The 52,931-nt window shown below is 73.5% G+C and carries 63 protein-coding genes, 3 pseudogenes and 1 riboswitch (2 of these 67 running past the window's edge); of the genes and pseudogenes, 35 read left to right on the top strand and 31 right to left on the bottom strand.

What is annotated here, in order from left to right; genetic code table 11:
* Window positions 1-668: the final stretch of a glucose-6-phosphate isomerase gene (pgi, locus tag BLW04_RS07120; RefSeq protein WP_091538075.1), read on the top strand. The gene continues 964 nt to the left of window position 1, outside the view; the window shows 668 of its 1,632 coding nt (coding positions 965-1,632); its start codon lies beyond the left edge, outside the window; its stop codon occupies window positions 666-668.
* Between the two features lie 162 nt (window positions 669-830).
* On the top strand, window positions 831-2,102 hold the full coding sequence (locus BLW04_RS07115; RefSeq protein WP_254781149.1) for a cytochrome P450: 1,272 nt from the start codon (window positions 831-833) through the stop codon (window positions 2,100-2,102).
* 4 nt (window positions 2,103-2,106) lie between these two features.
* On the opposite strand, the gene BLW04_RS07110 is transcribed toward BLW04_RS07115, so the two are convergent.
* The 4 genes from BLW04_RS07110 to BLW04_RS26545 form a co-directional block, all read right to left on the bottom strand.
* Complete coding sequence (locus BLW04_RS07110; protein WP_254781148.1) at window positions 2,107-2,883, bottom strand: nitrilase-related carbon-nitrogen hydrolase; 777 nt, start codon at window positions 2,881-2,883, stop codon at window positions 2,107-2,109.
* A gap of 11 nt (window positions 2,884-2,894) precedes the next feature.
* The gene (locus tag BLW04_RS07105) at window positions 2,895-4,091 is read right to left on the bottom strand and encodes a pyridoxal phosphate-dependent aminotransferase (protein WP_091538072.1); all 1,197 of its coding nucleotides are present in this window, start codon (window positions 4,089-4,091) and stop codon (window positions 2,895-2,897) included.
* A 156-nt stretch (window positions 4,092-4,247) separates the two neighbouring features.
* Window positions 4,248-4,877 (bottom strand): hypothetical protein, encoded by a 630-nt coding sequence (locus tag BLW04_RS07100; RefSeq protein ID WP_091538071.1) that lies wholly within the window; start codon window positions 4,875-4,877, stop codon window positions 4,248-4,250.
* A gap of 106 nt (window positions 4,878-4,983) precedes the next feature.
* Window positions 4,984-5,124: a hypothetical protein gene (locus BLW04_RS26545; RefSeq protein ID WP_175483932.1), complete on the bottom strand. Its 141-nt coding sequence runs from the start codon at window positions 5,122-5,124 to the stop codon at window positions 4,984-4,986.
* Window positions 5,125-5,363: 239 nt separating this feature from the next.
* On the opposite strand from BLW04_RS26545, the gene BLW04_RS26540 reads away from it, so the two are divergent.
* On the top strand, window positions 5,364-5,537 hold the full coding sequence (locus BLW04_RS26540; protein ID WP_175483931.1) for an RGCVC family protein: 174 nt from the start codon (window positions 5,364-5,366) through the stop codon (window positions 5,535-5,537).
* Window positions 5,538-5,607: 70 nt separating this feature from the next.
* On the opposite strand, the gene BLW04_RS07095 is transcribed toward BLW04_RS26540, so the two are convergent.
* Entirely contained in the window at window positions 5,608-5,916 is a 309-nt protein-coding gene (locus BLW04_RS07095; RefSeq protein ID WP_091538070.1) for a hypothetical protein, read from the bottom strand.
* Window positions 5,917-5,963: 47 nt separating this feature from the next.
* Between BLW04_RS07095 and BLW04_RS26535 the strand changes: the two genes are divergently transcribed.
* Window positions 5,964-6,131 (top strand): hypothetical protein, encoded by a 168-nt coding sequence (locus BLW04_RS26535; RefSeq protein WP_175483930.1) that lies wholly within the window; start codon window positions 5,964-5,966, stop codon window positions 6,129-6,131.
* A 145-nt stretch (window positions 6,132-6,276) separates the two neighbouring features.
* Here BLW04_RS26535 and BLW04_RS25770 read toward each other — a convergent pair whose 3' ends face one another.
* Window positions 6,277-6,588: a hypothetical protein gene (locus tag BLW04_RS25770; protein WP_139306760.1), complete on the bottom strand. Its 312-nt coding sequence runs from the start codon at window positions 6,586-6,588 to the stop codon at window positions 6,277-6,279.
* A 441-nt stretch (window positions 6,589-7,029) separates the two neighbouring features.
* Between BLW04_RS25770 and pdxY the strand changes: the two genes are divergently transcribed.
* The 8 genes and pseudogenes from pdxY (at window position 7,030) to BLW04_RS29130 (ending at window position 12,357) form a co-directional block, all read left to right on the top strand.
* The gene (gene pdxY / locus BLW04_RS07085; protein ID WP_217630885.1) at window positions 7,030-7,881 is read left to right on the top strand and encodes a pyridoxal kinase PdxY; all 852 of its coding nucleotides are present in this window, start codon (window positions 7,030-7,032) and stop codon (window positions 7,879-7,881) included.
* Window positions 7,882-7,883: 2 nt separating this feature from the next.
* A complete protein-coding gene (locus BLW04_RS07080) occupies window positions 7,884-8,351 on the top strand; it encodes a heme-degrading domain-containing protein (RefSeq protein WP_091538068.1) in 468 nt (155 codons plus the stop codon).
* Window positions 8,352-8,597: 246 nt separating this feature from the next.
* Complete coding sequence (locus BLW04_RS07075; protein ID WP_091538067.1) at window positions 8,598-9,218, top strand: amino acid permease; 621 nt, start codon at window positions 8,598-8,600, stop codon at window positions 9,216-9,218.
* Window positions 9,218-9,682: a nitroreductase family deazaflavin-dependent oxidoreductase gene (locus tag BLW04_RS07070; RefSeq protein WP_254781152.1), complete on the top strand. Its 465-nt coding sequence runs from the start codon at window positions 9,218-9,220 to the stop codon at window positions 9,680-9,682. Before BLW04_RS07075 ends, BLW04_RS07070 begins: the two co-directional genes overlap by 1 nt.
* A 10-nt stretch (window positions 9,683-9,692) precedes the next feature.
* A complete protein-coding gene (locus BLW04_RS07065) occupies window positions 9,693-11,378 on the top strand; it encodes a ribonuclease J (RefSeq protein WP_091538065.1) in 1,686 nt (561 codons plus the stop codon).
* 53 nt (window positions 11,379-11,431) lie between these two features.
* The gene (locus BLW04_RS27380; protein ID WP_217630884.1) at window positions 11,432-11,833 is read left to right on the top strand and encodes a hypothetical protein; all 402 of its coding nucleotides are present in this window, start codon (window positions 11,432-11,434) and stop codon (window positions 11,831-11,833) included.
* A gap of 16 nt (window positions 11,834-11,849) precedes the next feature.
* Window positions 11,850-12,149: pseudogene (locus tag BLW04_RS29515) on the top strand (acetyl-CoA hydrolase/transferase C-terminal domain-containing protein); the annotation flags it as partial.
* A gap of 76 nt (window positions 12,150-12,225) precedes the next feature.
* Window positions 12,226-12,357: a hypothetical protein gene (locus tag BLW04_RS29130; protein ID WP_256375469.1), complete on the top strand. Its 132-nt coding sequence runs from the start codon at window positions 12,226-12,228 to the stop codon at window positions 12,355-12,357.
* Window positions 12,358-12,385: 28 nt separating this feature from the next.
* Here BLW04_RS29130 and BLW04_RS07055 read toward each other — a convergent pair whose 3' ends face one another.
* Both BLW04_RS07055 and BLW04_RS07050 read right to left on the bottom strand, forming a co-directional pair.
* Complete coding sequence (locus BLW04_RS07055) at window positions 12,386-13,333, bottom strand: quinone oxidoreductase family protein (protein ID WP_091538064.1); 948 nt, start codon at window positions 13,331-13,333, stop codon at window positions 12,386-12,388.
* 37 nt (window positions 13,334-13,370) lie between these two features.
* On the bottom strand, window positions 13,371-14,795 hold the full coding sequence (locus tag BLW04_RS07050) for an NADP-dependent succinic semialdehyde dehydrogenase (RefSeq protein WP_091538063.1): 1,425 nt from the start codon (window positions 14,793-14,795) through the stop codon (window positions 13,371-13,373).
* A gap of 125 nt (window positions 14,796-14,920) precedes the next feature.
* Between BLW04_RS07050 and BLW04_RS07045 the strand changes: the two genes are divergently transcribed.
* Window positions 14,921-16,099 (top strand): LLM class flavin-dependent oxidoreductase, encoded by a 1,179-nt coding sequence (locus tag BLW04_RS07045; protein WP_091538062.1) that lies wholly within the window; start codon window positions 14,921-14,923, stop codon window positions 16,097-16,099.
* Window positions 16,100-16,152: 53 nt separating this feature from the next.
* Here BLW04_RS07045 and BLW04_RS07040 read toward each other — a convergent pair whose 3' ends face one another.
* Window positions 16,153-16,503: a hypothetical protein gene (locus BLW04_RS07040; RefSeq protein WP_091538061.1), complete on the bottom strand. Its 351-nt coding sequence runs from the start codon at window positions 16,501-16,503 to the stop codon at window positions 16,153-16,155.
* Window positions 16,504-16,751: 248 nt separating this feature from the next.
* Between BLW04_RS07040 and BLW04_RS07035 the strand changes: the two genes are divergently transcribed.
* The gene (locus BLW04_RS07035; protein ID WP_091538060.1) at window positions 16,752-16,988 is read left to right on the top strand and encodes a hypothetical protein; all 237 of its coding nucleotides are present in this window, start codon (window positions 16,752-16,754) and stop codon (window positions 16,986-16,988) included.
* Window positions 16,978-17,283 (top strand): type II toxin-antitoxin system PemK/MazF family toxin, encoded by a 306-nt coding sequence (locus BLW04_RS07030; protein ID WP_091538059.1) that lies wholly within the window; start codon window positions 16,978-16,980, stop codon window positions 17,281-17,283. The genes BLW04_RS07035 and BLW04_RS07030 overlap by 11 nt, the downstream gene beginning before the upstream one ends.
* Here the strand turns inward: BLW04_RS07030 and BLW04_RS07025 are convergent.
* Genes BLW04_RS07025 through BLW04_RS28185 form a run of 4 tightly spaced genes read right to left on the bottom strand, consistent with a single transcriptional unit; the run spans window position 17,204 to window position 19,608 of the window.
* Window positions 17,204-17,857, bottom strand: coding sequence for an SDR family NAD(P)-dependent oxidoreductase (locus BLW04_RS07025; RefSeq protein WP_254781151.1), 654 nt, complete (start codon window positions 17,855-17,857; stop codon window positions 17,204-17,206). The genes BLW04_RS07030 and BLW04_RS07025 overlap by 80 nt on opposite strands.
* The gene (locus tag BLW04_RS28195; protein ID WP_254781147.1) at window positions 17,803-18,081 is read right to left on the bottom strand and encodes a hypothetical protein; all 279 of its coding nucleotides are present in this window, start codon (window positions 18,079-18,081) and stop codon (window positions 17,803-17,805) included. The genes BLW04_RS07025 and BLW04_RS28195 overlap by 55 nt, the downstream gene beginning before the upstream one ends.
* Window positions 18,082-18,115: 34 nt before the next feature.
* A complete protein-coding gene (locus tag BLW04_RS28190) occupies window positions 18,116-19,030 on the bottom strand; it encodes a flavin-containing monooxygenase (RefSeq protein ID WP_254781146.1) in 915 nt (304 codons plus the stop codon).
* Entirely contained in the window at window positions 18,997-19,608 is a 612-nt protein-coding gene (locus BLW04_RS28185; protein WP_254781145.1) for a flavin-containing monooxygenase, read from the bottom strand. Before BLW04_RS28185 ends, BLW04_RS28190 begins: the two co-directional genes overlap by 34 nt.
* A 144-nt stretch (window positions 19,609-19,752) precedes the next feature.
* Here BLW04_RS28185 and BLW04_RS29510 point away from each other — a divergent pair.
* A pseudogene (locus BLW04_RS29510) lies at window positions 19,753-20,325 on the top strand (TetR/AcrR family transcriptional regulator); the annotation flags it as partial.
* Window positions 20,326-20,377: 52 nt separating this feature from the next.
* On the opposite strand, the gene BLW04_RS28175 reads toward BLW04_RS29510, so the two are convergent.
* From BLW04_RS28175 to BLW04_RS06990, 4 genes are all read right to left on the bottom strand, one after another.
* Window positions 20,378-21,754: an asparagine synthase-related protein gene (locus BLW04_RS28175; RefSeq protein WP_139306759.1), complete on the bottom strand. Its 1,377-nt coding sequence runs from the start codon at window positions 21,752-21,754 to the stop codon at window positions 20,378-20,380.
* A gap of 45 nt (window positions 21,755-21,799) precedes the next feature.
* Window positions 21,800-23,137, bottom strand: a complete 1,338-nt coding sequence (locus BLW04_RS07000; protein WP_091538055.1) for an asparagine synthase-related protein — start codon at window positions 23,135-23,137, stop codon at window positions 21,800-21,802.
* Between the two features lie 84 nt (window positions 23,138-23,221).
* Complete coding sequence (locus BLW04_RS25760) at window positions 23,222-23,554, bottom strand: hypothetical protein (protein ID WP_139306758.1); 333 nt, start codon at window positions 23,552-23,554, stop codon at window positions 23,222-23,224.
* A gap of 154 nt (window positions 23,555-23,708) precedes the next feature.
* The gene (locus BLW04_RS06990) at window positions 23,709-24,542 is read right to left on the bottom strand and encodes a hypothetical protein (RefSeq protein WP_091538053.1); all 834 of its coding nucleotides are present in this window, start codon (window positions 24,540-24,542) and stop codon (window positions 23,709-23,711) included.
* Between the two features lie 185 nt (window positions 24,543-24,727).
* On the opposite strand from BLW04_RS06990, the gene BLW04_RS06985 reads away from it, so the two are divergent.
* The gene (locus tag BLW04_RS06985; protein WP_254781144.1) at window positions 24,728-26,407 is read left to right on the top strand and encodes an amidase; all 1,680 of its coding nucleotides are present in this window, start codon (window positions 24,728-24,730) and stop codon (window positions 26,405-26,407) included.
* 57 nt (window positions 26,408-26,464) lie between these two features.
* On the opposite strand, the gene BLW04_RS06980 is transcribed toward BLW04_RS06985, so the two are convergent.
* Window positions 26,465-27,316 (bottom strand): HDOD domain-containing protein, encoded by an 852-nt coding sequence (locus BLW04_RS06980; RefSeq protein WP_091538051.1) that lies wholly within the window; start codon window positions 27,314-27,316, stop codon window positions 26,465-26,467.
* A complete protein-coding gene (locus BLW04_RS06975; protein ID WP_254781143.1) occupies window positions 27,313-29,391 on the bottom strand; it encodes a putative bifunctional diguanylate cyclase/phosphodiesterase in 2,079 nt (692 codons plus the stop codon). Before BLW04_RS06975 ends, BLW04_RS06980 begins: the two co-directional genes overlap by 4 nt.
* 279 nt (window positions 29,392-29,670) lie before the next feature.
* On the opposite strand from BLW04_RS06975, the gene BLW04_RS06970 reads away from it, so the two are divergent.
* On the top strand, window positions 29,671-30,846 hold the full coding sequence (locus BLW04_RS06970; RefSeq protein WP_091538050.1) for an acyl-CoA dehydrogenase family protein: 1,176 nt from the start codon (window positions 29,671-29,673) through the stop codon (window positions 30,844-30,846).
* A 7-nt stretch (window positions 30,847-30,853) separates the two neighbouring features.
* Window positions 30,854-31,990 (top strand): acyl-CoA dehydrogenase family protein, encoded by a 1,137-nt coding sequence (locus tag BLW04_RS06965; protein WP_091538049.1) that lies wholly within the window; start codon window positions 30,854-30,856, stop codon window positions 31,988-31,990.
* Between the two features lie 99 nt (window positions 31,991-32,089).
* Here the strand turns inward: BLW04_RS06965 and BLW04_RS06960 are convergent, their stop codons facing one another.
* Window positions 32,090-32,437 carry a hypothetical protein gene (locus BLW04_RS06960; protein ID WP_091538048.1) on the bottom strand — a complete coding sequence of 116 codons (348 nt, stop codon included), beginning with the start codon at window positions 32,435-32,437 and terminating at the stop codon, window positions 32,090-32,092.
* Between the two features lie 174 nt (window positions 32,438-32,611).
* Between BLW04_RS06960 and BLW04_RS06955 the strand changes: the two genes are divergently transcribed.
* Together BLW04_RS06955 and BLW04_RS06950 are read left to right on the top strand one after the other, a co-directional pair.
* Entirely contained in the window at window positions 32,612-33,721 is a 1,110-nt protein-coding gene (locus tag BLW04_RS06955; protein WP_091538047.1) for an LLM class flavin-dependent oxidoreductase, read from the top strand.
* Window positions 33,722-33,773: 52 nt separating this feature from the next.
* Window positions 33,774-34,391 (top strand): FMN reductase, encoded by a 618-nt coding sequence (locus tag BLW04_RS06950; RefSeq protein ID WP_091538046.1) that lies wholly within the window; start codon window positions 33,774-33,776, stop codon window positions 34,389-34,391.
* Between the two features lie 5 nt (window positions 34,392-34,396).
* Here BLW04_RS06950 and BLW04_RS06945 read toward each other — a convergent pair whose 3' ends face one another.
* Complete coding sequence (locus BLW04_RS06945; protein WP_091538045.1) at window positions 34,397-34,876, bottom strand: VOC family protein; 480 nt, start codon at window positions 34,874-34,876, stop codon at window positions 34,397-34,399.
* 168 nt (window positions 34,877-35,044) lie between these two features.
* On the opposite strand from BLW04_RS06945, the gene BLW04_RS06940 reads away from it, so the two are divergent.
* Genes BLW04_RS06940 through BLW04_RS06910 form a run of 7 tightly spaced genes read left to right on the top strand, consistent with a single transcriptional unit; the run spans window position 35,045 to window position 39,460 of the window.
* Complete coding sequence (locus BLW04_RS06940) at window positions 35,045-35,929, top strand: alpha/beta fold hydrolase (protein WP_091538044.1); 885 nt, start codon at window positions 35,045-35,047, stop codon at window positions 35,927-35,929.
* A 60-nt stretch (window positions 35,930-35,989) separates the two neighbouring features.
* Complete coding sequence (locus tag BLW04_RS06935; protein ID WP_175483929.1) at window positions 35,990-36,427, top strand: cupredoxin domain-containing protein; 438 nt, start codon at window positions 35,990-35,992, stop codon at window positions 36,425-36,427.
* A 3-nt stretch (window positions 36,428-36,430) separates the two neighbouring features.
* On the top strand, window positions 36,431-36,856 hold the full coding sequence (locus BLW04_RS06930; RefSeq protein ID WP_091538042.1) for a hypothetical protein: 426 nt from the start codon (window positions 36,431-36,433) through the stop codon (window positions 36,854-36,856).
* Between the two features lie 7 nt (window positions 36,857-36,863).
* Window positions 36,864-37,412: a sigma-70 family RNA polymerase sigma factor gene (locus BLW04_RS06925; protein ID WP_254781142.1), complete on the top strand. Its 549-nt coding sequence runs from the start codon at window positions 36,864-36,866 to the stop codon at window positions 37,410-37,412.
* On the top strand, window positions 37,409-38,104 hold the full coding sequence (locus BLW04_RS06920) for an anti-sigma factor family protein (RefSeq protein ID WP_091538041.1): 696 nt from the start codon (window positions 37,409-37,411) through the stop codon (window positions 38,102-38,104). The genes BLW04_RS06925 and BLW04_RS06920 overlap by 4 nt, the downstream gene beginning before the upstream one ends.
* A 41-nt stretch (window positions 38,105-38,145) precedes the next feature.
* A complete protein-coding gene (locus BLW04_RS06915) occupies window positions 38,146-39,036 on the top strand; it encodes a maleylpyruvate isomerase family mycothiol-dependent enzyme (RefSeq protein ID WP_091538040.1) in 891 nt (296 codons plus the stop codon).
* Window positions 39,037-39,076: 40 nt separating this feature from the next.
* Window positions 39,077-39,460, top strand: coding sequence for a VOC family protein (locus BLW04_RS06910; RefSeq protein ID WP_091538039.1), 384 nt, complete (start codon window positions 39,077-39,079; stop codon window positions 39,458-39,460).
* Window positions 39,461-39,531: 71 nt separating this feature from the next.
* Here the strand turns inward: BLW04_RS06910 and mftD are convergent, their stop codons facing one another.
* The 5 genes from mftD to BLW04_RS06885 all read right to left on the bottom strand — a co-directional run bounded on the left by mftD (window position 39,532) and on the right by BLW04_RS06885 (window position 44,388).
* A complete protein-coding gene (gene mftD, locus BLW04_RS06905; protein WP_091538038.1) occupies window positions 39,532-40,761 on the bottom strand; it encodes a pre-mycofactocin synthase MftD in 1,230 nt (409 codons plus the stop codon).
* Window positions 40,762-40,884: 123 nt separating this feature from the next.
* Window positions 40,885-41,484, bottom strand: coding sequence for a YceI family protein (locus tag BLW04_RS06900; protein WP_091538037.1), 600 nt, complete (start codon window positions 41,482-41,484; stop codon window positions 40,885-40,887).
* Window positions 41,485-41,586: 102 nt separating this feature from the next.
* On the bottom strand, window positions 41,587-42,495 hold the full coding sequence (locus tag BLW04_RS06895; protein ID WP_254781141.1) for an aggregation-promoting factor C-terminal-like domain-containing protein: 909 nt from the start codon (window positions 42,493-42,495) through the stop codon (window positions 41,587-41,589).
* Window positions 42,496-42,754: 259 nt separating this feature from the next.
* Window positions 42,755-42,912, bottom strand: a riboswitch (cyclic di-AMP (ydaO/yuaA leader).
* A gap of 168 nt (window positions 42,913-43,080) precedes the next feature.
* Window positions 43,081-43,728: a class I SAM-dependent methyltransferase gene (locus BLW04_RS06890; RefSeq protein WP_091538036.1), complete on the bottom strand. Its 648-nt coding sequence runs from the start codon at window positions 43,726-43,728 to the stop codon at window positions 43,081-43,083.
* A 42-nt stretch (window positions 43,729-43,770) separates the two neighbouring features.
* Entirely contained in the window at window positions 43,771-44,388 is a 618-nt protein-coding gene (locus BLW04_RS06885; protein ID WP_254781140.1) for a universal stress protein, read from the bottom strand.
* A 67-nt stretch (window positions 44,389-44,455) separates the two neighbouring features.
* Here BLW04_RS06885 and BLW04_RS06880 point away from each other — a divergent pair, with 67 nt between their 5' ends.
* From BLW04_RS06880 to BLW04_RS06870, 3 genes are all read left to right on the top strand, one after another.
* Window positions 44,456-45,760 (top strand): MFS transporter, encoded by a 1,305-nt coding sequence (locus BLW04_RS06880; protein WP_217630883.1) that lies wholly within the window; start codon window positions 44,456-44,458, stop codon window positions 45,758-45,760.
* A gap of 76 nt (window positions 45,761-45,836) precedes the next feature.
* Window positions 45,837-46,229, top strand: coding sequence for a cupin domain-containing protein (locus BLW04_RS06875; protein WP_091538035.1), 393 nt, complete (start codon window positions 45,837-45,839; stop codon window positions 46,227-46,229).
* Between the two features lie 2 nt (window positions 46,230-46,231).
* Window positions 46,232-47,140: a Dyp-type peroxidase gene (locus BLW04_RS06870; protein WP_091538034.1), complete on the top strand. Its 909-nt coding sequence runs from the start codon at window positions 46,232-46,234 to the stop codon at window positions 47,138-47,140.
* 13 nt (window positions 47,141-47,153) lie between these two features.
* Here BLW04_RS06870 and BLW04_RS06865 read toward each other — a convergent pair whose 3' ends face one another.
* The gene (locus BLW04_RS06865; RefSeq protein ID WP_091538033.1) at window positions 47,154-47,447 is read right to left on the bottom strand and encodes a hypothetical protein; all 294 of its coding nucleotides are present in this window, start codon (window positions 47,445-47,447) and stop codon (window positions 47,154-47,156) included.
* A 98-nt stretch (window positions 47,448-47,545) separates the two neighbouring features.
* Here BLW04_RS06865 and BLW04_RS06860 point away from each other — a divergent pair, with 98 nt between their 5' ends.
* The 3 genes and pseudogenes from BLW04_RS06860 to BLW04_RS06850 all read left to right on the top strand — a co-directional run bounded on the left by BLW04_RS06860 (window position 47,546) and on the right by BLW04_RS06850 (window position 49,117).
* Window positions 47,546-48,004: a nucleotidyltransferase domain-containing protein gene (locus tag BLW04_RS06860; RefSeq protein WP_091538032.1), complete on the top strand. Its 459-nt coding sequence runs from the start codon at window positions 47,546-47,548 to the stop codon at window positions 48,002-48,004.
* Window positions 48,001-48,393: pseudogene (locus tag BLW04_RS28170) on the top strand (antibiotic biosynthesis monooxygenase); the annotation flags it as partial. The gene BLW04_RS06860 and the pseudogene BLW04_RS28170, both read left to right, overlap by 4 nt.
* 181 nt (window positions 48,394-48,574) lie before the next feature.
* Complete coding sequence (locus BLW04_RS06850) at window positions 48,575-49,117, top strand: GNAT family N-acetyltransferase (RefSeq protein WP_254781139.1); 543 nt, start codon at window positions 48,575-48,577, stop codon at window positions 49,115-49,117.
* On the opposite strand, the gene BLW04_RS06845 is transcribed toward BLW04_RS06850, so the two are convergent.
* The gene (locus tag BLW04_RS06845) at window positions 49,092-49,934 is read right to left on the bottom strand and encodes a putative protein N(5)-glutamine methyltransferase (RefSeq protein ID WP_254781138.1); all 843 of its coding nucleotides are present in this window, start codon (window positions 49,932-49,934) and stop codon (window positions 49,092-49,094) included. The two genes, BLW04_RS06850 and BLW04_RS06845, sit on opposite strands and share 26 nt — an antisense overlap.
* On the bottom strand, window positions 49,880-50,353 hold the full coding sequence (gene soxR / locus BLW04_RS06840) for a redox-sensitive transcriptional activator SoxR (RefSeq protein WP_091538031.1): 474 nt from the start codon (window positions 50,351-50,353) through the stop codon (window positions 49,880-49,882). The genes BLW04_RS06845 and soxR overlap by 55 nt, the downstream gene beginning before the upstream one ends.
* A 63-nt stretch (window positions 50,354-50,416) precedes the next feature.
* Here soxR and BLW04_RS06835 point away from each other — a divergent pair, with 63 nt between their 5' ends.
* Window positions 50,417-51,445, top strand: a complete 1,029-nt coding sequence (locus tag BLW04_RS06835) for a questin oxidase family protein (protein ID WP_091538030.1) — start codon at window positions 50,417-50,419, stop codon at window positions 51,443-51,445.
* Window positions 51,446-51,463: 18 nt separating this feature from the next.
* Here the strand turns inward: BLW04_RS06835 and BLW04_RS06830 are convergent, their stop codons facing one another.
* A complete protein-coding gene (locus BLW04_RS06830) occupies window positions 51,464-52,255 on the bottom strand; it encodes a putative hydro-lyase (protein WP_091538029.1) in 792 nt (263 codons plus the stop codon).
* Window positions 52,252-52,931: the 3' portion of a GntR family transcriptional regulator gene (locus BLW04_RS06825; RefSeq protein ID WP_091538028.1), read on the bottom strand. Its footprint extends 46 nt past the window's final position; only the last 680 of its 726 coding nucleotides appear in the window; its start codon lies off the right edge, out of view; the stop codon is at window positions 52,252-52,254. Before BLW04_RS06825 ends, BLW04_RS06830 begins: the two co-directional genes overlap by 4 nt.

Here is a 52,931-nt window from a genome sequence, read left to right as displayed (position 1 = left end):
ACATCGACTTCTTCGGCACCCAGACCCAGGCTGTGCTGCCCTACTCGCAGTACCTCGCCCGGTTCCCCGCCTACCTGCAGCAGCTGTGCATGGAGTCCAACGGCAAGTCCGTCCACCTGGATGGGACGCCGGTCGATGTCGCCACCGGCGAGATCGTCTGGGGCGAACCCGGCACCAACGGCCAGCACGCCTTCTACCAACTGCTGCACCAGGGCACCGTGCTCGTGCCGGCCGACTTCCTGGCGTTCGCCCAGCCCGACCACGACCTGGACGGCATGCACGACCTGTTCCTGGCCAACTTCCTGGCCCAGCCCCGGGCGCTCGCCTTCGGCCGGACCGCCGAGGAGGTCGCCGCCGAGGGAACTGCGGCTGCGGTGGTCCCACACCGGGTGATGCCGGGCAACCGCCCCTCGAACGCGATCGTCGCGCAGAAGCTCACCCCGCACGTCCTCGGCCAGCTGGTGGCCGCCTACGAGCACCGGGTCTTCACCCAGGGCGTGGTGTGGGGCATCAACTCCTTCGACCAGTGGGGTGTCGAGCTGGGCAAGGTCATGGCCGCCGAGCTCGCGCCGAAGCTGCAGAGCGAGGGTGCGCCGGAGTACGACTCGGACTCCTCCACCGATGCGCTGGTCAGGCTGCTGCGCGAGGGCCGTGGCCGGCCGGCCTGAGCCGGGGCCCCCGGCGCCCCGCCGCACCGGGGGAGGTGCTTCCGCCGGGGTCACGATCTCTGAGATCGTCAGCCGCGTGCACTCCCCCCGTCCGAGCCCGCTGACCTCCCCCGATCGTCGCGCCCTCGATGCCCGCCAGGCAGTGGCCGGGTGACGGGTGCGGTGCGGACACGCGCCCGGGCCTGGGTCAGCAAGCTGGTCGCCCGGCGGATCCAGCGGCGGGGCATCGACCTGTCCCAGCTGTCGTTCATCCCGGCCCCGACGAAGGTGCCGCTGCAGCGCACCGGGCTGGACCCGCTCCCCCGGATCGCCGAGCTGCGCGCGGCCGGCCCGCTGTCCCGGTTGCCGCTGCCCTTCGACTTCACCGTGCACCTGCTCACCGGCTTCGCGGAGACCCGCACGGTGCTGGCCGACCGGGACAGCTACAGCAACGACATCCGGCACCTGCTCGGCGGATTGGGCCACACCGCGGCCGAGGACGTCGGCGGCCTGGGCTTCACCGATCCGCCGCTGCACACCCGGCTGCGCAAGATCGTCACGCCGGAGTTCACGATGCGCCGGCTGGCCCGGTTGGAGCCGCTCATCGAGGAGGTCGTGGCCCGGCAGCTCGACGCGCTGGCCGCGGCCGGGTCACCGGCGGACCTGGCCCGCGAGGTGTCCTTCCCCGTGCCGTTCCAGACCATCTGCGACCTGCTCGGCCTGGACCTGCTGGACCGGGACGCCTTCGCCCGGCTGGGCACCCAGCGCTTCGACGCCACCGGCGGCGCCGCGGGGGCCTTCGGGGCGGTCTCCGAGCAGCGGGCGTTCCTCTTCGACGCGGTGGCCCGCCAGCGCACCGAGCCCGGCCCCGGCCTGATCGGGCAGATCATCCGCGAGGAGGGCGACGCGATCTCCGACGTCGACCTCGCCGGGCTGGCCGACGGCGTCTTCACCGGCGGCTACGAGACCACCGCCGGGATGATCTCGCTCAGCACCCTGGTGCTGCTGCGCGACCCCGCCTACGCCGCCGCCGTCCGGGACGGTTCACGGGCCGACGTCGACCGGGTCGTGGAGGAGCTGCTGCGCTACCTGTCGGTCGTGCAGGTGGCCTTTCCGCGCTTCGCCAAGCGCGACATGCAGCTGTTCGGCACCCCGCTGCGGGCCGGCGACGTGGTCATCGCCTCGCTGAGCGGGGCCAACCGCGACCCGGTCTGGGCCGGCGCGGACCCCGACGCGTTCGACCCGGCCCGGGTGCCGGCCAACGGCCACCTCGCCTTCGGCCACGGCATCCACCGCTGCATCGGCGCGGAACTGGCCCGGATGGAGCTGCGGATCGTGCTGCCGGCGCTGCTCCGCCGCTTTCCCGACCTGGCCCTCGCCGTTCCGCAGCAGGAGCTCGGTTTCCGGCAGCTGTCCTTCGTCTACGGCGTCGACGAGCTCCCCGTCCGGTTCTGAGCCGTCAGCCGCGCCGGTCGGCCAGCCAGTGGAACCGATCACGGGCCGCGGTGACCACGGCCGGGTCCACGTCGGCGAGCACGATCGTCTCGACGCCGGCCGCGGTGGCCAGCAGCTCGCCCATCGGGTCGACGATGCGGCTGTCGCCGGCGTGCTCGCTGCCGTCGCCGGCCGTGCCGATCCGGTTGCAGCCGACCACGTAGGCCTGGTTCTCGATCGCCCGGGCCTGCAACAGGGTCTGCCAGTGGGCGCGCCGGGGGCTCGGCCAGTTCGCCGGCACCAGGTACACGTCGGTATCCGGCGCCGCGCGCCAGAAGACGTTCCCGAACCGCAGGTCGTAGCAGACGAACAGGGTGATCCGCAGGCCGCCGACCTCGACGGTGACCGGGCCGTCGCCGGCCCGGAAGTGCTCGTGCTCCCCGGCGTGGGTGAACGGGTGCAGCTTGCGGTAGCGGTGCGTGATGCCGTCCGGCCCGGCCAGCACGAAGGAGTTGTAGGGCAGCTCGCCGTCCGCTCCTCCACCGGCCGCTCCGCTGCCGTCCGCGGAGATTTCCGGGCAGCTGCCGCCGACCCAGACGCCGTGCTCGGCGGCCTGCCCCAGGAGGAACTGCGCCGACGGACCGCCCTCGGGCTCCCCGATGCCGGGGGTCATCGAGAACCCGGTGGAGAAGGTCTCGGTGAGCAGCACCAACTCTGCCCCCGCCCCCGCCGCCCGGGCCACCTGCGGGGCGAGCCGGGCGAAGTTGGCGTCCCGGTCCTCCCACACGATGTCGTGCTGCACCGCCGCAATCCTCATTCGGCGCTCCCCATCCTCGTCAGCCGCTCGACCGCCTCGACGAGCACCTCGTCGCGCTTGCAGAAGGCGAAGCGCACCAGGTGCCGCCCCAGTTCGGCATGGGCGGGGTCGTAGAACACCACACTCGGGACGGCGACCACCCCGGCGCGCGCGGGCAGCGCCCGGCAGAAGGCCAGCCCGTCGCCGTCGGGCTGCACGGGCCGGACGTCGACCGTGGCGAAGTAGGTGGCCTCCGGGCTGACGACCGGCAGGCCGGCCCGCGCCAGCCCGGACACCAGCACGTCGCGACGCCGCTGCAGGTCCGCGGCGATCCCGGTGAAGTACGCGTCGGGCAGCCGGAGCCCGGCGGCGATCGCCGGCTGGAACGGGCCGCCGCTGACGTAGGTGAGGAACTGCTTGGCCGTCCGGACGGCGGACACCAGCGGCGCCGGGCCGCACACCCAGCCGATCTTCCAGCCGGTCGTGCTGAACGTCTTGCCGCCGCTGCTGACCACCAGGGTGCGCTCCCGCATGCCCGGCAGCGTGGCGATCGAGACGTGCTTGGTACCGGCGAAGACCAGGTGCTCGTAGACCTCGTCGGTGAGCACCAGCAGGTCCGCGTCGGTGGCGAGCGCGGCGACGGCGGCCAGCTCTTCGGGGGTAAAGACCTTGCCGGTCGGGTTGTGCGGGGTGTTCAGCAACAGCAGCTTCGCCCGCGGCGTGACCGCCGCGGTCAGCTCCGCGGGGTCGAAGGCCCACGCACCGGTACCGTCCGGCGGCGGCCGCAGCGGCACCGGCCGCAGTACGCCCCCGGCCATGGCGACCGCCGCGGCGTAGCTGTCGTACATCGGCTCGAACAACACCACCTCGTCACCGGGCTCCAGCAGCGCCAGCAGGGCGGCGGTGAGCGCCTCGGTGGCCCCGGCGGTCACCAGCACCTCGTCGGCCGGGTCGTAGGGCAGCCCGGAGAACCGCTGCTGGTGCTCGGCGATCGCCTCGCGGAGCTCGGGGTGGCCGGGGCCGGGCGGGTACTGGTCGTACGGCGTCCCGATCGCGGCGCGGGCCACGTCCAGCACCGCCGCCGGACCGGGTTGGTCGGGAAAGCCCTGGCCCAGGTTCACCGAGCCGGTGGCCAACGCCAGGGCGCTCATCTCGGCGAACACCGTCGTCCCGAAGCCCTGCAGCCGGTCGGCCAGGTACGGCGCACGGGTCACCGGGCCATCTTGCACCGGGCCGGCCGGGTGGCAACCGTCAGGGCCGGACGGCGGCCCACAGCGCGCACGGGAGCACCGGGCGTAGGACGACCTGGCAGCCGGCGAACAGCGCGATCCGTCTGCCACCCGGTCCCGTCGGACGAGGCCTGCCGCCGGTCAGTCGGTCAGGATCGTCTCGCCCTTGACGAACCACGCGACGCCGAAGGCGATGACCGCCAGCGACTCCAGGTAGAACACCGGGTGCACGGCGGCCATCCAGCCGTCGTCGGGCAGTGCGCCGGTGACCGCGGCCAGCGCCACCGAGATCAGGATCGTCGCCCCGCACACCCGATAGACGGCGTTGCGCTGTCGTTTGCGCGCGGTCGGCGGCAGGTCGGGGTGCGTGCGGGTGAACAGTGCCAGGCAGAACCAGGCCAGGGTCAGGAAGAACGTCGCGGCGCAGATCAGGTGCACGACTCCCACCGGGTCGACACCGCCGGATGCGCCGGCCGGGGTGGAGGGGAACAGCGCCACGCCGACCGCCGCCAGCCCGGCGACCGTCCCGGCGACGGCGTCCGGCCGGTCGTACCGGTACGAGGCCAGGAAGACCGCCATCGCGCACAGGCTGCCGACCAGCACGTCGCGCATGCCGGAGTAGTAGTAGTCGCTGATCGTGGGATGCAGGCCCGACCCGTCGACCACCAGCCCACCGACGGCCAGGGTGAGCGGCAACGCCAGACCGATGACGCCGACGGACCGGCGCAGCGCCAGGTAGGACAACACCAGCCCGGCCCGCCGCTCGCCCATGCCACTCTCCCCCGTCGCGCTCCGCTCCCCGGCGCAGTCTGCGGCAGTCGCGGCGGCGATGCCGGCCGCACGGGACCTCGTTTCCTCGAGGAGCTGGCCCGCCGGGTCAGTGCTTCTTGACCACACTCCGGGCCAGCCGTTCCATGCCCGAGGGGGCCTCCGCGTCGGCCTTCTTGGCCGCCCGCTTCTGCTTGAGCGAGACGGCCGACTTCTTCGACAGGGATGCGCGAGGCGACTTGTCGACCATGGGGACTCCCTCATACGGAGCCGATCGGCTCCAGGACGGCTGACGCTACGCCGGCCGGCGGTCCGCGCGGGCCCGCCCGGGCACGCGACCCGCCACCATCAAGCGGCTCGCCGGTCGACTGCCCGGCTGCGCCCGTCCGGCGTAGCGTGCTGGACACGGTCCCCTCGTACCCCGGTCCGCGCCGGACCGGGAGCTCCTCAACACCGCCGGACAGCCGGCGGAGTCAGGCCGCTGCCGCCATGACCGTCCCCACCACCACCACCACCCCCGTCCTCGAGCCGGCCCCCGTCGACCAGACCGGATGCGCGGCCTGCCCGCACCCGCTGACCGAGCACGACCCGATCGGACTGCGGTTCTGCCGGGCGACCTCGTCCGGCACCGTCAGCCGGGGCTGCGTCTGCCGCTCCGCCTGATCGCCGGGCCGGCCGGCCCGGGCGACCCGGCAGGGGCCGGGCGCGGTCGCCTGATCCCCGGGCGCCCCGATCAGCCGAGGAGCAGGCGGGCGACCGCCAGGGCCCCGGCTGGTCCCGGCCGGTTCCCCGCGGCGCGCAGCCACGCCGCGAGCGGACCGCCCACGGCCGGTGACAGGGTCGCGATCCACTCACCGGTGTGCGCCCGGACCTCGGCGACGTGCTCGGTGGAGCCGTCGCCGAACCGGGCGACCACCTGGGGCCGGCTCCCGAGCAGACCGGTCAGCTGCCACGATCCGGCGGTCGTCCGGGCGGCGAGCGACTCGATCCGGTCGGCGGCGGCGAGCAGGACCGCGGCGCCGTCGTCGGGGGCGTCGTCCACGGGGAGAGTGTGACCGGCACGGCGTCGGAGGAGGTAGGTGGAGTTCCATGACCGACCCCGAGCACCGCGACGTCCCCGCCCGGCGGGCCGAGGACCCGGATGGCGGCGACCCGGCCTGCTGGGCCGCTCTCCTGTGCCAGGAGTGCGGCAGCGTGGTCGAGGAGCTGCCGACGGCGACCTGCCTGCGGTGCGGCGCGCCGCTGCCGGAAGGATGAGCCCGGTCAGCCGTGCGACGCCCCGCCCAGGTTGAGCAGGACGACGCCGACGACGACCAGCCCGGCCGCCACCTCAGCCGCGATCGCGCCGGCGAGCATCAGGTAGGCCATGGCACCAGCCTGCCCGGCGTGCCGGGCGGCCGGGTCAGCGATCGGCCGCGTGCTGCCGCTCGGCGCGGCGCTGGTCGACCAGCGCCCGCAGCGCCCGCTGCCGCCGCGCGGCCTGGGTCGCCAGCGTCCGCTGGTGGTGCCGCGCATACGGGTCGGCCTCGTCCGAGAGCTGCTGGGCGGCCAGCAGGATCGCCGAAGGGCGGCCGGCGGCGGGCACGCTGACCACCAGCCGGTCTTCGCCGCCGTCGATGACCGGCTCTGGGGCGACCGGCAGCGGTGGCCCGACGACGTTCGGCTCGGCGCCGTCGGGGGTCCCGAGCGGGAGGACGGGGGGAGCACTCAGCATCGCGGCCCCCGTTCCGGACATGGCGCAGACCCGGGTGCACCGGACCGGGGCCGGACCGAGATCCGGCCGGCGGCGCAGGCCGGCCCCCGGGCGTCCCGGGACGGGGTCGACGGTACCTGGACCGGCGCCCCGGCCACCTCGGTGAGCCGACCGGTGGCAAACGTCGAAGACGAAGCCGCAGACGCCGTCCTCGACCGGGGCAAGAGAGCCGTCGCCCACGAGCTGAGAATGGCGCTCCGGCGGCGTCGACCCGTGGCCGACGGCGCGGGGACCGGACGGTGCCGGGCTCCTCGGGCCGGGGCCCCCCGTCACGCGTCTTGGACCAGATCAGCGAGACGGCGCTGGACCGGCAGGCGTCCCGGAAGCTGCTCGAGGAGTTCCTCGCCGCACGCTGAGCGGCCACCGCGGGGGCGGGACGGCCGGTGTGCCACCGTTCCGCGCATGGTGAACGTCCTCTCGATCCAGTCCCACGTCGCGTACGGACACGCGGGCAACGCCTCGGCCGTCTTCCCGCTGCAGCGCCTGGGCGTCGAGGTGTGGCCGGTACACACGGTGCAGTTCTCCAACCACACCGGCTACGGCGCCTGGCAGGGGCGGGTCTTCGACGGGCAGGCGGTCGAGGAGGTCGTCACCGGCATCGCCGACCGCGGCGTGCTGGGCAGCTGCGACGCGGTGCTCTCGGGTTACCTGGGCTCCACCGACATCGGGCACGCCGTCGTGGGCAGCGTCGCCGCGGTGCGGGCGGCCAACCCCGAGGCGGTCTACTGCTGCGACCCGGTGATCGGCGACGTCGGCCGCGGGGTCTTCGTGCGCCCGGGCATCCCGGAGTTCCTGCGCGACGTCGCCGTCCCGGTCGCCGACGTGGTGACGCCGAACCACTACGAACTCGAACTGCTGTCCGGCAGCACAACCGGGTCGCTGGCCTCGGTCAAGGACGCCGTCGCCGCCGTCCAGGCGCTCGGCCCCCGGGTCGTGGTCACCACCTCGCTGGTCGCCGAGGACACCCCCGACGACGCGGTGGACCTGCTGGCATCCGAGGGCGGCCGGCACTACCGGGTGCGCACCCCGCGACTGGACCTCTCGGTCAACGGCGCAGGCGACGTCATCGCCGCGCTCTTCCTGGCCCACTGGCTGGACACCCGCTCGGCCGCCGACGCGCTGGGCCGCGCCGCCGCCTCGGTCCACGGCCTGCTCCGGCAGACCGCGGACGCCGGGTCCCGGGAGATCCTGCTCGTGGCCGCCCAGCAGGAGTACGTCTCCCCGACCCGCACCTTCCCCGTCGAGGAGGTCTGACCGTGACCGACCCGTTCCCGACCCTGGTCGAGATCGCCGCTCAGGAGGAGGAGCTGCAGCTGCGCAGCTTCACCAACGACGACGCCTGGGACGTCGGCTGCGCCCTGGTCGACGCCGCCCGCGCGCAGGCTGCGCCGATCGCCATCGACGTGCGCCGCAACGCCCACGTGCTCTTCCACGTCGCGCTGCCCGGCGCGACGCCGGACAACGACTCCTGGATCGAGCGCAAGGCCCGCGTCGTGCACCGGTTCGGGCACAGCAGCCTCTACGTGGGGCAGCGCTCGCGCGAGGCCGGCACGACGTTCGATGACCAGTACGGCCTGGACCCGCAGCGGTACGCCGCGCACGGCGGCGCGTTCCCGGTCACCGTGCGGTCGGTGGGCCCGGTCGGGGTGGTCGTGGTGTCCGGGCTGCCCCAGGTGGCCGACCACCAGCTGGTCGTCGGCGTGCTGCGTGCACACCTGAACTGACCTCGGTCCCGGCTGACCGGCGCCCGCCTCTCACCCTTCCAGGAAAAAGGGGAAGTCCTCCGCCCGGCGCCTGAGCCCGCCGACCGAGTGACACCTCAGCGTTGACCCGCCGCCTGACCCATCACGCTGAGGTGTCACTCGACGGACCGGCCGGCCCCCCGCGGGTCGACCCGACAGGCGCGCCCGCACCGTGAGCTGCGTCGCCCTGGCGGGCGCCGGGCGGGCAGCCCGACCTAGCGTGAGCCGGTGCACCTGTTCCGGACCAAGTCCGTCGAAACGATCAACGCGGACACCGGCGGCGACGGCGGGCTGGGCACGCTCCGCCGGCACCTGAGCGCCCGGCACCTGGTCGGCTTCGGCATCGGGGTCGTCATCGGCACCGGCATTTTCACCTTCACCGGCGTGGAGGCGAAGAACACCGCCGGCCCCGCCGTGGTGATCTCCTTCGCCATCGCCGGCGTCGTCGCGCTGCTCGCCGCCCGCTGCTACGCCGAGCTCGCCTCCGCCGTGCCGACCGCCGGCAGTGCCTACTCCTACGCCTACGCCACCGCCGGGGAGCTGTTCGCCTGGGTCATCGGCTGGGACCTGTTTCTGGAGTTCGCCCTGGGGGCCGCGGTCGTCGCCCGGGGGTGGTCCGGGTACGTGGGCAACCTGCTGGACCTGCCGCCGTGGCTGTTCGGCGAAGAGTCCTCGGTCAACCTCGGCGCGGTGCTCATCGTCGTCGTGCTCGCCCTGGTGGCCGTGCTCGGCATCCGGGAGACCGTGGTCTGGCTGGCGCTGGGGCTGGTCTTCTACGCCGGCTACGGCTACCGGCACTCCCGGGTCGGTGCCCGTGCGGCCGAGCCTGCGGTAGAGGCCACCGCGTGATGCTGACCGGCGAGTACGGTCCGAGCACCGTGCCGTGGGTGCGGGAGGAGGTGGAGCTGATCGAGCGCACCGGCGTGGCCCGCGACGGGCGCCGTGTCGTCGTCCTCACCACCCGGGGCGCCCGCACCGGCCTGCTGCGCAAGACCCCGCTGATGCGGGTGGCGCAGGGCGGGACCTACGCCGCCGTCGCCTCGATGGCCGGCGCTGACCGGCACCCCGCCTGGTACGCCAACGTGCTCGCCTGCCCCGAGGTCGAGCTCCGCGACGGCGACCAGGTGCACGACCTGGTCGCCCGTGAGGTCACCGGCCCGGAACGGGCCCGCTGGTGGTCGCTGGCGTGCACCGTGTTCCCCTCCTATGTCGGCTACCAGAGCCGGACCCGGCGGCGGATACCGCTGCTCGTCCTGGAGCCGGCCGCACCGAACGGGGAACGGGTCCGCGACGTCGTCAGGCGTGCCCCGTAGCGTTGCGGGCATGAGTCACGCACACCCCGAGCTCCGGACCCCTCCCGCACTGCCCGAGGGCGGCCTGCGAGTGATCCCCCTGGGCGGGCTGGGCGAGATCGGCCGGAACATGACCGTGTTCGAGCACGCCGGCAAGCTGCTGATCGTCGACTGCGGCGTGCTGTTCCCCGAGGAGCACCAGCCCGGCGTCGACGTCATCCTGCCCGACTTCACCTCCATCCGGGACCGCCTGGACGACGTGGTCGCGATCGTGCTGACCCACGGCCACGAGGACCACATCGGCGGCGTCCCCTACCTGCTGCGGGAGCGACGCGACATCCCGCTGGTCGGCTCCAGGCTGACGCTGGCGTTCATCGACGCCAAGCTCAAGGAGCACCGGATCAAGCCGGTGGCCCGCGAGGTCAAGGAGGGCGACGAACTCTCGCTGGGGCCGTTCGACTGCGAGTTCCTCGCCGTCAACCACTCGATCCCCGACGCGCTCGCCGTGGCGATCCGCACCGCCGCCGGTCTGGTCCTGCACACCGGCGACTTCAAGATGGATCAGTTCCCCCTCGACAAGCGGATCACCGACCTGCGCGGCTTCGCGCGGCTGGGCGAGGAGGGGGTCGACCTCTTTCTCACCGACTCCACCAACGCCGAGGTGCCGGGCTTCACCACGTCCGAGGGCGAGCTCACCCCGGCCATCGACACGGTGTTCCGTACCGCGCCCAAGCGGGTCATCGTCTCCAGCTTCGCCAGCCACGTGCACCGGATCCAGCAGGTGCTGGACGCCGCGCACCTGCACGGCCGGAAGGTGGCCTTCGTCGGCCGGTCGATGGTCCGCAACATGGGCATCGCCCGCGACCTGGGCTACCTCAACGTGCCCAAGGGGCTCGTGGTCGACATGAAGGTCCTGGAGAAGCTGCCGGCGGACAAGATCGCCGTCATCTGCACCGGGTCGCAGGGCGAGCCGATGGCCGCGCTGTCCCGGATGGCCAACCGCGACCACGTCATCCGCATCGAGGAGGGCGACACGGTGCTGCTGGCCAGCTCGCTCATCCCCGGCAACGAGAACGCGATCTACCGGATCATCAACGAGCTGACCCGCTGGGGCGCGAACGTCGTGCACAAGGGCAACGCCAAGGTGCACGTGTCCGGCCACGCCAGCGCCGGCGAGCTCGTCTACTGCTACAACATCGTCAAGCCGCGCAACGTCATGCCGGTGCACGGCGAGTGGCGGCACCTGCGCTCCAACGGCGACCTGGCCGTCCGCACCGGCGTCGACCCCAGCCGGGTCATCCTCGCCGAGGACGGCGTGGTGGTCGACCTGGTCGGTGGCCGGGCGAAGATCACCGGCAAGGTGCCGGCCGGCAACGTCTACGTCGACGGGCAGACCGTCGGCGGCGCCACCGAGGGCACGCTCAAGGACCGGCGGACGCTGGCCGAGGAGGGCGTCATCACCGTGGTCGCCATCGTCGACGCCGACACCGGTCAGCTCGCCGAGACCCCGGACTTCCTCGCCCGCGGGTTCGTCTCGGAGGAGGCGACCTTCGACGCGGTGGTCCCGCTGATCGAGAAGGCCCTGGCCAGGGCGGCTGAGGAGGGCGTGGGCAGCGCCATCCAGCTCGAGCAGCTGATCGCCCGCGCGGTGGGCAGCTGGGCCAACCGCACCTACCGGCGCAGCCCGATGATCATCCCGGTGGTCATCGACGCCTGACGGTCCCGGGTCGCTCAGATCGGGCCATCGGTGACCGCGCGCCCATCCCGCTGGTGCGGCCCGGCGACCGGATCGGGGAGCAGTACCTGCGCTGCCCGCCGGAGAAGGTCGTCGTGGTGGTCGAGACCGACGCCCCGGACCGCAACACCGGGTTCACCGAGCCCGACGAGGCCTCCACCCGGATCGCCGGGCACCAGATCGAGTTCCTGGAACACGAGGTCGCCCGGGGCCGGTTTCCCGCCGGTCTGCTGCCGCTGCAGTCCGGGGTGGGCAACGTGGCCAACGCCGTCCTGGCCGGGCTGAGCGCGTCGGGGTTCGAGGGCCTGACCGCCTACACCGAGGTGATCCAGGACGGCATGCTCGGGCTGCTGAAGTCGGGAACGCTGACCCTCGCCTCGGCGACCGCGTTCTCGCTGACCCGGACGCCGTCACCGGGTCGAACGACACGTCCGTGACTGCCGGGACCGGATCGTGCTGCGGCCCCAGGAGATCAGCAATCACCCCGAGATCGTGCGGCGGCTGGGGGTGCTGGCGATGAACGGTGCGATCGAGGCCGACCTTCACGGCAACGTGAACTCCATCCACTTGATGGGCAGCCGCATCCAGAACGGCATTGGCGGGTCGGGCGACTTCGCGCGCAACGCCTACATCTCGATGTTCATGACGCCCTCGACGGCGAAGGGCGGCGCGATCTCCAGCATCGTCCCGATGGTCTCGCACGTGGACCACACCGAGCACGACGTGAACGTCATCGTCACCGAACAGGGGCTGGCCGACCTGCGGGGGCTGGCGCCGCGCCGTCGGGCTGCCCTGGTCATCGAGAAGTGCGCACCCGGACTCCCGGTCGATGCTCGAGGACGACGTCGACCGGGCCCTGTCCGGCGCCGACGGCCGGCACACCCCGCACCTGCTCGACGAGGCGCTGGGGTGGCACAGCCGGTTCATGCGGACCGGCAGCATGCTGTCGCAGCAGCCCTGACCGGCGGCAGGGCGTCGGCCGGCGCGGCTCAGGGCACGAGCACGAGCTTGCCGTGGCTGTGTCCCTGCATGCCCTGCCGGTGGGCCGACGCCACGTCCTGCAGCGGGAAGGAGCCGGCGACCACCACGGTGAGCTGCCCGTCCGCGACCGCCCGGGTGAGCTCCAGCCGGGCCGCAGCACGGACCCCGGTGCCCGGGTCGGCGCCCGGCCCGTTGCCCAGCAGCGCGATGCCTTCGGACAAGGCTCGGCCGAAGGCGGCGATGGTGGCGATCCGCGCCCGATCGGCGACCAGCTCGAGTGAGACGTCGACGGCCTCGTCGGTGCCCACCGTGTCCACGGCGGCGTCCACGCCGTCGGGGGCCAGCGCACGGACCCGGTCGGCCAGTCCGTCGCCGTAGGCCACCGGCTCCGCGCCGAACCGGCGGACGACGTCGGCGCCGTCCGGACCGGCGGTGCCGATCACCCGGGCGCCGCGGGCCAGGGCCAGCTGTACGAGCATGGACCCGACGCCGCCGGCCGCACCGTGGACCAGCACGACGTCCCCGGTCCTCACGCTCGCGGCAGTCAGGGCGTGCACGGCTGTGACGCCGGTGAGCATCAGCCCCCCGGCCTCCTCCCAGCTCAACTGCGGCGGCTTGGGGACGAAGGCCGTCGCCGGAGCGACCACCCGCTCGGCGTACGCGCCGGGCACCCGGAAGCCGATCACCTCGTTCCCGACCGCGAGCGGCCCGGCGGGCCCTTCGGCGCCCTCCCCCACGGCGGCCACCACCCCGGCGGCCTCGCTGCCGAGGCGGAGCGGCAGCCGGCCCGGGTCGGCTCCCATCGCCCCGCTGTAGGTCTTCCAGTCGATCGGGTTGACGCCGGCCGCCCGGACGTCGACCAGCACCTCACCCGGCCCTGGGTCCCCGACTGGCTGGTCGGCCACGGACAGTACCTCCGGCCCACCAAAGGCGGTGGCCAGCACGACTCTGCTCATGCCCGGCCAACCCGGGCGCGCGAGGAGCTGTTCCGGCTCACTCGGCGGCGGCCCCCGCCGGGTTGCCCTGGCCCTGCTCGCTGCTCGGCGCTCCGACCCAGACTGTCTTGGCGTTCATGAACTCGCGCATCCCCAGCTCGGTCAGCTCGCGGCCGTAGCCGCTCTGCTTGACCCCGCCGAAGGGCAGCTGCGGATAGCTGGTGGTCATGCCGTTGATGAAGGCCATGCCCGATTCGATGTCGCGGACGAACTGCGCCCGCTCCCCCTTGTCCTCGCTCCAGAGGTTGGAGCCCAGGCCGTAGGGATGGCTGTTGGCGATCTCGATCGCCTCGTCCAGGGTGTCGACGGTGTACAGCGCGGCCACCGGGCCGAACACCTCTTCGGCGTGCATCGCCATCTCCGGGGTGACGCCGGTGAGCAGGGTGGGCTCGTAGAACCAGCCGGGCCGGTCCGGCCGCTTTCCGCCGACGACGGCGGTGGCGCCCTTGTCCACGGCGTCGGCGACGTAGCGCTCGACGTCCTCGCGTCCGGCCTCGGTGGCCAGCGGCCCCACCTGGGTGTCGGGGTCCATCGGGTCACCGACGGTCAGCGCACCGATCTTCTCGGCGAAGATGCGGGTGAACTCCTCGGCCACGTCCGCGTGCACGAAGAAGCGCTTCGCGGAGATGCAGCTCTGCCCGTTGTTCTGGTTGCGGGAGGTGACCGCAACGCCCGCCGCCGTCTCCAGGTCCGCCGACGGCATGACGATGAACGGGTCGCTGCCGCCGAGCTCCAGCACAGTGGGCTTCAGCGCGTCCCCGGCGATGGCGGCCACCGACTGGCCGGCCGGCGCGCTGCCGGTGAGGGTGGCGGCGACCACCCGGTCGTCGCGCAGCACCCGCTCGATGGTCGAGGAGCCGATCAGCAGCGTCTGGAAGACGTCGTCGGGGAAGCCGGCCTTGCGGAAGACCTCTTCCATGTACAGCGCGGTCTGCGGCACGTTGCTGGCGTGCTTGAGCAGGCCCACATTGCCGGCCATCAGCGCCGGGGCGGCGAAGCGCATCGCCTGCCACAGCGGGAAGTTCCACGGCATGATCGCCAGGACGACGCCGAGGGGCTGGTACACGACGTAGGCATCCTGCGCGCCCACGGCGGCCGCGTCGCCGCGGACCGGCTCGAGCATGGCCGGGCCGTGCTCGGCGTAGTACCGCAGCGCCTTGGCGCACTTGCCGACCTCTGCCTTCGCGGAGGCCAGCGTCTTGCCCATCTCGGTGGTCATCAGCTCGGCGACGGCATCGGTGTCGGCGTCCAGGACGTCGGCCGCCGCGCGCAACCATCCGACCCGCTGGTCGACGGTGGTCAGCCGGTAGGACGCGAACGCGGCCGCGGCACGGGCAATCTTGTCCTCGAGCGCGTCGTCGGAGAGCGGGTCGTAGGTCTTGAGGGTCTCGCCGGTGGTGGGGTTGGTCGTCGCGATCGCCATGAGCTCTCCCCTGCCCCACCGGCCGCGGGCGAAAACGGCCCCGCGGCCGAGCCGTCCCGGGCCATTGCCCCGGAGTGTGACGCAGCTTACGTTCGGGGGACACCGTCACACCTCGAGGAGAGCTCATGGACAGGCTGCGGTTCGGCATTTTCCTGGCCCCGTTCCACCCCGCCGGGGAGAACCCCACGCTGGCCCTACAGCGTGACCTGGAGCTGATCGAGCACCTGGACCGGCTGGACTACGACGAGGCCTGGATCGGGGAGCACCACTCCGCCGGGACCGAGATCATCGCCTCACCGGAGATCTTCATCGCCGCGGCCGCCGAGCGGACCAAGCACATCAAGCTGGGCACCGGCGTCACCTCGATCACGTACCACAACCCGCTCTGGGTGGCCGAGCGCATGGTGCTGCTGGACCACCTGACCCGGGGCCGGGCGATGCTGGGCTGCGGCCCGGGGTCGCTGCCCACCGACTCGATGATGCTGGGGCTCGACCCCACCGACACCCGTGAGCTGCTGCCGGTCGACCTGGACATCATCATGCGGCTGCTGCACGGGGAGACCGTCACCGCGCAGACCAAGACCCACACGCTGGTCAACGCACGTCTGCACCTGCGGCCCTACACCCAGCCGCACTTCGAGATCGCGGTGGCCGCCGTCGCCTCCCCGACCGGTCCCAAGATGGCCGGCACGCACGGGGTCGGGCTGCTGTCGATCGGCGCCACGCTCACCAAGGACGGGTTCGACGCCCTGAGCCACCACTGGAACGTCGTCCAGGAGCGGGCCGAGGCCAACGGCAAGACGGTCGACCGGTCCGCGTGGCGGCTGGTGGGGCTGATGCACGTGGCCGAGACCCGGGAACAGGCCTACAAGGACGTGGAGTACGGCATCGAGACCTGGTTCCGGTACTTCCAGAAGACGGCGGCCTTTCCGCAGATGGCCGTCGAGGGCGGCGACGTCAAGGAGATGATCGACTTCATCAACGAGGCCGGCGTCGGTGCGATCGGCACGGTGGAGGACGCCCGCGCCCAGGTGCAGCGGTTGTGGGAGCAGTCCGGCGGGTTCGGCGCGATGCTCCTGCTCGCCCACGAGTGGGCGAACCCGCAGGCCACGAAGCGGTCCTACGAGCTGATCGCGCAGCACGTCATGCCGCACTTCCAGGGCGGCGCCCTGACCCATGCGCAGGCGACGCTGCAGGCGAAGGAGTTCGCGTCTGGCAAGCGGGAGGACTACGCCGCGGCCCAGATGCAGGCCGTCGCCACGATGACCGAGCGGTACCGGCAGGAGATGGCCGCCAAGGGCTGAGCAGCCAGACTGGACGGGACGGCGACCGACCCGGGTCGCCGTCCCGTCCAGCGCTAGCCGCGCTTCGCGTCCAGCCGCTCCAGCAGCTCGTCGGCGGCACGCTCGATCTCCGGGTGGTCGTTCTGGCTCGCCCGCTGCTTGGCGTGGATCAGCGCCGCCCGGTTGACCCGGCTGAAGTCGCCGTAGGGGAAGCGGAACCGGGCCTTGGTCTGCTCACCGGCGTCCGGGTCGACCGCCAGGTACCAGGAGCTCCACTCCTCGCGGCCGGCCTCGTCGATCTCCTCGTTGCGCTCCTCGGTGGACGGCGCGGCTTCCGACCACTCGGTGGTGTCGTCGAACTCCCCGGCGTCGATCAGCTCGCGGGCGTGCCGGACGCCGGCCTCGTTCACTCGGTAGGTGGGCATGCGTCCGTCCTACCCCGTTCACAGTGGAGTGGCGCCCCGGCGGCCACCACGAGGACCCAAGCACGAGCGGCGGGGTGCAGGCGGAGCTGGCGGCCCTGGAGGGCAGCCGGGTCTGACCCGCTGAACGCACGGACACGCGTCGGGCCGGGGAGTCGCTGCTCTCCGACCGGACGCGTGTCCGCCTACTGCTGCCCGACGTCCCTCCCTCGACCCGCTCCGCAGCCGTCTACTGTGAGTAGACTGCGAGCATGGCCGACACCACCACTGTCAAGGTTCAGACGAGTACCCGTGACCTGCTCCTGGAGCTCGGGGCCGCCCGACGCCAGAGCGCGGATCAGGTCATTCTGGCCGCACTCGCGGCCATGCGACGGGACGAACGCCGGCAGCTTGCCGCCACCGAAGCGCGCGCCATCAAGGAAGATCCGGTCGATCTTGCCGAGATCCGGGCGATCCAGGAGGACAAGGCCGTGCTGCATGCGGGGTGAGGTCTACCGACTGCCAGCCCGAGGGAGAGGCCACGAACAGAGGGGACGCCGGTTCGCCGTCGTCCTGCAGCCGGACTGGCTCCGTCTCCGCACCTGCATCGTCGCCTTCACCAGCACCAGCGCGCGCAGTACCAGCTTCCGGCCGTCGGTCCTGATCGCCGACCAAGAGACCCTGGTCATGTGCGATCAGCTCGACACCGTCGACCTCGATCGCCTCACCGAGCCGATCGGATTCCTGTCCATCCAGGAGATGCAGCGGGTGGACGAGGCCCTGGCGTTGGTACTGGACCTGTAGTCGGCGCACACGCGACCAGCGGCATCGACAGCGAGTGATGGATCCGGCTCAGCGCCGCCGCGAGCTCCTTCCGGCGCCGGCCGTCGTCGCCGCGGCGACGATCCGGCCGTAGGAACCCGGGAACAGCCGGGCGGCGCCGTCCAGCACGACGGCGCTGCCGCCCATCAGCAGTCGCGGACGACGTCGCTCCACCGCGCACGACCAGTTCGGCGGCCTTGGCCGGGTCCATGGTCAGCAGCTTGGCGAACTGCCGCTTGCCCGCCTCCCCTCGTCGGCGGGCACTCCCGAACCGACCCGCCGACTCGGCGATCCGGGTGCGGTTGCCGCCCGGGTGCACGCAGGTGACCCCGACGCCGTCCCCGGCCAGCTCCGCGCGCAGCGCCTCGGTGAACCCCCGGACGGCGTACTTGCTGGTCGAGTAGGCGGTCTGCCCGGCCGGCGCGATGAGCCCGAAGAGGCTGGAGACGTTGACCAGGTGCGCCCCCGGGTTGGCCTTGAGCACCGGGAGCAGGCCGTGGGTCAGCCGGACCACCGCGCGCAGGTTGATCGCCTGCACCCACTCGAACTCCTCCAGGGTGACCTGGTCGAAGCGCCCGCCCAGCGCGACCCGGCGTTGTTCACCAGCAGCGTGAGGTCGGGGTGCCCGGCGGCGATCTGCTCGGCGGCGCGCTGGGTGGCCTCGGCGTCGGCTAGGTCGACGACCAGGGTGTCCACGTCGGCCGCGGGATGGGCGAGGCAGAGCCGGGCCGCGAGCGCCGCGGCGAGCGCCTCACCGATGCCGCTGGCCGCACCGGTCACCGCGGCGGCCCCGCCGGGAACTCGTAGCGGTCCATCACGCGGCCGGGACGGTCGCCGGGGCGGTGGCCGGACGGCGCCGCTGGAAGGTCATGCCCTGGTCGGTCAGCCGGCCGTGCCGCATTCCGACGACGTCGCGCAGGTAGTGCTGGTACAGCCGCCACGGCGCCCGGGCCCTCTGTCTGGGGAGCATGTCCAGGCCGCGTTGCACGTAGCCCGAGGACAGGTCGAGGAAGGCGCCCGTCGCCGCCTCGTCGCGAGGCCCGACCGGGGTGGCCGAGGCGTAGCCGTTGCGGTCCAGGTGCTTGAGCAACCGGACGACGTAGCCGCTGACCAGGTCGGCCTTCAGCGTCCAGGAGTTGTTGGTGTAGCCGATCACCAGGGAGAAGTTCGGCACGCCGGAGACCATCACCCCCTTGTAGGAGACGGTGTCGGACAGGCCGACCGGGCGGCCGTCCACGGTGAGCTTCATGCCGCCGATGGCGCGCAGGGCCAGCCCGGTCGCGGTCACGATGACGTCGGCCTCGAGTTCGTCGCCGGACTCCAGCCGGATGCCGCGCTCGGTGAACCGCTCGATCCGGCCGGTCACGATCGAGGCCTTGCCACTGCCCAGCGCCGAGAACAGGTCGCCGTCGGGGATGAGGCACAGCCGCTGGTCCCACGGGGCGTATGGCGGGGTGAAGTGGGTGTCGACCTCGAAGTCGTGCGGCAGCGCCTTCAGCATCCCCTCTATCACGAACGCCTTCATCGCCTCCGGACGACGTCGGCTGAACTGGTAGGACGCGGTGGAGACCAGCACGTTCTTCCAGCGCACGATCGGATAGGCGACCTTGCCGGGCAGCCGCTTGCGCAGCGCGGCGGCCAGTGGGTCGGTGCCCGGCAGGGACAGGACGTAGCTGGGGGTGCGCTGCAGCATGGTCACGTGCGCGGCCTCGGCGGCCAGGCTCGGCACCAGGGTGACCGCGGTGGCGCCACTGCTGATGACGACGACCCGCTTGCCGGCGCAGTCGAGGTCCGCGGGCCAGTGCTGGGGTGCACGACCCGGTCGGTGAACAGCGCACTGCCCTCGAACCGCGGCTCGTGGCCCTGGTCGTAGCGGTAGTAGCCCGAGCACACCGACAGCCACGAGCAGGTGAGCTGCTCGGACTCCCCGGTGTCGGTGCGGCGCACGGTGACCGTCCAGCGCGCGCCGTCGGTCGACCACTCGGCGGACACCACCTCGGAGTGGAAGCGGATCTTGTCAGTGACGCCGAACTCCCGCGCGGTGTGGCGGATGTAGTCGCGGATCGACGGGCCGTCGGCGATCGCCTTCGCCCCGTTCCAGGGCCGGAAGGCGTAGCCGAGGGTGAACATGTCCGAGTCCGACCGGACGCCGGGGTAGCGGAAGAGGTCCCACGTCCCGCCGATCGCCCCGCGGGCCTCCAGGACGGCATAGCTCTTGTCCGGCGCGTCGCGCTCCAGGTGACAGGCGGCGCCGATGCCCGACAGGCCGACTCCGACGATGAGGACGTCCACGTGCTCGGGTGCCATGGCAGATCCGTTGTCCGGCGTCGCCCGGGTGCCCGGGTGCCCGGGCCGCTCCGCTGCGGCCCCTCCTCACCACGCTATCGACGCCCCGTCGGCTCGGTCGACAGCGTGTTGAGCACGGAGGCCTGCCGCCGGTAGGCTGCCAGCGTGCCCGGACCGTCGACCGCCCGCCCGCCGGCTACGCGCGGCCGCCGCACGGCCCGGCCCTCCGGCGACGAGCGGGAGGCGGCGATCCTGGCCACCGCCGAGCGGCTGCTGGGCGAGCGCCCGCTGTCGGCGATCTCCGTCGACGACCTGGCCCGCGGCGCAGGCATCTCCCGGCCCACCTTCTACTTCTACTTCAGCTCCAAGGACGCCGTCCTGCTCACCCTGCTCGACCGGGTGGTGGCCGAGGCCGATGCGGCCTCGGCGACCGCTTTCGCGCAGCGGCCGGCCGACGCCCGGCAGAGCTGGCGGGCCATGATCGACGCCTACTCCGCCACCTTCCGTTCGCACCGCTCGGTGACGCTGGCCGCGGCGGAGCTGCGGTTCACCAACGCGGACGTCCGCGCGCTATGGGCCCGGGTGTCGGAGGACTGGGTGGCCGCCTGCACGCAGGCCATCGAGGCCGAGCGGCGCCGTGGCGCGGCCCCGCCCGGGCCGCCTGCGCGTGACCTGGCGATCATGCTCAACCAGCTCAACGAGCGGGTCCTCTACGGCAGCGTCAGTGGCGACGGTCCGGCGGTGGCCGAGGAGGACGTCGTCGACGTGCTGCTCGACGTCTGGCTCAGCGTCATCTACCGCCCGGCCGGCCGCGGGCGGTCCGCGCGCCGACCGCCCGCGCGGAGACTACCGGGCGCCGCTGCCCGCCAGCCGGTCGACGGCCTTGAGGTTGAGTTCCAGCCCGAGCAGCCCGTCGATCATGGTGCTGCCCATCCCCCGCTCGGCCATCACCCGGGGCACCGCATCCGCGCCGAAACCGTCCACCATGCCCCGGCCGGCGAGGTCGGTGAGGTTCTCCGACACCAGCTCCCGGAGGTCGGCCCGCTGCAGGTGGCCGCGCCGGATGGCGTTGTTGGCGTTGCTCGGGCTTGCTGCCCGCGCCGGGCAGCCAACCCAGCCGCTGCGCCTTGCGCACGGCACGGCGCTGCAGGACGAGGGGCGTGCGCAGCAGGGGGGACGCCGGCACACCCGCGCCGTCGAACGTCGTCGAGGGGAGCCGGAACAGCCGGGGGTACGCCCGCCGCAGGATCGTCATGTAGAGGCGCTGTTCGTGGCGGTACCGGATCGGCAGGGCGAGCATGAAGTCCACCCACGGCCGGGCCAGGAACGGTGAGCACATGGTGTGCCCGCGCAGGAACCGGGTCCTGATGTAGCGGTTCTGCCGGAGGGCGAAGTCCAGCTGGTCCGGGTACGGGAGCAGGCTGTCGCTGATGAACGGGGCGGCGGGCATCGTCGACTCCGGCCGGAAGTCCGGGCTGGTGTACCGCTCCGCGCGCGGGAGCAGGTGCTTGGTCAGGAACGCGGCGACCGCCGCCTCCCACGTCCACCGCTCCTCGACCCCGGGCACGTGCCCGCCGCTGACGACCCCGCCGCACAGCCCGTCCCAGAAGGTGTGATCCGGGCCGATCCGCTGGTGCAGGCGGTAGCTCAGGTACCGCTGGCCGAAGGGGTGCGGCAGGGGCACCTCCCGCGCCAGCACCGAGTCCACGAGCCCCTGCGTCGTCCACTCGACGGAGGAGGACTCCACGACCTCGTGCCGCACGCCGGCGGCCCGGGCGAGGCCCGCCGCGAAATCGAAATCCTGTTCCCCCGGGGCGCCGAAGGTCGCCGTGAGCAGCTCGGCCGGGCGGTACACCTCGAGCAGACCGCCGAGGATGGCGCGCGAGTCCAGCCCGCCGCTGAGGAACACCACCTGGTCGCTGCGGGTCTCCGTCACGGCCGCGCACGGCTCGAAGGCCGCCCGCAGGGCGCGGATGCCCTCCCGCACGAGGGCGGACTCCGACACTGACCGGATGCTGCGCCGGGGCGCCTTCGACCAGTCGCCCAGCAACGCCAGCGGATCGTCGTCACGCGGCAGCTCGGGCACGAAGCCGAAGGCGAGGTACTGGTCCCGCTGGCGGCAGTCGAAGCCGCCTTCCCGGGAACCATGGATGGGCCGAGCGGTCACGGGCGTCTCCTCGCGTGTCCCCGGGCGGTGCCAGGCGCCGGAACCCTAGCCGCTCCGGCGGCTGCCCCGCGGCTCCACGCCGGTCTCCGCCAGCCGGTCGACGGCCTTGAGGTTGACCTCCACCCCGAGCAGCACGCTGAGCCTGGTGTCGCTGATCGTCCGTTCGGTCATCGCGCGGGCGATGGCGTCCGGGTCCAGGCCGGGGACGACGCCGCGGCCGGCCAGGTCGCCGAGGTTGCCGAGGATCAGCTCGCGGATGTCGGGCCGGTGCCGGTGACTGCGCCGGATCGCGTTGTTCGCGCCGCTGTCCGGCTTGCCCCCGGTCCCCGACCTGCGCTGGATCTTGCGCACGGCGCGACGCTGCAGCACGCGGGCCGGCCGCAGCCACGGCGGCGCCGGCACACCGACGCCGTCGAACGTCGTCGTGGGCAGCCGGAACAGCCGGGGGTGCGCCTTCCGCACGATCGTCATGTACAGCCGCCGGTCGCGCCGGTAGCGGATCGGCACGCTGAGCATGAAGTCCAGCCACGGCCGGCTCAGGAAGGGTGTGCGGATGGTGTAGCCGCGCAGGCGCCGGGTGTTGATGTAGCGGGTCTGCCGGACGGCGAACATGAGCTGGTCGGGATACGTCAGCACGGCGTCGCTGACGAACGGGGCCGCGGGCATCGTCGACGCCGGCCCGAAGCCCGGGCTCGTGTACTGCTCCCAGTCCGGGAGGAGGTGCAGGTCCAGGAACCCCGCGACCGCCTCCTCCCAGGTCGCCCGGTCGTCGCCCTCGTGCGTGTTCGCGCCGCCGGTCACGTCCCCGCACAGGCCGTCCCAGAAGGTGTTGTCCGGGCCGATCCGCTGGTGCAGGCGGTAGCTCAGGTACCGCTGGCCGAAGGGGTGCGGCAGGGGGATCTGCCGGGCCAGCACCGAGTCGACGAGGCCGTCGGTCGTCCAGTCGACGGCGGAGGACTCCAGGACCTCGTGGCGGACGCCGACGGCTCGGGCCACCGTTGCCGCGACGTCGAAGTCGTGCTCACCGGGCGCACCGAAGGTCGCGGCGAGGACCTCCCCGGGCCGGTAGTTCTCCAGCAGGGCGCCCAGGATGGCGCGCGAGTCCAGCCCACCGCTGAGGAGGACGACCTGGTCGCCGGGCCCCTGTGCCGCGACCGCGCACTCTCCGAGGGCGGCTCGCAGGGCGCGCACGCCCTCGCGCACCAGTGCCGCCTCCGACACCGACCGCTCACCGCGCCGGGGCGGCCGCGACCAGTCGCCCAGCAGCGCCAGCGGGTCGCCGTCCGGCGGCAGCTCAGGCACGAAGCCGAAGGTGAGGTACTGGTCCCGCTCCCGCTGGTCGAGCGGCGGAGCCCCAGCACCCCAGCCGGGCCGGTCGTCCACGAGCACCTCCCTGCGTCCCTTGCCTGACACCAACTCCCGGACGCTAACCGCTCGGGACGTCCACGCCCGGCACCGGGGCTCTCCTCACCCTGAGGGACCACCGCGAAGCTGCCGCCAGCGCCAGGTGCACCTCAGCGACAGGCGCGCTCCGGCCGGCACGACCACCGCCGCCCCGATCGCCGGGGCGGCGGGCGGCCCCCTCTGCGGCTCCAGGCGCAGCTCGCCCGCCCGCTCGTCGAACAGCACCCAGTGCTCGGCCGAGAAGTCGACCACCAGCTCCAGGGCGCCGGGCCAGCGCAGGCCGGGCGGGGCGTCGAAGGCGGTGGAGCACTCGTCCCAGGGACCGGGACGGCGGTCGGTGAGCGCCCCGGTCGGCAGGCCGTCCGCGCCGCACACGTACTGGCGGCCGCCGGACAAGGAGCCACTCGGCGCTGCCGCCGCGGGCCAGCGTGCGCGGGAACCAGGGGTGCCAGCCCAGGGTGACCGGCGCCGAGTCGGCGGCGACCAGGGTGAGCTCGTACGGCCAGCGCGGCGGCGGACAGCTCCGACTGCTGTTCGACCCGGCCGGCGGTCAGTACCCCAGCCCACCGGCGGCCACGATGGCGTCGACCTTCCGCAGGGTCGCGGACGCCACGGGCAGGTGCGGCAGCACCGCGGGCACCTCCTCCAGCAGCAGCCCTGCGGCGAGCAGCGCGGCGAGGAGCTGCGCGGCCTGGGCCGGCGGCACCGGGACGGTCACCTCGGCGGCCCGCAGCGCCGCCTGCGCCAGGAACAGCGACCCGGCCAGGTCGTCGTTCGGGACCGGGGCGGGGGCGGACGCGGCGGCCGCGCGGGTGACTGCCTCGGCGGCCCGGACCAGCGAGAGCGGCAGCCCCTCGGCCTCCACCTCGACCAGCGGTGCCGCGCCCAGCGCCGCGAGCACCAGGTGCTCGGCGTCGATCCGCAGCGGCGCCTCCCACTCCCCCAGCCGGACCACCTCGACCAGGTCCGCGCCGTCCTCGCCCAGTTCGTCGAGCAGTTCGGCCCAGTCGGCCCTCCGGGTGTCCCGGGCGCGCTCCGCGGCGAGCACGCAGGTCTGCAGCACGAACGGCTCGACCACCTCGGCGTCGAACCGCTCGGCGTAGACCGTGCCGTCAGGAGCCAACGCGTTGAGGGCGTCGGCGAAGCTGCCGGGCCGGGCGTCGCCGAGCTCCAGCCGGCCGTCCTCCTCGCCGGACAGCGGCTGGCCGTGGGCCGCCCGGACGCCCATGGTGACACCGGTGGCGACCAGCCGGCCGCCCCGCCGCAGGTGGTGCGGCTGGTCGGACAGGCCGACGCTCCAGGCGCACGCCTCGGCGATCAGCGCGGCGGCGCGCTCCCGCAGCACCTCGCGGGACAGCAGGGCCATGAGGTCGACGTCGAACACCCCTCCACAGTGCCCCGCCTCGCCGGCCACTGCACGTGCCCGCCGCGCGAGGCCCACAGCTGCTCCCGGGCTGCGGCACAGGCTGCGAAGCCGTAGCATCGCGGCCACCGCCTGTTCGACCGACGTCCTGGGGGAAGTCCATGCCCGCCGTGCCTCGTACCACCCACCGTCCGCGGCGTCGCACGGTGGCTGTCGCCACCGCGGCGGCGTGCACGCTGCTCCTACCGGCGAGCGCCCTGGCCGCCGGGCCGGACGGCACCGGCTCGCCGAACCCAGCGGACGCGGCCGCCGGCTCGGGCACCCTGCCGCTGCGTGACCTCGACCTCGACGCGCTGACCATCCCGGAGCTGCAGCAGCGGATGGACGAAGGCTCGCTGGCCGCGGTCGACCTGATGCGCGCCTACCTCGGCCGCATCGGCGCGGTCAACGACGAGCTCGGCGCCGTGCTCAGCATCAACCCGCACGCGCTCGCCGAGGCTGCGGCCAGCGACAAGCAGCGGAAACGGCACGGCGCACGCAGCACATTGGAGGGCATCCCGGTCCTGCTCAAGGACAACGTGGACACCGCGGAGCTGCCGACCACGGCGGGCTCGCGGGCGCTGCTGGACAGCCGGCCGGACGACGCGACGATCACCCGGCGGCTGCGCGAGGCCGGCGCGATCGTGATCGGCAAGGCCAACCTCTCTGAGTGGGCCAACTTCCGCGGCTTCGACTCCACCAGCGGCTGGAGCGGTGTGGGCGGCCAGACCGCCAACCCCTACGTGCTGGACCGCAACCCCTGCGGCTCCTCCAGCGGCTCCGCCGCCGGCGTGGCCGCCTCGCTGGCCCAGGTGTCGATCGGCACCGAGACCGACGGGTCGATCGTCTGCCCGGCCGGCCAGACCGGGGTCGTCGGCATCAAGCCCACACTCGGCCTGGTCAGCCGCACGGGCATCGTGCCGATCTCCGCCGAGCAGGACACCGCCGGCCCGATGGCCCGGCACGCCATCGACGCCGCGCTGCTGTTGGAGGTCATCTCCGGCGAGGACGACGCCGACGCTGCGACCAAGGAGATCCCCGCCGACCTGGCCACCGACTTCTCCGATCTGGCCCCCAACGCGCTCAAGGGCGCCCGGATCGGGGTGTGGACGCTGACCCCGGAACAGTCCCAGGCGGTCGACGACGTCACCGAGGGCGTATTCGCCAACGCGCAGAAGGAGATGGAGGCGGCCGGCGCCACCGTCGTCCCGGTGCAGCTCGCCTACCAGGACGAGATTGGCGCCGGGGAGACCCCCGCGCTGCTGGCGGAGTTCAAGCGCGACCTGAACGCCTACCTGGCGGCCACGCCGGGCGACCACCCCGCCGACCTGGCCTGGCTGATCGAGTTCAACGAGCAGGACCCGGTGGAGCTGGCCTACTTCGGCCAGGAGCTGTTCGAGCAGGCGCAGGCCGCCACGGTGCCGGCCGACGACCCCGACGTCCAGAAGGTGCGCGACGACATCCGCCGGCTGGCCCGAGCCTCGATCGACGAGGCGCTGGCGCAAGGCCCGGGCAACAAGGACGACCTGGACGCGATCGTCGGGCTCACCAACACCCCGGCGTGGGTCACCAAGTACAAGACCCTCGACGGCGTCGGCGACGAGTTCACCTACAGCACCTCGGGACCGGCGGCGGTGGCCGGCTACCCGAACATCACCGTGCCGGCCGGCTTCTCCGGGCCGCACGACGCGCTGCCGATCGGGATCTCCTTCTTCGGCACCCGGTGGGACGACGCCGACGTGCTGGACATGGCCGCGTCGTACGAGGCGGCGACCGGCCACCGCCGGGAGCCGGGCTACCTGCCCACCGTCGGTGTGGACGCACCGGCGGCCCCGCCGGCCGGTTGACGTGCTACCGGGGCGGGTCCCGAACTCAGGACCAGCCCCGGTAGCCGCACTGGCAGCTCAGCCGAGCAGCGCGCGGCGCAGTTCCTCGGCGTCGGTTCGTACGGTCTCCAGCAGCGGCGTCAGGTCCCGCTCGGCGAGCTGGCCGCCGGACAGCACCGACATCGGCACCGGCTCATGGCCCTCGGTGCACAGCCGCGCCGCGACCTCGAACGACGCCCGCAGCAGGGCGCCGTCGACCGCGGCGAAGTCCTCCACGTGCCGGGGCGGCAGCACCATGCTGGCCGGGAAGCCCCACTCCTCCAGCGCCACCGAGGTCAGCCGCAGGGCGCTGATGCCGTAGCGCTGGACCTCGGCGGCCCGCCGGGCGGCGCCCGACGCCGTGCCGGCGGTGAGTTCGGCGTAGCCGTCGGTGTCGTTGTGGTGCAGTAGCGCGACCCCGAGCTGGGCGAGCAGTCCCAGGCACAGCGCGTCCTGCGGCCGCTCGCCGAACTTCGGGGCCAGCGTCGCCGCGGACAGCGCCACCGTGGTGCTGACCTCCCAGAAGTCCTCGGGCAGCCGGAACTCGTCGTGCAGGTCGGTGAGCGCCACGGTGGCCATGGTCCGCACGGTGGTGAAGCCGACGACGGTCACCGCCAACTGCAGGGACGTCACCCGCCCGCGCATGCCGAAGTATGCGGAGTTCGCCAGCTTCATCACCCGGCCGGCGAGCGGAACGTCCAGGGAAAGGATCCGGGACAGCTCCTTCGCGCTGGCCGAGTCGGCGTTGGCCGCCGACACCACCTGGGCGGCGACGGGCCGCTGGGCGGCCATCGTGTCGATGCCGGCCAGCACCCGCTCGATGTCGAACACCGGGACGGCGGCGAGGGTCGGCGACACGTCGGTTGCAGCTCCGGCGGAGGCGGCGGTCATTGGACGGTGCCCACACGGTCGGCGAACCACGCGGTCGTGATCGCGCCGCTCATCGGTTGCGCGAGTCGGAAGCCCTGCAGGTAGGTGGCGCCCAGCCGGACCAGCTCGGCCGCCTGCTCGGCGGTCTCCACGCCCTCGGCCACGGTGTGCAGCCCCAGGCTCCCGGCCAGCGCGATGACCGCCGTGGCGATCTCCGCGTGCCCGTCGGCCAGCTCGGCGACGAAGGACCGGTCCACCTTCAGGCAGGTGACCGGCAGGTGCCGCAGGTAGGCCAGCGAGGAGTAGCCGGTGCCGAAGTCGTCGATCGCCAGCTCCACGCCCAGGTCGCGCAGCTGCAGGAGCACGGCGCGGGCCGAGGCCGGGTCCTTCACCAGCGCGGACTCGGTGATCTCCACCGACAGCCGGCCGGGCGCCAGCCCGTGGCGCAGCAGCGCCGCCTGGACGTGCGCGCACAGGTGCTCGTCCAGCTGGAGGGCCGAGACGTTGACGTTGGCCCGAGCCGGTGCGGCGGCCCCGAGGAGCTGGTCCCACTCGGCCAGCTGCCGGCACGTCTCCTCCAGCACGGCCAGGCCGAGTGCTGAGACCAGCCCGTTGTCCTCCGCCAGCGGGACGAAGGTGGCCGGGCTGATCGCCCCGCGCTGCGGGTGCTCCCAGCGGGCCAGCGACTCGACCGCGACCGGCGTGCCGTCGGCGGTGCTGAAGATCGGCTGGTAGAGCAACGTGATGTCGCGCCGCTCGATCGCCTCACGGAGGTCGGCGACCAGCCGCAGCTTGTCCCGTGCCTGGGCCCGGGCCGCCTGGTCCAGGACGGTGATCCGCCCGCGCCCCCCGGCCTTGGCCTGGTACATCGCGATGTCGCAGTCGCGGATGAGCTCCTCGGCGCTGGCGTGCTCCTCGGTCTGCACGGTCACCCCGATGCTCGCCAGCGGACGGTGGTCGACGTCGCCGAACTGCACCGGCTGGCGCCGCGTCTCCCCGATCCGCTCGGCCATGGCGACCACGTCGTCCTGGTCGACGTCCTCGCAGACGACGACGAACTCGTCGCCGCCGAAGCGGGCGACCAGGTCACCGGGGCGGACGACCGTGCGCAGCCGGGCGGCGACCTCGACCAACAGCTCGTCACCGGCGGCGTGGCCCAGCGAGTCGTTTACGACCTTGAAGTTGTCCAGGTCCAGGAAGATGCACGCCAGCCCGGTGCTGCCCGGGGCGAACCGCTCGCCGACGTATTCCGCGAGCAACGTGCGGTTGGGCAGCGCGGTCAGCGGATCGTGGTTGGCCTGGTGGGCGAGCCGTGCCTCGAAGGCCAGCCGCTCGGTGATGTCCTCGATGGTCCCGACGAAGCCCGCGCCCACACCCGGGGTGAACAGGTGCGCGAAGCGGATGACCGTCGTCCGGACGGCGCCGTCCTCGCGGACGAGCCGGGCCTGCGCCTCGGCCTCGCCGCCCTGCAGGACGGCGGCGGCCTGCTCGATCACCTCGTCCAGGTCGTCGGGGTGCACGGCGGCCAGCCAGCTGGTGCCCAGCAGCTGCTCGGCCTGCCGGCCGACCAGGCCGCAGAACGCGTCGTTCACGTGCGCCAGTCGCATGCCCTGCTCGGACAGCAGCGTGGGCACCGGGGAGCGCTCGGTCAGCGTGGCGAAGCGACGCTCGTGTGCGTCGGCGGTGGCGCGCAGGGCGCGTTCCCGCTCGGAAGCCGTGGCCGCCAGCCGCAGGGTCCACAGCCCCCGGCCCGGTGACGGGGTGGCAGCCACCAGCGCGTCCACCAGAGCGCCGCTGGCGGTCCGCATCGGCAGGGTCATCTGGACCGAGCGCTCGCGACGCAACAGGAGCTTGAACTCCCCGCCGCTCAGCGAGGGCAGCAGCTCACCCATGGTGAGGGACTGCAGGTCCTCCAGCGCGTAGCCCAGCAGCTGGACGGCCTTGTCGTTGGACCAGCGGACCCGGGGCTCGCCCCGCTCGACCTGGACGGCAAGCACGGCCATCGCCTCGCTCATCGCCACCCCGTGGAAGACCGCGGTGACGATCTCCGCGGCGGGCAGCGGTTGCCCGAGCGGCGCGACCGACGTCGCCGTCAACGCCCACCTCCGTCCCCCTCCCCCGATCGGCTCGTTCCAACCTGCACCGTCCACATCGGGCACGGTGCCCCGGACTGAACCGGGGATTCCCGAAGTCCCCCCAACGGGGGCGGGGCGCGACACCTGCGGGGGCACCCGGTCCCGCCCGTGACGGTGCGTGACCGGAACTGGTATCCAACCGGGGAACGGCCGCCCTGGAGTTACTGGCGCGTACGGGGTGTGGGATCGTCCCGGGGACGACGTCGAGACGGCAGAGCAGCCGTCGGAAGTGGGGGTTCCATGCGGTTGCACCTGTCACCCGAGGACCAGGCCTTCCGGGAGGAGATGCGCACCTTCTTCACCACCCAGGTGCCGCAGTCCATCCGGGACCGGGTCGCGGCGCGCCGCGAACTGTCCAAGGACCAGTTGGTGGAGAGCCAGCGGGCGCTCAACGCCGCCGGCCTGGCCGTGCCGCACTGGCCGGTCGAGTGGGGCGGCCGAGGCTGGACGCCGCTGCAGCGCCACATCTGGCACGAGGAGATGATGGCCGCGGCCGTGCCGCCGCCGCTGGCGTTCAACACCTCCATGGTGGGCCCGGTCATCGCCTCCTTCGGCAACCAGGAGCAGAAGGAGCGGTTCCTGCCGGCCACGGCGAACCTCGACATCTGGTGGTGCCAGGGCTTCTCCGAGCCCGACGCCGGCTCCGACCTCGCCTCGCTGCGCACCACCGCCGTCCGCGACGGGGACACCTACGTCGTCAACGGCCAGAAGACCTGGACGACGCTCGGTCAGCACGCCGACTGGATCTTCTGCCTGGTGCGGACCAACCCCACGGCGGACAAACGGCAGCGCGGCATCTCGTTCCTGCTCTTCCCGATGGACAGCCCCGGGGTCACCCTGCGGCCCATCGAGCTGATCGACGGCGGCCACGAGGTCAACGAGGTCTTCTTCGAAGACGTCGTCGTCCCGGCGGAGAACCTGGTCGGTGAGGAGAACCGCGGCTGGGACTACGCGAAGTTCCTGCTCGGCAACGAGCGGGTCGGCGTCGCCCCGGTCGCGATGATCAAGCGGTTGCTGGCCCAGGCCAAAGAGCACGCCCGGCAGGTCACCGCCGGCGGCGCGCCGCTGGCGCTGGACCCGTTGATGGCAGCCCGCATCGCCGAGCTGGAGAACGAGGTGCTGGCCCTGGAGCTCACCGCGATCCGGGTGGTGGCCAACTCCGCCGACGGCAAGCCGCACCCGGCGTCCTCGGTGCTCAAGCTGCGCGGCACCGAGCTGCAGCAGGCGGCCACCGAGCTGCTGGTCGACATCGCCGGACCGTTGTCGCTGGCGTCCTTCGCCGGCGAGGGCTCTGAGGTGCCCGACTGGGCGCGGGTGGCCACCCCGAACTACCTGAACTACCGCAAGGCTTCCATCTACGGCGGCTCGAACGAAGTGCAGCGGACCATCATCGCCGGTTCGATCCTGGGGTTGTGAGGTAGGCGTGGAGTACAGCTACGACAACGAGCAGGTCGCCCTGCGGGAGGCCGTCAACGGCCTGCTGACCCGCGCCTACGGCGGCGACCAGCGGCGCGCGGTCACCGCCGCCGACCCGGGCTTCGACGAGAAGACCTGGGCCCGACTGGCCGAGATGGGCGTCCTCGGGCTGCCCTTCGCCGAGGCCGACGGCGGCATGGGCGCCGGACCGGTGGAGGTGTCCATCGTCGCCGAGGAGGTCGGCCGGGCGCTGGCACCGGAACCGTTCGTCGAGTCGGTGGTGCTCACCGGCGGCCTGGTGGCCGCCGTCGGCACCGCGGCGCAACGCAGCGAGGTCCTCGGCCCGCTGGCCGAGGGGTCCAGCGTGCTGGCGTTCGCCCACGCCGAACCGGGCACCCGGTGGAGTGCCGCAGCCCGCGACGTGCAGGCCACCCCGGCCGGTGACGGCTGGACGCTCACCGGGGTCAAGGAGCCAGTGCCACACGGTGCCCGCGCCGACCTCCTGGTGGTCAGCGCGGTCGCCGACGGCGCCACCCGGCTGTTCCTCGTGCGCGGTGACGCCGAGGGCCTCACCCGGCTCGGGTACCGCACCCACGACGGCAGCCGGGCGGCCAAGGTGGCCTTCGCCGGTACCCCCGCCGCGCTGCTCGGCGAGGGGAACGCCGATCGCACCGGAGCGATCGAGGAGGCCCTCGCCCGCGCCAGCATCGCCTACAGCCACGAGGCGGTCGGCGCGATGGAGGCGGCACTGGCCAGCACCACGGAGTACCTGAAGACCCGTAAGCAGTTCGGGGTGACGCTGAACAAGTTCCAGGCGCTCACCTTCCGGGCGGCCGACATGTACGTCTCGCTGGAGCTGGCCCGCAGCACCGTCCTGTGGGCCACCTTGGTCGCCGACGCCGCCGACGGGGACGTGGTCACCGCCGCCGACCGGGCCCGGCTGCAATCCAGCCGCGCCGGCCGGCACATCGGCAAGGAGGCCATCCAGCTGCACGGCGGCATCGGGATGACCGCCGAGTACAAGGTCGGCCACTACACCAGCCGGCTGACCGCGATCGACCACCAGCTCGGGACCGGTGACTGGGCGCTCTCCCGCCTGGCCGCCGGCGTGGACGGGTACCAGACGGTCGACCCGCTGGTCTGAGAAAGGACCTGCTCCCCGAGCCCTTCGCAGGCTCAGAGCATGCCAGGAGCAGGCCGCACGCCGGCGCCCCTCCCCTCTGCTGAGCGGAGGGGCGCCGCGTCAGCGCCCGCGATCGCCGCGACGGTCGGCCGGACCACTCCCGCTGCCGGAGGTCGGAGCCAGCCACCCCCACAGGTCGGACAGGTGCACGTGGGGATCCGGTGGTGGCCGGCGCTGCGTACGGTCCCGGTGGTGCCCGCCGGGGGTGGCCGTCGGTGGGGACTCGCTGCAGCGCGTGTGCGCCACGTACTGCGGCACGCTCACCGCACCGAGGCGTCGGCCCGCGGCGATGACGGTGTGCTGAGCCTCCCACTGGGCCATCAGCTTCTCGGCCTCGGAGAACAGGACCGGTTCGACCGCCGGCTGGCGCTTCCGGTCCGCTGGTCCACCAGGTGCGGGAGCGGTCATGGCTCCTCCTTCGAACGACAGTACGACCATGGTGGTCCCGGCCCTCCCGCGATGGCAAGGCCTCTGTGCGGGGATCCCCCGCCGGAGCCGGTGCGGGGCCGCCGCTCGGAATACCAGCGGGTCGGTGCTGTTCCACCGAGCAGTAGTTGCACTCTCAACCACCAGGAGCACGAGATGCAGTTCGGGATCTTCTCCGTCGGCGACGTCACCCCTGACCCGACGACCGGTCGCACGCCTTCCGAGGCCGAGCGGATCAAGGCGATGATCGCGATCGCGCTCAAGGCCGAGGAAGTGGGGCTGGACGTCTTCGCGATGGGCGAGCACCACAACCCGCCGTTCGTGCCCTCCTCCCCCACGACCATTCTGGGGTACATCGCCGCCAAGACCGAGTCGCTGCTGCTGTCGACGGCCACGACGCTGATCACCACCAACGACCCGGTGAAGATCGCCGAGGACTACGCCATGCTGCAGCACGTCTCCGACGGGCGCGTCGACCTGATGATGGGCCGTGGCAACACCGGCCCCGTCTACCCGTGGTTCGGCAAGGACATCCGCGACGGGATCAACCTGGCCGTGGAGAACTACGCGCTGCTGCGCCGGCTGTGGCGTGAGGACGTCGTCGACTGGGAGGGGAAGTACCGCACCCCGCTGCAGGGCTTCACCGCCACCCCCCGCCCGCTGGACGGCGTCCCGCCCTTCGTGTGGCACGGCTCGATCCGCAGCCCGCAGATCGCCGAACAGGCGGCCTACTACGGCGACGGATTCTTCTCCAACCACATCTTCTGGCCCAAGGAGCACACCCAGCGGATGGTGGAGTTCTACCGCCAGCGCTTCGAGCACCACGGCCACGGTGCCGCCGATCAGGCGATCGTCGGCCTGGGTGGCCAGGTGTTCATGCGAAAGAGCAGCCAGGACGCCGTCCGGGAGTTCCGGCCCTACTTCGACGTCGCCCCGGTGTACGGCCACGGCCCGTCGTTGGAGGAGTTCACCCGGGAGACCCCGCTGACCGTCGGCAGCCCCGAGCAGGTCATCGAGCGCACCCTCGGCTTCCGCGACTACGTCGGGGACTACCAGCGGCAGCTGTTCCTCGTCGACCACGCCGGTCTGCCGTTGAAGACGGTCCTCGAGCAGCTGGACATGCTGGGCGAGGAGGTCGTCCCCGTCCTCCGCAAGGAGTTCGCCGCTCTGAAGCCCGCACACGTACCTGAGGCCCCGACGCATGCCTCGCTGGTCGAGGCGGCCCGGCAGGCGGCGGAGACGACCGAGGAGGTGCCGACCCGATGATGCGCTCGACAGCACGGCGTAGCCGTTCCGCTCCTGCACCGGAGGTGGGTCGATGAGCACCCGCACCCTGGCCGTGGTGAGCGGCGGGCTGAGCAACCCGTCGTCCACCCGGCTGCTCGCCGACCGGCTGACCGCGGCCACCGTCGAGGCGCTGCGCGCCCGCGGGGACGACGCCACCGTCGAGGTTGTCGAGCTGCGGGCGCACGCCCGTGACCTGGCGGACAACCTGGTCACCGGGTTCCCGAACGGGTCGCTGCGGGCCGCCGTGGACACGGTTGTCGGCGCAGACGGCCTGATCGCGGTCACGCCGATCTTCTCCGCTTCCTACAGCGGCCTGTTCAAGACGTTCTTCGACGTGCTGGACAAGGACGCGCTGGTCGGGAAGCCGGTGCTGCTCGGCGCGACGGCCGGGACGGCGCGGCACTCGCTGGCCGTGGAGTTCGCGATGCGGCCGCTGTTCGCCTACCTGCGCTTGATCGCCGTCCCCACCGGGGTGTTCGCCGCGGCCGAGGACTGGGCCGGCGGCGGTACGGACAGGGCGCTTGCCGGCCGGATCGACCGGGCGGCCGGGGAGCTCGCCGACCTGGTCACCGGCCGGCCGGCCACCGCCCGGCCGAGCGACCCGTTCGCCGACACGCCGTCGTTCGAGGAACTGCTCAAGGGCAGCTGACCCCCTCAGGCCGGAACGCTGTCCGCGGCCCGCTCGAGATCGGCGACGACGATCTTGCGCATCTGCATCATCGCCTGCATCACCCGCTGGGCCCGGCCCGGGTCAGGGTCGCCGAGCAGCTCGGGGAGGCGCGCGGGTACGACCTGCCAGGAGACGCCGAACTTGTCCTTGAGCCAGCCGCAGGGGCCCTCCTCACCGCCCTTGGACAGTGCGGTCCAGTAGTGGTCGACCTCCTCCTGGTCGGCGCAGGCGATCTGGAAGCTGATCGCCTCGCTGAAGGTGTAGTCCGGCCCGCCGTTCAGCCCGGCGTAGGGCTGCCCGTCCAGTGACCATTCCACCGTCAGCGCGCTGCCCTCCGGAAAGGGCATGTCCGGCCCGTAGCGGGACACCGACGTGATCTGCGAGTGGGGGAAGATCGCGACGTAGTGCTCGGCTGCCTGCTCGGCGGTGCCGTCGAACCACAGGAAGGGCGTCGTCTTGGGCATCTGGTGCTCCTCTCGGTCCGGGTCCGGCCCGGCTGCAGGAGAGGACCCTCCCACCGACGGGAACTCATCGCGACCCTTTCCGCGCGCCGTCCGGGGTGCCGGTGGCGGGACGGCGCGACCGCCCGGGAGAAGATCGCCGGAACGCACCGACCTGCCAGGAGGGCGACGATGACCGCGCCGGCCAGCACCCCCGACGCCCCGGGGTGGTTCCAGCGCGCGCTGGAGGACCGGCCCGTCCACGGCGAGGTCACCGTCGACGGCGCCCCGGTGCACTACCGGGTGTGGGGCGACGAGAGCGCGCCGGGTGTGGTCCTGGTGCACGGCGGGGCGGCGAACTCGGGCTGGTGGACCCACGTCGCGCCGCAGCTGCCCGGCCGCCGGGTGGTGGCCCTGGACCTGTCCGGGCACGGCGACAGCGGCCGGCGCGAAGTCTACGACGGCCACCTGTGGGCCCGCGAGGTCGTGGCGGTCGCCGCCGCCGAGCAGCTCGACCGCCCCGCGGTCATCGGTCACAGCATGGGCGGCTGGGTGGCGGTGGCCGTCGGCGTCGACGCTCCGGAGGCGGTGTCCGGCATCGCCGTCATCGACTCCCCGCTCAACGACACCGCGCCGGACGAGGCGCGGCTGCGTGAGCGGCGCCGTCCGCACCGGGTGTACCCCTCGGTCGAGGAGGCGGTGGCACGGTTCCGCACCCTGCCTGCGCAGGACGTGCTCCTCCCCTACGTCCGCGAGCACGTGGCGCGCGACTCGCTGCGCACGGTCGAGGGCGGCTGGACCTGGAAGTTCGACCCGGAGTTCTTCGGCAACCGGCTGCTGCTGCGCAACCTGCTGCCCCAGCTCGCGCGCCCGATCACCCTGTTCCGCTGCGAGCACGGCCTGGTCAGCGCCGACATGGCCGCCGAGATGAGCCGGCTGGTGCCCGGCGGTCTGCCGGTCGCCGAGCTGGCCGACGCCGGTCACCACCCGATGCTCGACCAGCCGCTGGCGCTGGTCGCGGCCCTGCGCACCCTGCTGGCCGTCTGGCCGGCGGGAGGAACCTCCCCGGTGCGGTGAACCGGCGCGCCCGGATGTCCGTAGTCCCAAGAGGAAGCCCACCCACTCCTGGAGGTCCTCGTGCGCACCTTGTCCCGCACCCGGCTGGCCGCCGGGCTCAGCGCCGGCGTCCTGGCGCTGACCCTGTCCGCCTGCGGCAGCGACCCCGCTACCGATGCCGGCTCCTCGACCGCCGGCGACACCAGTCCCGCCACCTCCAGCAGCTCCTCCGACGCCACGGGCACCACCGTGACCGCGGAGGAGGCGGACTTCTCCATCACCCTGTCCGAGAGCACCCTTCCCGCCGGCACGTACACGTTCGAGGTGACGAACACCGGCGATGCCACCCACTCGCTGACCATCGAGGGCCCCGGCGGGATCGACATGACCTCCGACACCGTGCAGGGCGGAGAGTCCACGACCATGACCGTCACCCTGCAGCCCGGTGAGTACGAGGTGTACTGCCCCATCGGCAACCACCGGGCCATGGGCATGGACACCACCCTGACGGTGAGCTGAGCCGTGACCGGCCTCGGAACGGCGCTGCGCTGGGCCGGCGCGGTCCTGCTGGCGGGGATCGCTGTGGTGCACGGCCGTCTGTGGCTGGACGGCTACCGGACGATCGAGGTCATCGGCCCGCTGTTCGCGCTGGACACCGTTCTCGCCGCGCTGCTCGCGGGCGCGCTCGTCGTGGTGTCCCGCCGGCTGCTCCCGCTGGTCGCGCTGGCCGGCGCCGCCCTGGCCGCCGGCACCGCGGCGGGCCTGCTGTTCAGCACACAGGTCGCGCTTTTCGGGTTCTCGGAGTCGCTGAGCGCCCGGCACGCCGTCCTGTCGCTGGTGCTCGAGGTCGCGGCCACCGTCGTCCTCCTGGCGTTGGCGGCGACCTCGGTCCGGCAGCGGTCGGCGGAAACGGCGGCCGCACAGGCGGCGACGCGGACCTCCCGATGATGAGCCGGTGGGCGGCACACTGCAGGCCGAGCTCCGGGAAGGCGGCATGAGCGGTCGGGACGAGGCGCTGGTGCGGGCGCTGTACTCCGAGCACGCGGCTGCCCTGTGGGCCTTCGTCGTCCCGCTGGTGGGAGGCGACCAGGTCCGCGCCCAGGACGTGGTGCAGGAGACCATGCTGCGCGCCTGGCGCTCGCCCGACGTGCTCGACTCGGTGCGCGCGTCGGTCCGCCCCTGGCTGTTCACCGTGGCCCGGCGCATCGTCGTCGACGAGTGGCGGCGGCACCGCACCGACCGCGACGTCCCGCTGGACACCGGGCCGGAGACCGGTGAGGACGACCGGACCGACGCCGTGCTGGACACCTGGATCGTCGGCGAGGCGCTCAGCCGGCTCAGCCCCGACCACCGGGCGGTGCTCGAGCAGTGCTACTACCAGGGCCGGACGACGGCCGACGCCGCCGCGGTGCTCGGCATCCCGGCGGGCACCGTGAAGTCCCGGGCGCACTACGCGCTGCGGGCGCTGCGCCTGGCGCTGCAGGAGATGGGGGTGACCGCATGACCGGGCCGGACCGGTTCGAGCACTACGATGCGGCCTACGTCCTGGGCGCGCTGAGCCGGGAGGACCGGATCGCCTTCGAGACGCATCTGCCGACCTGCCCGCGCTGCTCGGCCGCCGTGGCCGAGCTCGCCGTGCTGCCCGGGCTGCTCGCCCGGCTGCCCGGGCTGCCCGCACCGGCGGACACCCCGCAGCAGCTCCCGGAGACCGTGTTGCCCGGCATTCTGGCGACCGTCCGTCGCGCACGATCCCGTCGCCGCGTGTGGGGCGCGGCGGCGGGGGTGACTGCGGCCGCCGTGCTGGTCACCGGGACGGCGGTGGTCACCGACCAGATACGCCCCGACTCGGCCACGTCCCCGGCCGTGGTGGGCGAGTCCGTGCCGCTGACCGTGGTCGGCGACGCGCCGGTGGATGCCGAGCTGCGGCTGGAGGGGGCGGCCTGGGGCACCCGGATCACCATGACCTGCCGCTACGACGGTCCGGCGGCCACCGGGCCCTACGACACCGGGATCACGTATCACCTGGTCGTGGTGTCGCAGGACGACAGCATCCAGAGCGTGGCCTCGTGGCAGGTGCTGCCCGGCCGGGATGCCCGCGTGGCCGGCAGCACCGACCTGACGTCGGACGAGATCGCCGAGGTCCAGCTCCGGGACGACGCCGGCACGGTGCTGCTGGAGGGCGCGCCGTCCCGCTGAGCTGGATGCCTGCTCCTGCCCGCCCGGGGTAGGGGCTGTCGATGAGCCGATACCGGGGCATGACCGACGCCGGGCGCGACGAGGTCGGGCGGATGGTCCTCGCCGCCTGGGACTCCTTCTGCGGGCAGGCGGCGGTCGTCGACCTGAGCCGGCCGACCCGGCTGCCGGGCTGGCGGGCGCAGGAGGTCTGCGTGCACCTGGGGGTCTGGCCCGAGCACGCGGCGCTCGCCGATCTCGTCGCCTCCGCCCGCGCCGGTGGCACCGGCACCCCGCCGGACGTCGACGCGGTCAACGCCCGGGTCACCGAGGCCCACCGCGACGCCTCCCGCGACGAGGTGCTGGCGGCCCTGCTCCGCAACCGGGACGCCACGGCGCGCTACCTGGCCGACGAGCCGCCCGAGCTGGACGCCGCCCCGACGGTCTCGACCATCGGGCGGCTGCCGATGCTCAGCGTCGTCCTCGGGCAGGCCTACGAGCTCGCCGTGCACGGCCTGGACCTGGCCGCCATCGATGCGCCCGCCGTGCCCGGCGAGGTGCTGCAGTCCGGGCTCGCCGCGCTGGCCGACGTGACCGGCGCGCTGGCCGCGGCGTCCGGGATCACCGGCGGCGCCACCCTGCTCACCCCCGCCGGCGGGTGGACGTTCGCCGCCGACGCCGACGGGTGGACCGTCGACCGGGTCGGCCCGGGCCGGGCCCGCGGCACCGTGGTCGAGGCACCCGCGGGCCTGCTGCTGCAGGCAGCGTCGGGCCGGGTCAACCCGGTGGCGGCGGTCGCCCAGCGGCGACTGAAAGTGCACGAACTGGCCGGGTTGTTGAAGCTGGCGCCGATCGTCAGCGCCGCCCCGGGCATCCCCGGCGGCCCGATCCTGCAGCTGGCGGCGCGCACGCTCGGCGGCGCGGGCGGCCTGCTCGGCCGACTGTTCCACGGCTGAGCCCACCCCGCTGCCGCCGGCGCGGCGGCAAGATGCCGGGATGGACGTGCTGAGCAGCCGGGTGCTCCTGCGGACCGCCCACCCCGTTCGCAGCCAGGCGTTCTACCGCGACCGGCTCGGTCTGGCGGTGTACCGGGAGTTCGGCCCGCCCGGGCACCCGGGGGTGGTGTTCTTCCTGGGCAACGGCCTGCTCGAGGTCACCGGCTCCGCCGACGCGGCGCCTCGCGGTCTGGTCCTGTGGCTGCAGGTCCGCGATGTGGCCGCCGAGCACGAACGGCTGCGCGCCGCCGGGGTGCCGGTCACCCGCGGGCCGCAGCGCGAGCCGTGGGGGCTGATGGAGATGTGGATCGAGGACCCCGACGGGGTGGCGATCGTGCTGGTGGAGGTGCCGGCCGACCACCCGCTGCGCCGCGACCAGCGCTGAATCGGCTCGGGGACGGCCGCGGAGACGCCGTCCGCTGCGGGCGCCCCTGCGGTCAGGTCCGGGGCCGTCGGTCAGGCCGTGGCGCCCTTGCCCGCGGAGCGTGCGACGGTGGGTGCGTCGGCGCCCTTTTCCCCCAGGTGCCGCTCGAAGGACGGCGGGATCACCAGGTCGCCCGGGTTCAGCTGTTCGATCGAGCTGTGGCCCAGGCCGATCAGTGCCGAGCCGAGCCCGTCGCGCATCAGGTCCAGCACGTTCTCCACCCCGGCCTGGCCGTTGGCGGCCAGGCCCCACAGGTACGCGCGGCCGATCATCACGGCCTTGGCGCCGAGGGCGAGCGCCTTGGCCACGTCGCCGCCGCGGCGGATGCCGCCGTCCAGCAGCACCTCGATCTGGTCGCCGACGGCCTCGGCGACCGCGGGCAGCGCGCGGATGCTGGCCGGGGTGCCGTCGAGGTTGTTGCCGCCGTGGTTGGACACCGAGATGGCGGTGCACCCGGCGTCGACGGCACGCTTCGCGTCGTCCACCCGCATGACGCCCTTGAGCATGAACTCCCCGCCCCACTGCTCGCGCAGCCAGGCGACGTCGTCCCAGGAGGGCATCGGCGAGGCGTTCCACATGCCGTAGGCGCCGAAGAAGGTGGGCGCCTGCTCACCGGGGTCGGCCACCATGTTCGGCACGGTGAGGTCCGGGATCTTCCCGGTCCGGGCGAAGTCGAGCAGCCAGCGCGGCTTGAGGAGCACCTGCGGTGCGTAGCGGCGGGCCGCCTCGAAGTTGATCTTCTCGGGAATGAACGGGCTGCCCCAGTCCCGGCCGTAGGAGAACGACCAGTCCAGCGTGGCGATCAGGCCGACCGCGCCGGCGCGGCGGGCCCGCTCCATCCGGGCGGTCATCGCGTCCCGGTCGCCGACCCAGTACATCTGGAAGAAGGTCTGCGGGTTGGCGGCCACGACGTCCTCGATCGGCTTGCTGGCGAAGGAGGACAGGCCCATGGCCACTCCGCGCGCAGCCGCGGCGCGGGCGACGGCGACCTCCCCGCCCGGGTGCACGGCCTGCACGCCGGTCGGGCTGATCAGCACCGGCATCGACACCTGCTGGCCCAGAACCGTGGTGGCCAACTGCCGCTCGTTGCTCAGGCCCGCGGTGTGCGGGGCGAAGCCCAGCTCGGCGAAGGCGGCGGTGTTGTCGTCCACGGTCAGACCGCGCTCGGACCCGGCCACCAGGGCGCCGTAGACGCCCTTTGGCAGCCTGCGCTTCGCCCGCCGCTGGGCCTCGGCCACCGACTCGAACCACGCATTCGCCATCCGGCACACTCCCGCTCTCGAGCAGCGCCGGGTGGTCCGGCGGCGTCCTGCTGTGGCACTGAGTGCCACCCTAGTGTGGCGCAGATCTCGGACGGTCCCCGTCGGGCCGACGGCGCGGAATGCTCAGGCGTCGCGGATGGCCGAGACGTCGAACTCGATCTGGATCTTGTCGCTGACGAGCACGCCGCCGGTCTCCAGCGCGGCGTTCCAGGTCAGCTCCCACTCGCTGCGCCGGAGCGCGAGCGCGCCCTCGAAGCCGACCCGCAGGTTGCCGAAGGGGTCCAGCGCGGAGCCGGTGAGGGTGAAGCCGACGGCCACCTGTTGCGTCGCGCCACGGATCGTGAGGTTCCCGGTCACCCGGTACACGTCGTCCTCCACCTGTTCCACGCCGGTGGAGGTGAAGACGATCTCGGGGTACGTCGCGACGTCGAAGAAGTCCGCGGACCGCAGGTGGGCGTCCCGGTCGGCGTTGCCGGTGTCGATGCTGGCCGCGTCGATGCGCAGGCTCACCCGGCTGGCCGAGGGCTGGGCGGCGTTCAGGTGCGCCGCCCCGGTGAACGCCGTGAACGCCCCGCGCACCGTGGTGACCATGGCGTGCCGGGCCCGGACGCCGATGCGAGTGTGCGCGACGTCCACCGTGTAGTCGCCGGTGACGTCGGGAAGCGCACTGGTCGCCGCGTCGAAGTCGCTGGCCCCGCCCTCGCGTGCCCGGTGCTTGCCCACGGTCAGTGCTCCCTCAGCCGGTGGTCCACGAGTCCATGGTGGCCGACGGGCGCACCCGGTGGAGCAGACGGGTCCCCCTGAGCAGCTCCGCGGAGCCGGGACTCAGTACCAGCCGGTGGACTTCGAGTGCGACCAGGCGCCGCACGGGGAGCCGTACCGGCTGTCGATGTAGATCAGCCCGGCGTCGATCTGCCGGTACCCGTCGGAGGTCTTGGCGATCCCGGTGCCGGCCCAGGTCGAGTCCAGGAACTGTGGGATGCCGTAGGCGGTGCTCCCGCGGTCCTGCGCCGTGGGGTTCCAGCCGCTCTCCTTGCCCCACAGGCTCTCCAGGCAACTGAACTCGCTGGTGTCGCCACCGAGCTGGGCGAGCGCGTAGTCCTGGAACGACCCGGACGACCCGGACGACCCGGACGACCCGGACGACGCAGCGGGCCCGGCTGCGGCCGGCGCGGACGCCGGCGCCTCGGACCGGGTGGCCGCCTTCGCGGCCGCCGCCTCCCTCTCGGCCGCGGCCGCGGCCGCGGCCTGCGCTTCGGCGGCGGCCTGGGCCTCCGCCTCCGCCTTGGCTGCGGCGTCAGCGGCGGCGTCCGCGGCGGCCTGGGCCTCCGCCTCGGCCTTCTGCTGGGCCTCGACCGCGGCCTGGTCAGCGGCGGCCTGGGCCTGCGTGGCGGCATCCTGGGCGGCCTCGCGCTGGCTGCGGGTGGCGGCGAGCTCACCGAGTCGGTCGGTCAACTGTTCGTCGACGATCGCGTCGGTCGACTGCGCGCTGAGGTCCAGCCGCGAGGCGACGGTGGTGGGCTGCTGGGCGGCGGTGTCCGCCGAGGCGGCCGGCTCACCGGCGTTCAGCACGTTGAGCAGGATGGCGCCCGCGGCGGCCGCGGCGAGCAGCATCGCCGGACGCTGCACCCCGGACGGCGGACGGCGGCGGCGCCGGGCGGCCGGGGCCTCGTCGACGGACTGCTGGTCGAGCAGTTCGGTCGGCTCAGTGAGCAGGTCGGTGCGGTGGTCCATGAAGTGATGTGCTCCGGGAGAGAGGGCGCCAGGGTCCGGCCGCGCTCGAAGGTGAGGCGGCACAGGGCGGGGCGTACGGGCTGACGGGGCCGGTCCGGCTCGCGGCGTCTCCTCGGCCTGCGCAGCGCTGATGCTGCGGGCGGGAGGGCCTCCGGCGCGGACGGCGCCCTGGTCAGGTGTGCAGCGGGGCGGAGCGGTCTCCGCGCCGGCGGCTGCGAGGTGGTGCGGCGGTGGCTTGGCGCGCCATGCGGCGGCTCTCCGTTCTTCCAACGGCCGCCTACCGAGTTAGCTGACGGATTCGGGCAGGAAGACGCCCTACCTGCTCCCGAGCGGTGCTCGCGGGCAGGATTCACCCCAGTGCTGCGGTGGGTCCCCGGCTCGCTGCGCGGTGGCGCAGCGACTCGGCGGCACCCGGCGCGGGCTCCCCGGATGGGGATGTGACGTCCGGCCGGACTCAGCCAACGTAGATGCCGTTACCGGGACGTGACAATCCTCTGACCGACATTTCGTCGTGATGTGCCCCGCGTTGCCTTCGGTGCACGGGTGTGGAACGGCCCCGAGGCGGTACAGCGTCGGGCTGGGACGTCAGGGCATCCGCCAGACCGTGGTGCGCCGCGGTTGCGCCTCATCGACGTCCGAGACGTCATAGGTCGCCACCGCGACCAGGCCCTCCCCGGGCAGGTACTTGCGGCCCGGGTCGCCCAGCAGGACGGTCGCCCCGCGGGTCCACGCCGTCCACAGGAACGGCAGCACCCGGCTGGTCATGTCGCGGTCGTAGCAGACGTCGCCGGCCACGACGACGTCCACGTCGGGCGGGTCGCCGTCGAGCACGTCGCCGACGACCGCGACCCCCGACACCCCGTTCACCTCGGCGTTGACCCGGATCGCGGTGTGCGAGCAGGGGTCGACGTCACTGGCCAGCACCGAGGTCGCGCCGGCCAGCCGCGCGGCCACCGCGACCAGGCCGCTGCCCGACCCCAGGTCCAGCACCCGGCGGCCGGCCACCGTCGCCGGGGAGTCGAGCAGGTACCGGGCCAGCGCCTGCCCACCGGGCCAGGCAGCCGCCCAGAACGGCGGGGCGTCTCCCGCGCCGACGCCCTCGGTCTCCATCGCCTCCCACAGCGCCACCACGTCGTCGGCCACGTGCAGCTGGACCTCCGGCACCAGCGGCGGGCAGGTCAGCCGGGTGTGGGCGACGAGGAAGGACGCCGGGACGTCGGGGAGGCACGGCACCGGCCCAGTCTGCCCGCCCGGCCGGGAGGTCAGTCCTCTCGCTCAGTGCTTGCGTGCGGTCCGGACGACGGTCACCGGGCACGGCGAGTGGTGCACGACCTGGTCGGTCACCGAGCCGAGCAGCAGGCCGCTGAAGCCGCCCCGGCCGCGGGAGCCGACGACGACCAGCTCGGCGCCCCTCCCGGCCTCGATCAGCGCCCGCACCGGCGCGGCGTGCACCGCGTGGCAGATGACCGAAGCGGCCCGGTCGGGGCCCAGCGCCGCGGCCACGTCCGACCGCAGGTCGTCGAGGACGGCCTGCTCGTAGTCGGCCATCGGCGGGACGTAGCCCACCCGCCACGTCGGCGGCCGGGGGGCGGAGGTCATCCGCCAGGACCGCACCACGTGTAGCCGCCAGTCCGCGCGTTCGGCCAGCCGCGCCGCCCACACCAGTGCCTCGCTCGAACAGCTGGAGCCGTCGTGCCCGACGACGACACCGCCGCCGACCTCCGCCCGGATCGACACGTCACTGTCGTCCACGCCCTCATCGAGCGGGACCTGGCCGAGCTCGGCGGCGACCACCTCGGCGCGACCCGCCGGCCCGCCGGTGCCCGGCCCCGTCCGCCCCTCCGTTTCGCCCATCGCCGCGCCCGTCCCCTGGTCCGTTGCGCCGTCGCTCACGCTGCTCATCCTCTCCTGCCGGGCGGCGGACCGGGGAGTTCCGGCTCCACTGGTAGCTTCCGCGGCCGTGGCGGACGGGAACGACGGACGCCTCGGGGGCAGCTTCCTGCGCCTGTGGGCGGCGAGCACGACCTCGGCGCTGGGCAGCGGGCTCGCCGCGGTCGCCACTCCCCTCCTGGTGGCCACCCGCACCGACGACCCGCTGCTGGTGTCCGCGGCCACCGCGGTCGGCTGGTTGCCGTGGCTGCTGTTCGCCCTGCCCGGCGGCGTCCTGGTCGACCGGGTGGACCGCCGCCGGCTGATGCTGGCCATCGACTGGGCGCGCGTCGCCGCGCTCGTGGTGCTGGCCGCTGCCGTCGCGGCGGGGCGGGCCAGCACGGCGCTCCTGTTCATCGTGCTGTTCGTGGTGGCCACCGGCGAGGTGGTGTTCCGCTCGGCGAGCCAGGCGCTGGTCCCCGCCGTGGTGCCCGCCGTCCTGCTCGAGCGGGCGAACGGCTGGTTGTTCGGCGGCACGATGCTGATGCAGCAGATGGTCGCCGGGCCGCTGGGCGGCTTCCTGTTCGTCGTGGCGGCGAGCATCCCGTTCGCGGTGAACGCCGGCACCTACGCGGCCAGCGCCCTGCTGCTCACGCTGATCGGCGGGACCTACCGGGTGCCGGTCCGCGACGGGCGCACCGGCGTCCCCACCGCCGTCCCGGCAGCGGGGGGCGGCCCGTGGCTGCGGGCGCTGTGGGCCGACGTCGCCGAGGGCTTCCGGTGGCTGGCCGGCCAGCGGCTGTTGCGCACCATGGCGGTGTTGATCGGCCTGCTCAACGTGACACTGACGGCGGCGACCGCAGTGCTGGTGCTGCTGGCCCGCGACCGGCTGGGCCTGGGCTCGGTGGGCTACGGGCTGCTGTTCACCGCCATGGCGGTCGGCGGCCTGCTGGGCGCGGTCGCCGGAGACCGGGTCATCGCCGCGCTGTCAGCCACGTGGACCATCCGGATCGGCCTGATCATCGAGGCCGCCACCCACCTGGTGCTGGCCACCACGCGCAGCGCCGTCCTGGTGGGGGCGGTGTTCGTCGCCTTCGGGGTGCACGGCGCGCTGTGGGGCATCGTGGCCAGCTCGCTCCGCCAGCGGCTCACCCCGCCGGAGATGCTCGGGCGGGTGGGCAGCACCACTCTCTTCCTCGCCGCCGGCGGCAACTGCGTCGGCGCCCTGCTCGGCGGCGTGCTGGCCGGCGCGTTCGGGCTCACCGCCCCGTACTGGGTCGGCTTCGCAGTCGCGGTCGGGGTCGCGGCGACCACCTGGCGAGTGTTCGACCGGTCGACGGTGGCCGCGGCCTACGCAATGGGGGCGCCGGCGACCCCCGCATCATCCGGTGCGTGATCGACTCCGGACGCGGGTAGGCGGCGAGGGACTGAGCGCCGACCCCGTCGACGCAGACACGAGAGGGTGGACATCCGTGGAGCACTTCACGATCGCGACCGTCGCCGAGGAGAGCGCCGACTTCCGTCGGGTGCTCTGGACCGGCGAGCACACCCAGCTGGTCATCATGACCATCCCGCCGGGCGGTGAGATCGGCGAGGAGGTCCACGAGGACACCGATCAGATCCTCACCTTCGTCAGCGGCACCGGCCAGGCCGTCGTCGGGGGCCAGAAGAAGAACGTCGCCCAGGGCGATCTGGTCGTTGTCCCGGCCGGTAAGAAACACAACTTCCTCAACACGGGGGTCAACCCGCTGGTGCTCTACACGGTCTACGGGCCGCCCGAGCACGCCGACAAGGCCGTGCACGAGACCAAGGAGATCGCCGACGAGCTCGAGGAGTCGGGCAAGGACGAACCGCCGACGCAGTGACGATGACGCAGCCCGGCATCTTCGCCCTCGGCACCCCCGAGCACTGCTACCTGGAGCTGGACCTCGCACCCGGCGCCGGGGCCGAGCAGCTGGTGCGCGGCATCGCCGGGCTCACCGGCCCGCTGTCCTCCACCGGTGGGGTCAACCTGGTGGTGGGGTTCCGCCCTGAGCTGTGGGCCGAGGTCGCACCGGCGGACGCCCCGGCCGACGCGGCGAGCTGGACCGAGGACCTGGTCGGCGCCGGGCAGTACCGGATGCCGGCCACCCAGCACGACGCGTGGGTGTGGATAGCCGGCGGGAACCGGACGGCGGTGTTCGACAACGCCCGCGTGGTCCTCGCCGAGCTGGCCGGCACCGCCCGGGTCGGTGCCGAGGTGACCGGCTGGCTGTACCGGCACGACCGCGACCTGACCGGCTTCATCGACGGTACCGAGAACCCGTCGCTGCTCTCGGCCGCGCAGGTGGCCGCCGTTCCGGACGGCGAGCCCGGCGCCGGGGCGAGCATCGTGCTGTTCCAGGTCTGGCGGCACGACACCGCGACCTGGGAGTCGCTCGGGGAGCACGGGCAGGAACAGATGATGGGACGCACCAAGGCCGACAGCATCGAGCTGGACGACGACGAGATGCTGCCCAGCGCGCACGTCGCCCGCACCACCGTGGAGGTGGACGGCGAGGAGCGGCAGATCTTCCGGCGCAACGTCGCCTACGGCGGGGTCACCGACCACGGGACGGCGTTCGTCGGCTTCGCCCGCGACCAGTGGCGGATGGCCGAGATGCTGCGCCGGATGGCCGGCGCGACCGACGGCGTCCGTGACGGGCTGACCGGCTTCCTGACCCCGCTGACGGGTGCGTACTACACCTGCCCGTCGGTGGACGCCCTGGCGCGGTTCGCCCCGCCCGAGGAGGACTGAGCGGACGCGCGGGTCAGGCCGCGGAGCTCCGGCGGACCGCGGCGCCGTACCAGCTGGTCAGCAGGTGGCTGCGCACCGACGCCGGCAGCGCGCCCCAGCGGAGCAGCGCAGCCCGTGCCGGGAGGGTGCTCGCCGTGGCGAGCTCGGCCAGCTCACGGACGCGTTCGGGACGCGGGGTGAACGGGCCGCGCTCGGGCACACCGGCGGCGAGCTGGCTGTCGAGGGCCGCCGAGATGTCGGCCTGGTGCGTAGGGTCGAACCAGCGGGGGCTCCTCGGCGAGCCCTGCGAAAGGTCCTGACGGGTCACAGGCTGCTCATCGGCAGGCGCCGGGCGGGTCGGTACCTCTCGGGTCGGGATCTGCCTGTGCGGTACGTGGCCAGCGAGCGCGACTGGGCCCGATCGGCGTGACCGACGTCGTCCGGAAGGTCACCGGCCTGCCCGCGTCGTGGTGGTTGTCCGGCGGCTTCGCCATCGACCAGTTCCTCGGCTTCGACAGCCGGCCGCACGGTGACATCGACGTCACCGTCGTCCGCTCGGACTGCCCGGTGGTCTACGACGCCATCGCTGGGCGGCTGGAGGTCTGGATGGCCCGCGACGGGGACCACTCCCCCGCCGCGTCGATGGAGGTGGACGACACCGTGGACAGCCTCTGGGCCCGCGCGCCCGGTAGGGGTGCCTGGCTGCTGCAGGCGAACCTGGAGGACGTCGCCGGCGGCAACTGGACGTACCGGCGCGACCCCCGGGTCCGTCGACCCGTCCGGGGGGTGACCTGGCACTCCGGGCGCGTGCCCTGTGTCGCGCGAGGCGTTCAGCTGTTGTGGAAGGCCGCCGCGCCGGCGGGGGAGGGACAAGATCGACTATGACCATGTCGTCCCCCGACCGACGGCGGACGAGCGAGCCTGGCTCGGTTCGGCGGTGCGGTTGGCACACCCCGCCTCGCCGTGGGCATCGCGGGCTGAGCTGGCGCCGCGAGCAACATGCCCGCAGGGGCAAGCCGTCCACTTGTCCGGGGTACCCCCTACGCTCCCGCCGCGTGATCCTCGAACACGCGCTCCTGACCGTGCGGCCGGAACGGCAACCGGACTTCGAGGCGGCCTTCCATGAGGCCACCGGGCTGATCTCCGGGATGCCCGGCTTCCAGTCGCTGATCCTGTCGGCGTCCGCGGAGCAAGCGGACACCTACCTGCTGCTGGTCGCCTGGGACACCCTCGAGGACCACACCGTGGGTTTCCGCAGCTCGGTGGAGTACGAGCGCTGGCGGGCCCTGCTGCACTCCTTCTACGAGCCGTTCCCACCGTGCAGCACTTCTCCCCCCTCCTGTCCCTGCGGTCCTGAGCACCCTGACCCGCGCGGCCCAGCCGGCCCGTGCTGCGCGCGAGGCCTGACCGGCGCGGCGCAGCCGGCTCATGCGGCGTCGGGTAGGAACAGCGTCCATGAGCAGCGCTCCGACCGGCATCGGGTGCATCCACGGTCGGCGCCCGGACGACCTGCCGGCGTGCGTCGAGACGCTGACCCGGGTGCATGTGGCCGCCGGCTACCCGTCGGTGTGGCCGGCGGATCCCGAGGCCTGGCTCGACCCGCCGGGCCTGCTCGCCGCCTGGGTGGTCCGGCGGGGTGCGTCCGATGATGGTGGGTCCGTGTTGGGTCACGTCGCGATCACCGCCGACGTCGACCCGGTCTTCCCGGCCGCGACCGGCCGGCCCTTGGACCAGCTGGCCGCGGTGACCCGGCTCTTCGTCGACCCGGCCGAGCAGCGCTCCGGCGGCGCCCGAGCGCTGCTGGCCCCGGCGACCGCTGCCTCGGCCGAGCTCGACCGCCGGCTCGTGCTGGACGTGGTGGCCGACGCGGGCCCGGCCCTGGCCCTTTACCAACGGCTGGGCTGGGAGCAGGTCGGGACGCGGACGGCGAGCTGGACGACGCCGGACGGCCGCCGACCCGAACTCCGTCTCTTCACCTTCCCGGCCGCGTCCCGATGACCACCGTGCCGTCCACCTCCGCCGACCGCGCCACCCGGGCGACGAGCCCGGCGGCGGTCACCGCCGCTGCCGTCCCAGGCGCCTGACGCTCGCTGGTCTCGATCAGCAGCGACCCACCCGCCGTGAGCCAGCGCGGCGCCGCGGTCGCCACCCGGCGTTGCACGTCCAGCCCGTCGACGCCGCCGTCCAGGGCGACCCTGGCCTCGTGGTCCCGCGCCTCCGGCGGCATGGTCGCGATCGCGTCGGTCGGCACGTACGGCGCGTTGGCCACCAGGACGTCGACCCGGCCGAGCAGCGACCGCGGCAGCGGCGCGTCCAGGTCACCCTCGAGCACCCGGCCGACACCGGCCGGGACGTTCCGCCGGGCGCACCGGACGGCGACCGGGTCGACGTCGGCCGCGTACAGCTCGACGCCGTCCAGCCGGGCCGCCAGGGCCGCCCCGACCGCGCCGGTGCCGCAGCAGAGGTCGACCACCACCGGGTGCGGCGGGGCCACCGCGGCGGCCTGCTCGACGAGGAACCCGGTGCGGCGCCGGGGCACGAACACCCCCGCCTCGACTGCGATCCGCAGCCCGCAGAACGCCGCCCAGCCGAGAACCTGCTCCAGCGGCAGCCCGGCGACCCGGCGCTGGACCAGCGCCGCGAGTTCCGCCGGCGTTCCCGCAGCAGCAGCCAGCAGCTCCGCCTCCTCCTCGGCGAACACGCACCCGGCCGCGCGCAGCCGGGCGACGACGGCGGGCAGCGACGCCGGAACGGCGGCCATCACGGAGCCCGCCGTCCCGGCGTCGCTGCGGCCGACCGGGCCCGGCGCACCCACCGGGACTCGGTGCCCTCGGCGGTCGCCTCGTCGCCGGGGTTGAACAACGCGCAGCGGTCCAGGGACAGGCACCCGCAGCCGATGCAGCCGTCCAGGTTCCCCCGGAGAGCCTCGAGCTCGGCGATCCGCTCGTCCACCCGCCGTCGCCAGCCGGCGGACAGCCGGAACCAGTCCGCCCGGTCCGGCGCCCGGTCCGCCGGCAGCTCGGCGAAGGCGGCGGCCACCTCGGCCAGCGGCAGCCCGACCCGGGCGGCGGCCGTGACAACCGCCAGCCGGCGCAGCACCGACCGGTCGTAGCGGCGCTGGTTGCCCGGCGTGCGCCGCGCGCTCAGCAGTCCCCGGGACTCGTAGTACCGCACGGTCGGCACCGACAGCCCGGTCCGCCGGGCGACCTCGCCGATGGTCAGCTCACGGTCCATCCCGGCAGTCTCGTCCGTGGCGGCCCTTGACCTCAAGTCCACCTGAGCTGTTGAGGTCGTCGCATGGGCGGACTGCTGGACGAGGTGTACGAGCGGCTGCGCCGCACCGGCCCGGAGTTCGACGGATGGCTGTCCAACCACGGGCCGATGGCCGCGGACGCCCTCCTGCGGCTGGGTCCGGACAGTGAGGTGCACGTGCACCGCTGGGTCGACCGGTACCTCGAACGGCTGGAGGACGCACCGACAGCACGCTGTCCGATCAGCGCGGGGTCCTGGCCGGAGGTGCTCGGCGACGCCTCGCGGCTCGGCGACTGGCTGGCCTTCTTCGACCGCGAGCTGGCCGAGCGGCCGTGGCCGGATGTGCTGGCCACCTGGTGGCCCCGGCTGCTCCCGGGCGCGGTGGCCGCGGCCACCCACGGGCTGATCCGGACCGGCCACGCGGTGCGCGCTCTGCGGGAGGAGGAGACGGCACCCAGGGTGTCCGAGCTGGCCCAGGCGCTCGGCTACTGGGCCGCCCGCTGGCAGCCGGTGCCCGGCGACATGCCGCCCCGGGGCGCGCGAGCGCCCGGTCCGGCGCTCGACGCGCTCCCCGTCCTGGGTGGCATCGGCGACGTCCGCCGGCGGCTGGCCGACCTGGGTGCGCGGCCGGACTGGGCACCGGCGCTCGCCGGGCTGGCCCCTGTCCCAGCCGCGGAGGTCCCGGCGGCGCTGGACGCGCTGGTCGACGCCGCCGTCGTCCGATACGGCCGGTGGGCGCACGGCAGCCCGGTGATGCTGGTGCACGCGGCCACCGCGCCCCGCGCCGCCGCCCTCGTGCTGCCGTCCCTCCCCCTGGACCTGTGGCCGCCGACGTTCCGGGCCGCGTGGGTGACGTCGGCGGCGATCACCGCCGCGTACCGGCCGGCCGGCGCGCTGCCCGAGCCGCCGTCCGGGCTGGACCCGGCGGAGGCGACCGAGGCCGCAGTGCGGTCAGGCGACGAACACGCGGTGAAGTTCGCCGAGGTGGCAGGAGAATCCGCCGCCCGCGGGGTGCCCACCGCGGTGGGCACCGCGCAGCGGGCCGCGGAGCTGATCGGCCGGACCGGCGGCTGAGCAGGGCGGAGCGCCGGTTCAGGGCTGGCGGTAGACGGCGTCCGGGACGTCGGTGATGAACATGTGCCCCGGCGCGTGGGTGATCGCGAATGGCGGGCGGGACGCCATCAGAGCCGCCTGCGGGGTGACCCCGCAGGCCCAGAACACCGGGACGTCGCCCTCGGCGAACTCGACCGGGTCGCCGAAATCCGGCCGGGACAGGTCGATGCCCAGCGCGGACGGCGAGCCGACCTGCACCGGCGCCCCGTGGACCTGCGGCATGCGGCCGGTCACCTGCACCGCTGTGGCCACCAGCTCACCCGGGACCGGCCGCATCGACACGACCAGCGGCCCGGACAGCCGCCCGGCCGAACGGCACTCCCGGTTCGTCCGGTACATCGAGACGTTGCGCCCCTGCTCGATGTTGCGCACCGGGACGCCGGCGGCCAGCAGCGCGGCCTCGAAGCTGAAGCTGCACCCGATCAGGAAGGCGACCAGGTCGTCGGTCCACAGGTCACAGACGTCGGTCGGCTCGTCGCTGAGCTTCCCGTCCCGCCAGACCCGGTACCGGGGCAGGTCGGTCCGCAGGTCGGCGTCCGGCGCGAGCACGGTGCGGGGAGAGCCGGCGTCGGTGACGTCCAGCAGCGGGACCGGCTGCGGGTTGCGCTGGCCGAACAGCAGCATGTCCCAGGCCCAGTCCCGGGGCAGCACCACCAGGTTGGCCTGCGTGAACCCGGGCGCCCAGCCCGACGAGGGCACGGCCAGCCCGGCCCGGTACTGCCCCCGGGCATCGCCGGGATCGGCGGCGGGGACGAGGGCAGGAGCGGTCACGGGTTCCTCCTTGGACGTTTGCGGTAGGCCTGCACCAGTTGGGCCTCGGAGTCGTGCAGGTAGACCTCGAGCTCCTTGGCCGCCCGGTCGGTCTCCCCGGTGACGAGCAGGTCGAGCAGCGTGCGGTTGCGGCTGACGTAGGGCGCGTAGAGCCGCTGCGGGGCGGCCACGGTGTGGAAGGCCAGCCGGAGCTCGGCCAGCAGCCGCGCCGCGGTCTCGTCGATCCGTGCGCTGTCGGCCAGGGCGACCAAGTGCTGGTGGAAGCGCATGTTCGCCGTGCCGACGGCGACCCAGTCACCGCGACGGGCGGCGTCCTCACCGGCGGCAACATCGTCGTGCAGCGGCCGCAGCCGCACCGGGTCCAACCGTTCGAGCCGCCGGACGACGTCGCACTCGATCGTCCGCCGCAGCCGGTAGAGGTCGACCAGGTCGTCCTCGTCGAGTTCGGGCACGAAGACGCCGCGGTGCAGCCGGTGCACGAGCAACCCCTCGTGTGTGAGCAGCCGGAACGCCTCGCGCAGCGTGTTCCGGGACACGTGCAGCACCTCGACCAGCTGCTCCTCCGACAACCGGGTCCCCGGCGGCAGGTCCCCCTCGATCACCCGGTGGCGCAGCAACTCGGCGACCCGCTCCGCGGTGCTCGAGCGGTCGAAGGTGCGCACCTCGGCGGCCACGG

This window comes from Modestobacter sp. DSM 44400 (assembly GCF_900107175.1).
Taxonomy (GTDB): domain Bacteria; phylum Actinomycetota; class Actinomycetes; order Mycobacteriales; family Geodermatophilaceae; genus Modestobacter.
This window is presented reverse-complemented; position numbering and strand designations above follow the sequence as displayed.

What these genes read in the sequence shown, in the direction of transcription:
- BLW04_RS07100 (WP_091538071.1), bottom strand. Translation starts at nt 4,877, where the DNA reads ATGGGCGAGCGGCGGGCCGGGCTGGTGTTGTCCTACCTGGCGCTGCGC.
- BLW04_RS26545 (WP_175483932.1), bottom strand. Translation starts at nt 5,124, where the DNA reads ATGGTCGACAAGTCGCCTCGCGCATCCCTGTCGAAGAAGTCGGCCGTC.
- BLW04_RS26540 (WP_175483931.1), top strand. Translation starts at nt 5,364, where the DNA reads ATGACCGTCCCCACCACCACCACCACCCCCGTCCTCGAGCCGGCCCCC.
- BLW04_RS26535 (WP_175483930.1), top strand. Translation starts at nt 5,964, where the DNA reads ATGACCGACCCCGAGCACCGCGACGTCCCCGCCCGGCGGGCCGAGGAC.
- BLW04_RS25770 (WP_139306760.1), bottom strand. Translation starts at nt 6,588, where the DNA reads ATGCTGAGTGCTCCCCCCGTCCTCCCGCTCGGGACCCCCGACGGCGCC.
- pdxY (WP_217630885.1), top strand. Translation starts at nt 7,030, where the DNA reads ATGGTGAACGTCCTCTCGATCCAGTCCCACGTCGCGTACGGACACGCG.
- BLW04_RS07070 (WP_254781152.1), top strand. Translation starts at nt 9,218, where the DNA reads ATGCTGACCGGCGAGTACGGTCCGAGCACCGTGCCGTGGGTGCGGGAG.
- BLW04_RS07065 (WP_091538065.1), top strand. Translation starts at nt 9,693, where the DNA reads ATGAGTCACGCACACCCCGAGCTCCGGACCCCTCCCGCACTGCCCGAG.
- BLW04_RS29130 (WP_256375469.1), top strand. Translation starts at nt 12,226, where the DNA reads ATGCTCGAGGACGACGTCGACCGGGCCCTGTCCGGCGCCGACGGCCGG.
- BLW04_RS07055 (WP_091538064.1), bottom strand. Translation starts at nt 13,333, where the DNA reads ATGAGCAGAGTCGTGCTGGCCACCGCCTTTGGTGGGCCGGAGGTACTG.
- BLW04_RS07050 (WP_091538063.1), bottom strand. Translation starts at nt 14,795, where the DNA reads ATGGCGATCGCGACGACCAACCCCACCACCGGCGAGACCCTCAAGACC.
- BLW04_RS07045 (WP_091538062.1), top strand. Translation starts at nt 14,921, where the DNA reads ATGGACAGGCTGCGGTTCGGCATTTTCCTGGCCCCGTTCCACCCCGCC.
- BLW04_RS07040 (WP_091538061.1), bottom strand. Translation starts at nt 16,503, where the DNA reads ATGCCCACCTACCGAGTGAACGAGGCCGGCGTCCGGCACGCCCGCGAG.
- BLW04_RS07035 (WP_091538060.1), top strand. Translation starts at nt 16,752, where the DNA reads ATGGCCGACACCACCACTGTCAAGGTTCAGACGAGTACCCGTGACCTG.
- BLW04_RS07030 (WP_091538059.1), top strand. Translation starts at nt 16,978, where the DNA reads ATGCGGGGTGAGGTCTACCGACTGCCAGCCCGAGGGAGAGGCCACGAA.
- BLW04_RS28185 (WP_254781145.1), bottom strand. Translation starts at nt 19,608, where the DNA reads ATGGCACCCGAGCACGTGGACGTCCTCATCGTCGGAGTCGGCCTGTCG.
- BLW04_RS06980 (WP_091538051.1), bottom strand. Translation starts at nt 27,316, where the DNA reads ATGACCGCCGCCTCCGCCGGAGCTGCAACCGACGTGTCGCCGACCCTC.
- BLW04_RS06970 (WP_091538050.1), top strand. Translation starts at nt 29,671, where the DNA reads ATGCGGTTGCACCTGTCACCCGAGGACCAGGCCTTCCGGGAGGAGATG.
- BLW04_RS06960 (WP_091538048.1), bottom strand. Translation starts at nt 32,437, where the DNA reads ATGACCGCTCCCGCACCTGGTGGACCAGCGGACCGGAAGCGCCAGCCG.
- BLW04_RS06955 (WP_091538047.1), top strand. Translation starts at nt 32,612, where the DNA reads ATGCAGTTCGGGATCTTCTCCGTCGGCGACGTCACCCCTGACCCGACG.
- BLW04_RS06950 (WP_091538046.1), top strand. Translation starts at nt 33,774, where the DNA reads ATGAGCACCCGCACCCTGGCCGTGGTGAGCGGCGGGCTGAGCAACCCG.
- BLW04_RS06945 (WP_091538045.1), bottom strand. Translation starts at nt 34,876, where the DNA reads ATGCCCAAGACGACGCCCTTCCTGTGGTTCGACGGCACCGCCGAGCAG.
- BLW04_RS06940 (WP_091538044.1), top strand. Translation starts at nt 35,045, where the DNA reads ATGACCGCGCCGGCCAGCACCCCCGACGCCCCGGGGTGGTTCCAGCGC.
- BLW04_RS06920 (WP_091538041.1), top strand. Translation starts at nt 37,409, where the DNA reads ATGACCGGGCCGGACCGGTTCGAGCACTACGATGCGGCCTACGTCCTG.
- BLW04_RS06915 (WP_091538040.1), top strand. Translation starts at nt 38,146, where the DNA reads ATGAGCCGATACCGGGGCATGACCGACGCCGGGCGCGACGAGGTCGGG.
- BLW04_RS06910 (WP_091538039.1), top strand. Translation starts at nt 39,077, where the DNA reads ATGGACGTGCTGAGCAGCCGGGTGCTCCTGCGGACCGCCCACCCCGTT.
- mftD (WP_091538038.1), bottom strand. Translation starts at nt 40,761, where the DNA reads ATGGCGAATGCGTGGTTCGAGTCGGTGGCCGAGGCCCAGCGGCGGGCG.
- BLW04_RS06895 (WP_254781141.1), bottom strand. Translation starts at nt 42,495, where the DNA reads ATGGACCACCGCACCGACCTGCTCACTGAGCCGACCGAACTGCTCGAC.
- BLW04_RS06870 (WP_091538034.1), top strand. Translation starts at nt 46,232, where the DNA reads ATGACGCAGCCCGGCATCTTCGCCCTCGGCACCCCCGAGCACTGCTAC.
- BLW04_RS06850 (WP_254781139.1), top strand. Translation starts at nt 48,575, where the DNA reads ATGAGCAGCGCTCCGACCGGCATCGGGTGCATCCACGGTCGGCGCCCG.
- soxR (WP_091538031.1), bottom strand. Translation starts at nt 50,353, where the DNA reads ATGGACCGTGAGCTGACCATCGGCGAGGTCGCCCGGCGGACCGGGCTG.
- BLW04_RS06835 (WP_091538030.1), top strand. Translation starts at nt 50,417, where the DNA reads ATGGGCGGACTGCTGGACGAGGTGTACGAGCGGCTGCGCCGCACCGGC.